The organism is Streptosporangium sp. NPDC050855, from assembly GCF_044456585.1.
GTDB lineage: Bacteria > Actinomycetota > Actinomycetes > Streptosporangiales > Streptosporangiaceae > Streptosporangium > Streptosporangium longisporum.
In genome coordinates, this window is record NZ_JBITFY010000001.1 from 57138 (window position 1) to 113834 (window position 56697).

Annotated in this window: 51 protein-coding genes (1 of these 51 cut by a window edge); 26 read left to right on the forward strand and 25 right to left on the reverse strand. The window is 71.5% G+C overall.

Going from position 1 to position 56697, the window contains the following annotated elements:
* Positions 1–137: 137 nt before the first annotated feature.
* The 4 genes from ACIBCT_RS00235 to ACIBCT_RS00250 all read right to left on the reverse strand — a co-directional run bounded on the left by ACIBCT_RS00235 (position 138) and on the right by ACIBCT_RS00250 (position 3512).
* Positions 138–767: a TetR/AcrR family transcriptional regulator gene (locus ACIBCT_RS00235; protein ID WP_399185191.1), complete on the reverse strand. Its 630-nt coding sequence runs from the start codon at positions 765–767 to the stop codon at positions 138–140.
* An 88-nt stretch (positions 768–855) separates the two neighbouring features.
* On the reverse strand, positions 856–1635 hold the full coding sequence (locus tag ACIBCT_RS00240; protein WP_399185192.1) for a DUF4097 family beta strand repeat-containing protein: 780 nt from the start codon (positions 1633–1635) through the stop codon (positions 856–858).
* 6 nt (positions 1636–1641) lie between these two features.
* The gene (locus ACIBCT_RS00245; protein WP_399185193.1) at positions 1642–2283 is read right to left on the reverse strand and encodes a response regulator; all 642 of its coding nucleotides are present in this window, start codon (positions 2281–2283) and stop codon (positions 1642–1644) included.
* On the reverse strand, positions 2274–3512 hold the full coding sequence (locus ACIBCT_RS00250) for a histidine kinase (protein ID WP_399185194.1): 1239 nt from the start codon (positions 3510–3512) through the stop codon (positions 2274–2276). The genes ACIBCT_RS00245 and ACIBCT_RS00250 overlap by 10 nt, the downstream gene beginning before the upstream one ends.
* Positions 3513–3754: 242 nt before the next feature.
* On the opposite strand from ACIBCT_RS00250, the gene ACIBCT_RS00255 reads away from it, so the two are divergent.
* Together ACIBCT_RS00255 and ACIBCT_RS00260 are read left to right on the forward strand one after the other, a co-directional pair.
* On the forward strand, positions 3755–4708 hold the full coding sequence (locus tag ACIBCT_RS00255) for a hypothetical protein (protein WP_399185195.1): 954 nt from the start codon (positions 3755–3757) through the stop codon (positions 4706–4708).
* Positions 4709–4847: 139 nt separating this feature from the next.
* The gene (locus ACIBCT_RS00260; RefSeq protein ID WP_399185196.1) at positions 4848–5819 is read left to right on the forward strand and encodes an asparaginase; all 972 of its coding nucleotides are present in this window, start codon (positions 4848–4850) and stop codon (positions 5817–5819) included.
* A gap of 156 nt (positions 5820–5975) precedes the next feature.
* On the opposite strand, the gene ACIBCT_RS00265 is transcribed toward ACIBCT_RS00260, so the two are convergent.
* Entirely contained in the window at positions 5976–6485 is a 510-nt protein-coding gene (locus tag ACIBCT_RS00265; RefSeq protein WP_399185197.1) for a VOC family protein, read from the reverse strand.
* 70 nt (positions 6486–6555) lie between these two features.
* Here ACIBCT_RS00265 and ACIBCT_RS00270 point away from each other — a divergent pair, with 70 nt between their 5' ends.
* Both ACIBCT_RS00270 and ACIBCT_RS00275 read left to right on the forward strand, forming a co-directional pair.
* The gene (locus ACIBCT_RS00270; protein ID WP_399185198.1) at positions 6556–7077 is read left to right on the forward strand and encodes a MarR family winged helix-turn-helix transcriptional regulator; all 522 of its coding nucleotides are present in this window, start codon (positions 6556–6558) and stop codon (positions 7075–7077) included.
* Between the two features lie 60 nt (positions 7078–7137).
* The gene (locus tag ACIBCT_RS00275) at positions 7138–7638 is read left to right on the forward strand and encodes a GNAT family N-acetyltransferase (protein ID WP_399186075.1); all 501 of its coding nucleotides are present in this window, start codon (positions 7138–7140) and stop codon (positions 7636–7638) included.
* Between the two features lie 212 nt (positions 7639–7850).
* Here the strand turns inward: ACIBCT_RS00275 and ACIBCT_RS00280 are convergent, their stop codons facing one another.
* Positions 7851–9047, reverse strand: a complete 1197-nt coding sequence (locus ACIBCT_RS00280) for an ROK family protein (RefSeq protein WP_399185199.1) — start codon at positions 9045–9047, stop codon at positions 7851–7853.
* Positions 9048–9126: 79 nt separating this feature from the next.
* Here ACIBCT_RS00280 and xylA point away from each other — a divergent pair, with 79 nt between their 5' ends.
* From xylA to ACIBCT_RS00310, 6 genes are all read left to right on the forward strand, one after another.
* Positions 9127–10278 (forward strand): xylose isomerase, encoded by a 1152-nt coding sequence (gene xylA / locus ACIBCT_RS00285; RefSeq protein ID WP_399185200.1) that lies wholly within the window; start codon positions 9127–9129, stop codon positions 10276–10278.
* Positions 10275–11657: a xylulokinase gene (gene xylB, locus ACIBCT_RS00290; RefSeq protein WP_399185201.1), complete on the forward strand. Its 1383-nt coding sequence runs from the start codon at positions 10275–10277 to the stop codon at positions 11655–11657. Before xylA ends, xylB begins: the two co-directional genes overlap by 4 nt.
* Before the next feature lie 406 nt (positions 11658–12063).
* Positions 12064–12714, forward strand: a complete 651-nt coding sequence (locus tag ACIBCT_RS00295; RefSeq protein WP_399185202.1) for a DUF998 domain-containing protein — start codon at positions 12064–12066, stop codon at positions 12712–12714.
* Between the two features lie 141 nt (positions 12715–12855).
* Positions 12856–15303: a nitrate- and nitrite sensing domain-containing protein gene (locus tag ACIBCT_RS00300; RefSeq protein WP_399185203.1), complete on the forward strand. Its 2448-nt coding sequence runs from the start codon at positions 12856–12858 to the stop codon at positions 15301–15303.
* Between the two features lie 108 nt (positions 15304–15411).
* Positions 15412–15801: a roadblock/LC7 domain-containing protein gene (locus ACIBCT_RS00305; protein WP_344891574.1), complete on the forward strand. Its 390-nt coding sequence runs from the start codon at positions 15412–15414 to the stop codon at positions 15799–15801.
* The gene (locus tag ACIBCT_RS00310) at positions 15798–16169 is read left to right on the forward strand and encodes a DUF742 domain-containing protein (RefSeq protein ID WP_399185204.1); all 372 of its coding nucleotides are present in this window, start codon (positions 15798–15800) and stop codon (positions 16167–16169) included. The genes ACIBCT_RS00305 and ACIBCT_RS00310 overlap by 4 nt, the downstream gene beginning before the upstream one ends.
* Before the next feature lie 160 nt (positions 16170–16329).
* Here the strand turns inward: ACIBCT_RS00310 and ACIBCT_RS00315 are convergent, their stop codons facing one another.
* The 4 genes from ACIBCT_RS00315 to ACIBCT_RS00330 all read right to left on the reverse strand — a co-directional run bounded on the left by ACIBCT_RS00315 (position 16330) and on the right by ACIBCT_RS00330 (position 20371).
* On the reverse strand, positions 16330–16905 hold the full coding sequence (locus tag ACIBCT_RS00315; RefSeq protein ID WP_344891567.1) for an ATP/GTP-binding protein: 576 nt from the start codon (positions 16903–16905) through the stop codon (positions 16330–16332).
* Positions 16886–17233 (reverse strand): DUF742 domain-containing protein, encoded by a 348-nt coding sequence (locus ACIBCT_RS00320; RefSeq protein ID WP_399185205.1) that lies wholly within the window; start codon positions 17231–17233, stop codon positions 16886–16888. The genes ACIBCT_RS00315 and ACIBCT_RS00320 overlap by 20 nt, the downstream gene beginning before the upstream one ends.
* Before the next feature lie 67 nt (positions 17234–17300).
* Positions 17301–17696, reverse strand: coding sequence for a roadblock/LC7 domain-containing protein (locus ACIBCT_RS00325; protein ID WP_344891561.1), 396 nt, complete (start codon positions 17694–17696; stop codon positions 17301–17303).
* The gene (locus ACIBCT_RS00330) at positions 17693–20371 is read right to left on the reverse strand and encodes a nitrate- and nitrite sensing domain-containing protein (protein WP_399185206.1); all 2679 of its coding nucleotides are present in this window, start codon (positions 20369–20371) and stop codon (positions 17693–17695) included. Before ACIBCT_RS00330 ends, ACIBCT_RS00325 begins: the two co-directional genes overlap by 4 nt.
* Positions 20372–20491: 120 nt before the next feature.
* On the opposite strand from ACIBCT_RS00330, the gene ACIBCT_RS00335 reads away from it, so the two are divergent.
* The 5 genes from ACIBCT_RS00335 to ACIBCT_RS00355 all read left to right on the forward strand — a co-directional run bounded on the left by ACIBCT_RS00335 (position 20492) and on the right by ACIBCT_RS00355 (position 24718).
* A complete protein-coding gene (locus ACIBCT_RS00335; protein ID WP_399185208.1) occupies positions 20492–21298 on the forward strand; it encodes an SDR family NAD(P)-dependent oxidoreductase in 807 nt (268 codons plus the stop codon).
* A gap of 222 nt (positions 21299–21520) precedes the next feature.
* Complete coding sequence (locus ACIBCT_RS00340; protein ID WP_399185209.1) at positions 21521–22549, forward strand: acyltransferase family protein; 1029 nt, start codon at positions 21521–21523, stop codon at positions 22547–22549.
* A 48-nt stretch (positions 22550–22597) separates the two neighbouring features.
* Positions 22598–22867 carry a hypothetical protein gene (locus tag ACIBCT_RS00345; protein ID WP_399185210.1) on the forward strand — a complete coding sequence of 90 codons (270 nt, stop codon included), beginning with the start codon at positions 22598–22600 and terminating at the stop codon, positions 22865–22867.
* 160 nt (positions 22868–23027) lie between these two features.
* On the forward strand, positions 23028–23639 hold the full coding sequence (locus ACIBCT_RS00350; RefSeq protein WP_399185211.1) for a SigE family RNA polymerase sigma factor: 612 nt from the start codon (positions 23028–23030) through the stop codon (positions 23637–23639).
* Positions 23636–24718, forward strand: a complete 1083-nt coding sequence (locus ACIBCT_RS00355) for a hypothetical protein (RefSeq protein ID WP_399185212.1) — start codon at positions 23636–23638, stop codon at positions 24716–24718. The genes ACIBCT_RS00350 and ACIBCT_RS00355 overlap by 4 nt, the downstream gene beginning before the upstream one ends.
* 238 nt (positions 24719–24956) lie before the next feature.
* On the opposite strand, the gene ACIBCT_RS00360 is transcribed toward ACIBCT_RS00355, so the two are convergent.
* A complete protein-coding gene (locus tag ACIBCT_RS00360) occupies positions 24957–26921 on the reverse strand; it encodes an NAD(P)-binding protein (RefSeq protein ID WP_399185213.1) in 1965 nt (654 codons plus the stop codon).
* Between the two features lie 442 nt (positions 26922–27363).
* On the opposite strand from ACIBCT_RS00360, the gene ACIBCT_RS00365 reads away from it, so the two are divergent.
* The gene (locus ACIBCT_RS00365; protein ID WP_399185214.1) at positions 27364–27639 is read left to right on the forward strand and encodes a GlsB/YeaQ/YmgE family stress response membrane protein; all 276 of its coding nucleotides are present in this window, start codon (positions 27364–27366) and stop codon (positions 27637–27639) included.
* 234 nt (positions 27640–27873) lie between these two features.
* On the opposite strand, the gene ACIBCT_RS00370 is transcribed toward ACIBCT_RS00365, so the two are convergent.
* From ACIBCT_RS00370 to ACIBCT_RS00395, 6 genes are all read right to left on the reverse strand, one after another.
* The gene (locus tag ACIBCT_RS00370) at positions 27874–28566 is read right to left on the reverse strand and encodes a hypothetical protein (RefSeq protein WP_399185215.1); all 693 of its coding nucleotides are present in this window, start codon (positions 28564–28566) and stop codon (positions 27874–27876) included.
* Complete coding sequence (locus ACIBCT_RS00375; protein WP_399185216.1) at positions 28563–29249, reverse strand: RNA polymerase sigma factor; 687 nt, start codon at positions 29247–29249, stop codon at positions 28563–28565. The genes ACIBCT_RS00370 and ACIBCT_RS00375 overlap by 4 nt, the downstream gene beginning before the upstream one ends.
* A 328-nt stretch (positions 29250–29577) precedes the next feature.
* On the reverse strand, positions 29578–31080 hold the full coding sequence (locus tag ACIBCT_RS00380; protein WP_399185217.1) for a hypothetical protein: 1503 nt from the start codon (positions 31078–31080) through the stop codon (positions 29578–29580).
* Positions 31081–31237: 157 nt separating this feature from the next.
* A complete protein-coding gene (locus ACIBCT_RS00385; RefSeq protein ID WP_399185218.1) occupies positions 31238–31906 on the reverse strand; it encodes an O-methyltransferase in 669 nt (222 codons plus the stop codon).
* Between the two features lie 88 nt (positions 31907–31994).
* Positions 31995–32231, reverse strand: a complete 237-nt coding sequence (locus ACIBCT_RS00390; RefSeq protein ID WP_399185219.1) for a DUF397 domain-containing protein — start codon at positions 32229–32231, stop codon at positions 31995–31997.
* A gap of 75 nt (positions 32232–32306) precedes the next feature.
* On the reverse strand, positions 32307–33086 hold the full coding sequence (locus ACIBCT_RS00395) for a helix-turn-helix domain-containing protein (protein ID WP_399185220.1): 780 nt from the start codon (positions 33084–33086) through the stop codon (positions 32307–32309).
* A gap of 835 nt (positions 33087–33921) precedes the next feature.
* Here ACIBCT_RS00395 and ACIBCT_RS00400 point away from each other — a divergent pair.
* The 3 genes from ACIBCT_RS00400 to ACIBCT_RS00410 all read left to right on the forward strand — a co-directional run bounded on the left by ACIBCT_RS00400 (position 33922) and on the right by ACIBCT_RS00410 (position 35561).
* Positions 33922–34233 carry a type II toxin-antitoxin system HicB family antitoxin gene (locus tag ACIBCT_RS00400; protein WP_399185221.1) on the forward strand — a complete coding sequence of 104 codons (312 nt, stop codon included), beginning with the start codon at positions 33922–33924 and terminating at the stop codon, positions 34231–34233.
* A 21-nt stretch (positions 34234–34254) separates the two neighbouring features.
* Positions 34255–34689, forward strand: coding sequence for a DUF6941 family protein (locus ACIBCT_RS00405; protein ID WP_399185222.1), 435 nt, complete (start codon positions 34255–34257; stop codon positions 34687–34689).
* A 554-nt stretch (positions 34690–35243) separates the two neighbouring features.
* Positions 35244–35561: a helix-turn-helix domain-containing protein gene (locus ACIBCT_RS00410; RefSeq protein ID WP_399185223.1), complete on the forward strand. Its 318-nt coding sequence runs from the start codon at positions 35244–35246 to the stop codon at positions 35559–35561.
* Between the two features lie 102 nt (positions 35562–35663).
* Here ACIBCT_RS00410 and ACIBCT_RS00415 read toward each other — a convergent pair whose 3' ends face one another.
* Positions 35664–37721: a glycosyltransferase gene (locus tag ACIBCT_RS00415; protein ID WP_399185224.1), complete on the reverse strand. Its 2058-nt coding sequence runs from the start codon at positions 37719–37721 to the stop codon at positions 35664–35666.
* Positions 37722–37784: 63 nt separating this feature from the next.
* Positions 37785–38954 carry a non-hydrolyzing UDP-N-acetylglucosamine 2-epimerase gene (gene wecB, locus ACIBCT_RS00420; RefSeq protein ID WP_399185225.1) on the reverse strand — a complete coding sequence of 390 codons (1170 nt, stop codon included), beginning with the start codon at positions 38952–38954 and terminating at the stop codon, positions 37785–37787.
* 56 nt (positions 38955–39010) lie between these two features.
* Here wecB and ACIBCT_RS00425 point away from each other — a divergent pair, with 56 nt between their 5' ends.
* The 5 genes from ACIBCT_RS00425 (at position 39011) to ACIBCT_RS00445 (ending at position 46322) form a co-directional block, all read left to right on the forward strand.
* Positions 39011–41221, forward strand: a complete 2211-nt coding sequence (locus ACIBCT_RS00425; RefSeq protein WP_399185226.1) for a glycosyltransferase — start codon at positions 39011–39013, stop codon at positions 41219–41221.
* Positions 41222–41350: 129 nt separating this feature from the next.
* Positions 41351–42613, forward strand: coding sequence for a nucleotide sugar dehydrogenase (locus ACIBCT_RS00430; RefSeq protein WP_399185227.1), 1263 nt, complete (start codon positions 41351–41353; stop codon positions 42611–42613).
* Positions 42614–42632: 19 nt separating this feature from the next.
* On the forward strand, positions 42633–43721 hold the full coding sequence (locus ACIBCT_RS00435; protein ID WP_399185229.1) for a glycosyltransferase: 1089 nt from the start codon (positions 42633–42635) through the stop codon (positions 43719–43721).
* A gap of 54 nt (positions 43722–43775) precedes the next feature.
* Positions 43776–45632 (forward strand): DUF4434 domain-containing protein, encoded by a 1857-nt coding sequence (locus ACIBCT_RS00440; RefSeq protein ID WP_399185230.1) that lies wholly within the window; start codon positions 43776–43778, stop codon positions 45630–45632.
* Between the two features lie 21 nt (positions 45633–45653).
* The gene (locus tag ACIBCT_RS00445; RefSeq protein ID WP_399185231.1) at positions 45654–46322 is read left to right on the forward strand and encodes an NUDIX hydrolase; all 669 of its coding nucleotides are present in this window, start codon (positions 45654–45656) and stop codon (positions 46320–46322) included.
* Between the two features lie 63 nt (positions 46323–46385).
* Here ACIBCT_RS00445 and ACIBCT_RS00450 read toward each other — a convergent pair whose 3' ends face one another.
* Positions 46386–47057 (reverse strand): Uma2 family endonuclease, encoded by a 672-nt coding sequence (locus tag ACIBCT_RS00450; protein WP_399185232.1) that lies wholly within the window; start codon positions 47055–47057, stop codon positions 46386–46388.
* Between the two features lie 83 nt (positions 47058–47140).
* On the opposite strand from ACIBCT_RS00450, the gene hisC reads away from it, so the two are divergent.
* A complete protein-coding gene (gene hisC, locus ACIBCT_RS00455; protein WP_399185233.1) occupies positions 47141–48205 on the forward strand; it encodes a histidinol-phosphate transaminase in 1065 nt (354 codons plus the stop codon).
* 142 nt (positions 48206–48347) lie between these two features.
* On the opposite strand, the gene ACIBCT_RS00460 is transcribed toward hisC, so the two are convergent.
* The 5 genes from ACIBCT_RS00460 to purD form a co-directional block, all read right to left on the reverse strand.
* Complete coding sequence (locus ACIBCT_RS00460; RefSeq protein ID WP_399185234.1) at positions 48348–49304, reverse strand: EamA family transporter; 957 nt, start codon at positions 49302–49304, stop codon at positions 48348–48350.
* 170 nt (positions 49305–49474) lie between these two features.
* A complete protein-coding gene (locus ACIBCT_RS00465) occupies positions 49475–50707 on the reverse strand; it encodes a GTP cyclohydrolase IIa (RefSeq protein WP_399186076.1) in 1233 nt (410 codons plus the stop codon).
* A 282-nt stretch (positions 50708–50989) separates the two neighbouring features.
* Positions 50990–52258: a UDP-N-acetylglucosamine 1-carboxyvinyltransferase gene (gene murA / locus ACIBCT_RS00470; protein ID WP_399185235.1), complete on the reverse strand. Its 1269-nt coding sequence runs from the start codon at positions 52256–52258 to the stop codon at positions 50990–50992.
* 344 nt (positions 52259–52602) lie between these two features.
* Entirely contained in the window at positions 52603–53637 is a 1035-nt protein-coding gene (locus ACIBCT_RS00475; protein ID WP_344891504.1) for a hypothetical protein, read from the reverse strand.
* 198 nt (positions 53638–53835) lie between these two features.
* Complete coding sequence (purD, locus tag ACIBCT_RS00480; protein ID WP_399185236.1) at positions 53836–55068, reverse strand: phosphoribosylamine--glycine ligase; 1233 nt, start codon at positions 55066–55068, stop codon at positions 53836–53838.
* 523 nt (positions 55069–55591) lie between these two features.
* Here purD and corA point away from each other — a divergent pair.
* Positions 55592–56697 carry the 5' portion of a magnesium/cobalt transporter CorA gene (corA, locus tag ACIBCT_RS00485; protein WP_399185237.1) on the forward strand. 25 nt of this gene lie beyond the right edge of the window, so only the first 1106 of its 1131 coding nucleotides appear in the window; it begins with the start codon at positions 55592–55594; the stop codon falls past the right edge of the window.

Genomic DNA, 56697 nt, shown 5'->3' on the forward strand with positions numbered 1-56697 from the left:
ACCGGGAACGCCGAGGCGGTCCGGCGGGCCTTCACCGGACGCGAGGACGTGTCCGGCCGGGGACCCCTCCCTCAGGGAGACCTCCTCCCTCAGGGAGACCCCCTCTCGCACGGGGGCCTCCCGGGCACGGAGGACCCTCAGACGCCCGGCAGTCTCAGCATGCGGTCGAGCAGCTGGCGGTGATGGGCGAGGAAGCGATGCCGCGCCTGCGGGTCGGCGGAGACCGACCGGCCCGCCTCGGCGATCATCTCGCCGTGCAGGAACCCGTACACGCTCCACACCAGCGTCCGTACCATCAGGTCCGCGTCCACCTCGCCGTCGACGAACCCGGCTCTCGCGGCCGAGCGGAGCGCGTCGGCGGTGAAGTTCATGAGCGGGATCGAGTGGGTCCGCTCCACCTCGGGGATGTCCGCGGCGTCGCCCAGCCAGCGGTGCAGCCACAGCGCGGGGATCTGCGGGTTGGCGACGCAGAAGTCCAGGTAATGCTCGGACAGGCCGTACAGGGTGGTGGCGACCTGCTCGGCGTCGGCGGCCGGGAGCGCGGCGAGCGCGTCCTGGACGACGGTCCGCTCCATCCTGCCGGCGAGGTCGATGACGGCGAGGTACAGGTCGCGCTTCTCGCCGAACCGCTCCTGGATCCACGCCGGGTCCTCGCCCGTGGCCTCGGCCACGGCCTGCAGCGAGGTGCCGTCGTAGCCCAGCGCGGAGAACAGCCGCATCGCGATGGTGATGACCGCCTGGCTCCGCGGGTCGTCGTGGGGAGTCATGCCTCCGATTCAAGTCCCCGGCGCGTTCGCGGGTGGCCGGGTGCCGGTCTCGACCCGGTCAAACCTGTGTTCGCAATACCCCCGTGGCTCAGAAGGGCAGGACGCGCAGCTCGCCCGCCGGGGTCAGGGCGGTGATCCGGCGCGGCGAGTCGGGGTCGAGCCGCACCTCGACGGTCGCGTCACCGGAGTCGGTCCGTACGTTGTACCCCGGCCCGCCCTCGTCCGGCACCCTGACCTCGACGTTCCCCCTGGTCCTCACCACGGCCCTGACGTCGCCGGGCGGGGCCGTGAACCCCAGGACGACGTCTCCGTCACCGGTCTCGGCGTCGGTCTCGGCGGACCTGAGGTCGTCGCCGATCACGTCCCCCTGGCGCACCCGCGCCCGCAGAGCGCCCAGCGAACCGGTCACGACCACGTCACCGGTGTCGGCCGACAGGCGCAGGTCGCCCCGGACGCCGTTCACCGACACGGTCCCGATACGGCTCGACGCCTCGACGCCGGTGGCCGCGGGCAGGGTCAGGACGTAGTGCGTCCGGCAGACGGGGACGCCGGGGCAGCGGGCGTCGACGGTGAGCGTCCGGCCGTCCCACCGCTCGGTGACCACGGGCCGGTCGCGGACCCACACGAGTTCCTGGGAGATGTCCAGCCGCTTCGCGGGGCCGGCGACGACCGAGAGGTCGACGTGACCCGTGGCCCGCACCACGACCTCCGGCGAGGTGAGCGGGTGGGACCTGGACGTGACCTGGACGGTCCGGTCGGGCTCGTTGATCTCCGCCAGCGCCGCCATCGTGGTGAAGGCCACCGCGAGCGCGGTGAGCGTCCCGCCCGTGGCGAGCCAGGCGATCCGGAGCTTGTTTCGTGTGGGCATGTTCTCTCAGACCTTGAGGAAGCGCAGGACGGCGAGTACCCGGCGGTGGTCCTTGTCGGCGCCGGAGAGGTCGAGCTTGGCGAAGATGTTGTTGATGTGCTTGCCCACGGCGCTCTCGGACACCACCAGGGCCTCGGCGATCCCGGTGTTGGACCGGCCCTCCGCGATGAGCGACAGCACCTCGTACTCCCTGCGGGTCAGCCGGTCCAGCGGGTCGCTGCGCCCGCGCAGCAGCAGCTGGGCGACCACCTCGGGGTCCAGGGCGGTGCCGCCCGCGGCGATCCGGCGTACCGCGTCGAGGAACTCCTCGACGTCGGCCACCCGGTCCTTGAGCAGGTACCCGATCCCCCCGGTCGCGGTGGACAGCAGCCGGGTGGCGTAGCGCTCCTCGACGTACTGGGAGAGCACGAGGATCGCCAGCGCGGGCCGCTGGCGGCGCAGCACGAGCGCGGCGCGCAGTCCCTCGTCGGTGTGCGAGGGCGGCATCCGCACGTCGGTCACGACGAGGTCGGGCTCGTGCTCGTCCACGGCGCGCAGCAGCCCGTCGGCGTCGGCCACGGAGGCCACCACCTCGATGCCCGCCGAGCCGAGCAGGCGGACCAGCCCCTCGCGCAGCAGTACGGAATCCTCGGCGAGCACTACGCGCACGGCAGCTCCACTCTGATCGTCGTCGGCCCGCCGGGCGGGCTGTCGACGTCCAGGATGCCGTCCACCGACGCCACCCGCCCCGCCAGGCCGCGCAGCCCGCTCCCCAGGTCCGGATCCGCCCCGCCGACGCCGTCATCGTGCACGGACAGGTGAAGGCGGTCGCCGTCGAGGCCGACGACGACCTCGGCGCCGGACGCCCGCGCGTGCTTGGCGATGTTGGTCAGCGCCTCGGAGACGACGAAGAAGGCCACCGCCTCGACCGTGGGGGCGGCCCGGCCGGGCAGGTCGGCCCGCAGCCGTACCGGGAAGGGGGCCCGCGCGGCCAGACCGGACAGCGCCGCGTCCAGGCCCTGCTCGTCCAGCACCGCGGGGTGCAGCCCGCGGACGACGTCGCGCAGCTCCCGCAGGGCGAGCTTGGCCTCCTCGTGCGCCTGCACGATCACCTCGCGCGCGGGCTCCGGCAGGTCGGTGAGGGTGGCGCGGGCCATCCCGAGGTTCATCGCCAGCGACACCAGCCGCTGCTGGGTGCCGTCGTGCAGGTCCCGCTCGATACGGCGGCGCTCGGCGTCGGCCGCGTCCACCATCCCGGCGCGGCTCTCCCGCAGCGTCTCCACCCGCAGCACGAGCTGGTCGCTGAGGCTGGGGCCGAGCAGGGCCTCGGCGGCGATCACGTCCAGCGTGGTGAACCCGCGGGCCACCCACGGCGCGGCGGCGAACAGCGTCCCGGAGACGAAGACGAACATCACGCTCTGCCAGGTCTCCTCCCGCGCCCAGTGCTGCACGGCGAGCACGGCGGTGATCATGGCGCTCGACCACGCCCCGACGACCGAGAGGGCACCGAACCCGTTGATCAGCGCGGTCAGCAGGTGGTACCCGAGCCGGCGCCAGGTGCTCCAGGTCCGCGTCTCCTGGAGCAGCCGCCGCAGCGGGTTCCTGCTCAGCGGGCGGCGCGGGACCGGCGCGATGTCGACGTCCAGGAAGGCGGCGAACCGGGAGCGCTGCACCAGGGTGAGCAACCGGACGACCACGAAGAACAGCAGCAACGCCGCCACCGGTACGACCACCGTCCACACCAGCAGCACCGCGGCCGCCACCAGCGTCGCGAGCGCCACGACACCGGCCACGGCCAGCGCCGCACCCGAGACCAGGTGGGCGGTACGCAGCCAGGTCCGCGACGACCAGTGAGCGCTGATCCTCGTCCAGGGAGTGGGCATCTCGATGGCGGTCATGAGACCACGGTAGGGATTCCGGTGCCCCGGGCACATGGGCGAGGGTTCCGGGAAAAAGGTGAGGCAGGCACCACCGTTCCCGCGCGTGCCCGGCATGCCCGGACGGGCCGGTCTGATGTAGGCCGGTCCGAGGTGGGCCGCTCCCGCGCGTGCCCGGGCGCCCGCGACGGTGTTCCCGGCCCCGCCTACCCTTGGGGGATGGGTGCCGAGCGCGTGACGACCGTCCCCATCCGGGAGCGCCGATGAAGCGGCCCTCTCCCGGCCGGGGAGTCCTGCCCGGCCTGCCGGGCTCCACCGCCCCCGCCGAAGACCCCGCCGAGAACCCCTCCGACGGCTTCCTCGAAGGCCTCCCCGGTCTCTTCGCCGACGACCCGATGTCCGCCCCGCTGACCTACCCCGGGCGCCTTGCCCCGGCGGCCGGGCTGCTGGTGGACGACCGTTTCCTGCCGATGACGGAGCCGCCCGGCGCCCTGGCCGACCGGCGGGTCCGGTCCGGCGACCGGACCGCGAGGCTCGCCGACCACCTGGCCGCCCTCGGCGCGGCACCCCCGGAGGCGCGCCACCCGGTGATCGCGGTGGGCTCCAACGCCGCCCCCGGCCAGTTGCGCCGCAAGTTCACCGCGGCCGGGATCCGCCCCGTCGTCCCGCTGACCCCGGCCGCCGTGCACGGCGTCGCCCCCGGGGTCTCGGCGCACATCAGCCGGTACGCCTACCTGCCCGCCACGCCCATCGGGGCACGGGGGGCCTCGCTGCTGTTCGTGGTCTGGGTGGACGACCCCCAGCTCGCGGTGCTGGACGCGACCGAGCCGAACTACCGCCGGGTGCCCCTGCCCGCGGGCTCCTTCCCGGTCACCCTGGCCTCGGGGGAGACGCTCCCGCCGTGCCACGTCTACGTGAGCAGGCACGGATGCCTGGTGGACGAGGAGGGCGGCCCGCTGCCGCTGGCCCCCCAGCGCGAGCTGATCGGGCACCTACTGGGACGGTCGGCGGCGCTGCGGCGGCTGTGCGGGCGCACCCCCGAGGAGTTCGTGCTCAGCGCGCGGGACGACGGCACCCGGGAGGCGGCCCGCGCGCTGTTCGTGAGCGACGGTCTCGCCGACCCCGCCCCGCCCGGACTCCACCACCCTCGAACCGCAGGATCACCCGCTGTACGGCTCCACGAACATAACCCCAATAGGGGTAGTGATGGGTTATAAATAGGGGACCGCGTCCGGACCTCCTGTCGGCAGGGTGACCACCTGTCGGCAGGGTGACCACGGAGCCCCGGGAAGCATGGTCCCGCCCCGTGCTCGCCCCCGGACCGGAGGTGACATCGGCCATCGAAAGGTTCCGTCCGTGAAGCGTGTGCTGCTGCTGGCGACCGGTGACACCATCGCCCACTCCTACGCCCCCGACCGGCCGGGGGTGGCGTCCGGGGCGGAACTGCTGGGAGCCCTCCCGCCCGGCGCGATCACGGCGGACGTGGTGGCCGAGGACGTGATGGCGGAGCCCGGCTGGGACATGTCGCCCTCGACCATGCTGGAGCTGGCCCGCAGGGCGCGCTCGGCCCTGCTGGAACGCCGCTTCGACGGTGTGGTGATCACTCACGGCGCCGACACGCTGGAGGAGACCGCCTACCTCACCGACCTGCTGGCGGGCCGGGCGGCGGAGTGCGGCACCGTCGTGCTGACCTGCGCCGTCCGCTCCAGGGACGAACCGTCCGCGGACGGGCCGCGCAACCTCGTCTCCTCCTTCGCCGCCGCCACGGACGAGGCGCTGCGCGGTGCCGGGGCGGTCGTGTGCGTCAACGACGAGATCCATGCCGCCCGCTGGGTGAGCATGACCGACGCCACGAGCGTCGCGGGGTTCTCCTCGGCGCCCTTCCCGCCGCTGGGCCGCGTGTCGGGCGGGCGGGTGGAGACGCAGGCCCCGCCCCCGCCCCGGCCACCGGCGTTCGGAGGGGATCCGGCCTCGGACGTCGCCCTGATCAAGACCTACCCGGGGATCGAGCCCGGCCTGCTCGGCGCGGCCGTGGACGCCGGGGCCCAGGGCGTCGTGCTGGAGGGGACCGGGACGGGCAACGTGCCGGTCGGTCTCCTCTCGGCGATCGCGGAGCTGACGGAGTGGGGGATCCCGGTGGTCGTCGCGTCGCGCTGCCGTACCGGCCGGGGCGCGCTGGGCGAGGCCGGTCCCCTGCAGGGGCTCGCCGCCACGGTTGGGGCGATCGGCGCCCGCGGGCTGGCGCCCCAGAAGGCGCGATGCGCGCTGATGGTCGCCCTCGGAGCCGGGGGTGTCGACGCGGTACGCGAGTGGTTCGACCGGCTTTGACACCGGCGGCCGGATTATGGATAGGTAAAAAATACGGGGACCGCGAGTATCTCCCATCTGGCTGGGCACGTCGGGAGAGTCCGTGATCCGGCGGAGGGCTGGGGAGGCCTCCGCCGGGTCACCTCATTTCCGGACGTTTCGGTCCAGGCGCACTGCTCAGGCGGGGATCGAGACGCCGACGCCGCCACGGGTCCGGGCGCCGTAGCGCTCCTTCTCCCGGGCGATGTCCAGGGGCCTGACGGTGGAGCGTCCGTTCAGCGCCTCCTCGGTCAGCAGGTCGGCGGGGACCAGCCAGGAGACCTCGAACTCCAGCCCGTCGGGGTCCTTGGCGTACAGCGCCTTGGTGGTGGAGTGGTCGGAGGCTCCGACGAGGGCGTCGAGCTCGCCGAGTCTGAGGGCGATCCGCTCCAGTTCCTCCAGGGTGTCCACCTCCCAGGCGAGGTGGTAGAGCCCGACGGTCGAGCGCCCCGCGCCCGAGGGGCCGGCCTGCGCGCCCACCTCGAACAGGCCGAGGTCGTGGTCGTTGGTGGATCCCGACGCCTGTAGGAACGCGGCCCGTGGCGTGCCCATGACCACCGTGAAGCCGAGGGCGTCCCGGTAGAAGGCGACGCTCCGCTCCACGTCACGGACGAACAGGACGGCGTGGTTGAGCCGCTGGACCGGCATGGTTCCTCCTGAAACTTGAACTCTCAAGTATCGTACCCCACTTTGTTGAGAGCTCAAGTAAGCTGTGGGCGTGACGCGATGGCTGGACGATGACGAGCAACGTGCCTGGCGTACGTTCCTGACCGCCTCGCAGCTCGTCCAGGAGGAGCTGGACCGGCAGCTGCAACGCGACTCCGGCATGCCGCACGCCTACTACGCGGTGCTGGTGAAGCTGTCGGAGGCGCCCGGCCGCACGATGCGGATGAGCGAGCTGGCCACGGAGGTCAACGCCTCCCAGAGCCGCCTGTCACACGCGGTGAAACGGCTGGAGGAACGCGGCTGGGTCCGCCGCGAACCCTGCGCGGCCGACAGGCGCGTCAGCTGGGCCGTCCTCACGGACGAGGGGTTCGCGGCCCTCGCCGCCGCCGCCCCCGGCCACGTCGAGGCGGTACGGCAGACCTTCCTCGACCGCCTCGACCCCGAGCAGCTCCGCCACCTGACCGCCCTCTGCGCCGCCCTCCTTCCCGGCCCCGCCCCCGACGCCCTCAATGCCCCCGACACCCCCGACACCCCCGACGCCGCCCCCGGCCACCCCGGCCACGGCCGCCCCTGACGCCTCCCTCACCGCGACCCCCTCCCTCCCAGGGCGTCCTCCCCGTAGCCTGGTCAGGTGATGATCCGTGACGGCGGGCCCCGCGACGTCGAAGCCGTGCTCGCGATGTTCGACAGCGCGGTGGCGTTCCTGGTCAGCCGGGGTCGCACCGGGCAGTGGGGCAGCCTGCCGTTCAGCGGCGACCCCCAGCGGATCGAGCAGGTCCGGCAGTGGGCGGCGGGCGACGGGATGCGCATCGCCGAGCTCGACGACGAGCCCGCGGGCTGCGTCGTGGTGGGGCCGCCGAACCCGTACGTCGCGCCGGTGCCCGAGCCCGAGCTGTACGTGCGGGCGCTGGTGATCGACCAGCGCTTCTCCGGCCGCGGGGTGGGACGGGCCCTGCTCGACTGGTCGGCCGAAGAGGCCGTCCGGCGCGGAGTGAGGCTTCTGCGCGTCGACTGCTACGCCGGTGACGACGGCCGCCTGGTCACCTACTACGAGCGGTGCGGCTTCACCCGGTCGATGCCGTTCTTCGTGGGCGCCTGGCCCGGCATGGTCCTGCAACGCCGCCTGACCCCCTGACCCCGCCCCAGCACCTCGCCACCGGGCCCCTCATGCCTCGTCCCCCTTCCCAGGGACTCTCGTGAGGCCGCGCCGGCGACTGGACCGAGGAGCGAAGGAGCGAAGCGGATGAGCGACGAGGGAAGGAGCCGGATCCAAGCGGCCTCACCGCGACGCGAAGCGTCGCCATAAACACGCCTCACCGCGACGCGAAGCGTCGCCATAAACACGCCTCACCGCGACGCGCCAGCGTCGCCATAAACACTGCGTCGCCATAGATACGGATCGGCGATCACCCGGTGAATCACCCGCCCCGCCGCCCCCAGTGTCGCCGCGTCGCCGCCCAGGCGTGAGACGGTCAGCTCGGGGACGGTGTGCCGCATCGAGGACAGCCGGGCGGTCATCGTCCGGCGCGCCGGTTCCGCGATCCACTCGAACAGCGGGGCGAAGACCCCGCCCAGCACGATGGTCCCGGGGTCCATCAGGTGCACCGCGGAGGTCAGGGCGACGCCGAGTGCCTGGCCGGCGCGTTCACAGGCCTCCAGCGGGCGCGGCTCGCCCGCGCGCAGGCGCTCCAGCAGTTCCGGCACCCCGCCCGGCACCCCGCCGGGCGCCCCGCCGAGCCCGGCGGCCCGCAGCAGCGCATCCTGTCCGGCGTACTGCTCCAGGCAGCCCCGGCCGCCGCAGCGGCAGGCGGGTCCGTCGGGGGTGACGACCACGTGTCCCAGCTCCCCGGCCAGGCCGCGGGCGCCGCGGAACAGGGCCCCGTCGACGACCAGGCCCGCGCCGATGCCGATCTCCCCGGACACGTGCAGGAAGTCCTCGGGGGCCGAGCCGAACCAGAGCTCGCCCAGGGCGGCGAGGTTGGCCTCGTTGTCCACCTCGGCGGGAAGGTCCAGCAGGTCGGGGACGCGGACGTCGTGCCAGCCGAGGTTGGGGGCGGCGTGGACCAGGCCGCCGTCCACGGGACCGGGGACGGCGACGGTCGTACCGGCGATGAAGAGCCCCTGCGCCTGAGCTTCGTCCACAGCTTTCTGGGCAAGTTTCTGCAGGTGAGACATGGTTTCCACAGGGGAGGCGGTACGGTTGTCCACAGCCTGTGCACATCTCGTCCGCACCCTGAGCGTCAGGTCGACGACGCAGGCCGACAGGTAGTCGACGTTGATCTCCAGGCCGAGCGCGGCGACCCGCCCACCGCTGAGCTCGACGGCGGTGCCGGGCCGTCCCCGCTCGCCGTCCCTGACCGCGCCGGACTCGGTGACCATGCCCGCCGCGATCAGGTCGCCGACCATCTTCGAGACCGTCGTCTTGGTCAGTCCGGTGATCTCGGCGAGCGCCGCGCGGCTGATGGGGCCGCTTTTCCGGACCTCGCCGAGGACCACGCCGAGGTTGCGGGCGCGCATCGAGTCGTGGCGCAGGGCCTGTGTCATGGAACAACCACCTCTTGACGATGCCACCACCTCGATACATATTAAGTCCATAACGTGGATTAATTCGGAGGAAACACAGATGAGCGCCTATACCCCCACGCCCGAGGACCGCTTCACCTTCGGGCTGTGGACCGTCGGCTGGCAGGCCCGCGACCAGTTCGGCGACGCCTCCCGGGCGGCGCTGGACCCGGTGGAGACCGTCCACCGCCTCGCCGAGCTCGGCGCCTACGGCGTCACCTTCCACGACGACGACCTGCTCGCCGTCGAGCCCGACCGGGACAAGGCGATCGCCGCCTTCAAGAAGGCGCTGGCCGAGACCGGGATGAAGGTCCCGATGGCCACCACGAACCTGTTCACCCACCCGGTCTTCAAGGACGGCGGGTTCACCAGCAACGACCGCGAGGTCCGCCGGTACGCGCTGCGCAAGGTCATCCGCAACATCGACCTCGCCGCCGAGCTCGGCGCGACCACCTACGTCTGCTGGGGCGGGCGCGAGGGCTCGGAGTCCGGGGCCGCCAAGGACGTCCGCGCCGCGCTCAGCCGCTACAAGGAGGGTATGGACGCGCTCACCTCGTACGTGATCGAGAAGGGCTACGACATCCGGTTCGCGCTGGAGCCCAAGCCGAACGAGCCCCGGGGCGACATCCTGCTCCCGACCGTCGGCCACGCCCTGGCGTTCATCAACGAGCTGGAGCACCCCGAGCGCGTCGGCCTCAACCCCGAGGTGGGCCACGAGGAGATGGCCGGGCTCAACTTCGCGCACGGCATCGCCCAGGCCCTGTGGCACGGCAAGCTCTTCCACATCGACCTCAACGGCCAGCACGGCCCCAAGTTCGACCAGGACCTCATCTTCGGCCACGGTGACATCAAGAACTCCTTCTTCCTGGTGGACCTGCTGGAGAACGGCGGCTACGACGGCCCCCGGCACTTCGACTACAAGCCGCTGCGCACCGAGGACGCCGAGGACGTCTGGGTCTCGGCCGCGGCCAACATGCGCACGTACCTGATCCTCAAGGAGAAGGTGAAGGCGTTCCGCGCGGACCCCGAGGTCGCCGAGGCGCTGGCCGCGAGCAAGGTCGCCGAGCTGTCCGAGCCCACGCTCGCCCCCGGTGAGACGCTCGCGGACCTGGAGCGCGACGACTTCGACCTGGAGGCGGTGGCCGCGCGCGGCTTCCACTTCAGCCGCCTGAACCAGCTCGCCATCGAGCACCTCCTCGGGGTCCGCGGATGACGCTGGTGGCCGGGGTCGACTCCTCGACCCAGAGCTGCAAGGTGGTGATCAGGGACGCTCGTACCGGCGCCCTGGTCCGGCAGGGACGCGCGGCCCATCCCGACGGCACCGAGGTGGACCCGGCCGCCTGGTGGGAGGCGCTGCGGGAGGCGCTGGAGCGGGCGGGCGGGCTGGAGGGCGTCGAGGCGATGAGCATCGGCGCCCAGCAGCACGGCATGGTCTGCCTGGACGCCGACGGCCAGGTGGTCAGGAAGGCGCTGCTGTGGAACGACACCCGTTCCGCAGGGGCCGCCGCCGACCTGATCGACGAGCTGGGCGGTCCGCAGCGGTGGGCCGAGGCGGTGGGCAGCGTGCCGGTCGCCTCGTTCACCGTGACCAAGCTCCGCTGGCTGGCCGAGCACGAGCCGGACTCGGCCCGACGCACCGAGCGCGTCTGCCTGCCGCACGACTGGCTCACCTGGCGGCTGGGCGGCGAGTTCGTCACCGACAGGGGGGACGCCTCGGGCACGGGCTACTGGTCGCCCGCGACCGGCGACTACCGGACGGACCTGCTCCGGACGGCCTTCGGCGCGACGCCCGGGCTCCCGGCCGTGCTGGGCCCCCGCGAGTCCGCGGGACAGGTGCGGCCCGCCTCGGGGATACCGGCCGGCGGAACGGTGCGGCTCGCCCCGGGGACGGGCGACAACATGGCCGCGGCGCTCGGGGTCGGCGCGCTCCCCGGCGACGTGGTGGTCTCGATCGGCACCTCCGGGACGGCCTTCGCGGTCGCCGAGGGCCCGAGCGCGGACCCGAGCGGTTCGGTGGCCGGTTTCGCGGACGCCACCGGCCGGTTCCTGCCGCTGGTGGCCACGCTCAACGCGGCCAGGGTCCTCGACGCCACCGCGCGGATGCTCGGGGTCGGCCTGGACGCCCTGGACCGGCTGGCCCTGTCGGCGCCGCCGGGCGCGGGCGGTCTGGTGTACGTGCCGTACCTGGAGGGCGAGCGCACCCCGAACCTGCCCACCGCCACCGGCTCGCTGCACGGCCTGACGCTGGCCACCTCCACCCCGGAACACCTCGCCAGGGCGGCGGTCGAGGGCCTGCTCTGCCACCTCGCCGACGCCTTCGACGCCCTCGGGCTGGACCCGGCGAGGGTGCTGCTCATCGGTGGCGGCGCCCGGTCGGAGGCGGTACGGCGGATCGCCCCGGCCGTCTTCGGGCGACCGGTGGTCGTCCCCGAACCCGGGGAGTACGTGGCCGACGGCGCGGCACGGCAGGCCGCCTGGCTGCTCGGCGGGGACGAGCCCCCGGCGTGGGAGGCGGGTGGGGCCGAGCACTACGAGGCCGATCCCGTCCCGCAGGTCCGGGCCCGCTACGCCGAGGCCCGCGCCCTGCGCTGAACGGGCCGCGCCCCCGGCGACGGACCCGCACACCACCCCCACCCCCGAACCTCCACCCTGAACCCCGACCCACCCCGAATTCGGATCCGGATCCACCCGAATCCCGATCCACCCGAACCCGGATCCACCCTGAACCCCGATCCACCCGAATCCCGTCCGCCCCGAACCCCCGCCCGCTCCGGACCCTCCGCACCCGCCGGACCCCGGAGCGGGCACCCCTCCCCGGCGAGCGGAACAGAGCCCCGAACGGGACGATCCGCCACGATGAATCCCTCGGTGGCCGGAACCTCCCACTCGAGGCACCACATCGAACCGGCCGATCCCGGGCCGTCTCAGGGGTGGCTCAGGGTCGCGTCAGGGACGCCGCCGGATGTCTGAGACCCCCTCGGGCGGACAGTCTTGGTCCATGCTCGCGTCGAAGAGGCTCTACCCCCTGATCGCATGCGCCGGACTGGTGATGGCCGCCGCGGCCGCCGTCGTGGCGCAGATCTCCCCGGTCCCGTACGCCGGCCCGCTGGACCTGACGGTCAGCCGGTACGTCGCGCTGGACAGTGGCGGGGCGACGGGGTTCGCGCTGGTGTCGCTCGGGATCGCCGCCCTCGCCGTGGTGGCCGGTCTGCGGGCGGCGAAGGCGCAGGTGGGCCTGCTCGCCGAGCGGCTGACGCTGGTCTGGGGCGCGGGCCTGGTCCTCGTCGCGGCGCTGCCCGCCGTCCTGCCCGCGACCGCCATGGAGGGCATCGCCGACGCGCACCACCTCGTGGCGGTCGCCGCGTTCGTCGCGATGCCCGCCGCGGGCGGCCTGATGGCGGCGCGGTTCAACGCCGACGAGCGGTGGCGGCCGGTGGCCAGGGTGGTGGAGTGGCTGGCACTGGCCGGTGGATTCGGCCTGCTGGCCCTCACCTACGTGGCGCTTCCCGGTCACGGGGTGCTCATCGGCCTCGTCGAGTGGAGCCTCGTCGGGACCGGGGCCGCGCTGACCGGCGTGCAGGCCGTCACGCTGGCCCGGCTGAGCCTGGTGCGGAACACCGCCCCGGCGTCGCACGCCGTCCTGAGCTGACTTTTCCCCCTCCCGTACCTATTTCATGACATGTCACAAATGGGCTACAAATAGGAGAAGCCGCCAGTGCTATTCTCGTCGGCGATCTAGAGACCGACCGGGGCCCACCCCGGCGATCCGAGAGCGAGCCGCTGAGGTGACATGGCATCGAGCACATCCATCCGGTTCAAGATCTCGGTGTTGCTGGTCATCCCGCTGACCTCGCTGGTGGCGATCTGGAGCTTCGCGACGATCACCACGGTCGGCGACTCGGTGAGCCTGCTCTCCGTCGGGACGCTGTACGAGTCCGTCGGCAAGCCCGCCGGTGAGCTGGGCACCGCGGTCCAGCGCGAGCACATCCTGTCGGCCGAGTTCCTGGCCACCCGCTCCGACGCCGACCACGCCACCATGGTGGGACAGCGCGCCGTCACCGACCAGGCGCGGGACCGCTTCCGGCGCGAGACCGCCGGGGAGGCGGCACGCTCGAAGATGTCCGAGGAGATGCGGACGCGCCACGCCGAGCTGATGAGGCAGGTGGAGGCGATCGACGCGGTCCGCGCCAGGATCGACGACGGGCGGATCGGCCCGGTGGGGCTCTCCGAGGAGTTCGCCCGCCTGCCGGACGCGCTGCGCAGGCTCTTCAACACCCTGAGCCTCAACAACGACCTCCCGCTCTACCGCCAGTCCCGCGGCGTCACGATGATGACCCAGGCCATGGACCTGCTCAGCCGCGAGCGGGCACTGGCGGCCGGTGCGATGGCGCTCAAGGGGCCGATGACGGAGACCGAGGCCCGGCTGTTCAACCGGCTCGCCGCCAACCGGGTCTTCCTGATGGAACAGGCGATGCCGGAGCTCGACCCCGCGCTGCGCGCCCCCTTCTCGGACATGGTCGCCTCCTCTACGTACGCCCGCTTCACCGCCCTGGAGAACCGGCTGCTGTCCGGCGCCCGCGTGCCGTCCGCCGACTGGCGCCTCGCCGGTGACGCGCTGGACGCCGCCTACCAGCGGTCCCTGGCGGCCGTGGCCCCCGAGCTCGTCGAGCGGGCCGCGCCCGCGGCCGCGGGCGTCTTCGTCCGCGCCGGAGTGGTGGGGCTGATCGGCCTCGCCGCGGTCGTCGCGTCGCTCCTGGTCTCCTACCGGATCGGCAGCGGCGTCACCCGGGAGCTGGCCGCCGTGCGCCGGGCCGCCGCGGAACTGGCCGGGACCCGGCTCCCCCGGGTGATGAGCGGGCTGCGCCGCGGCGAGAAGGTGGACGTGGCCGCCGAGGCGCCGCCGCTGAGACCGGTGGGCAGCACCTCCGAGATCCACGACGTCGCCGCCGCGTTCGACAGCGTCCAGCGCAGCGCGGTCGAGGCCGCGGTGGAACAGGCCAGGCTGCGCGAGGGCGTCTCCCAGGCGTTCCGCAACCTGGCCCGGCGGAGCCAGTCGCTGCTGCAGCGCCAGCTCAAGCTGCTCGACGGCATGCAGCAGCGGGCCGAGGACCCCGAGGCGCTGGAGAACCTCTTCCGGCTCGACCACCTCACCACCCGGATGCGCCGCCACGCCGAGGGCCTGGTGATCCTGTCCGGAGGGGCGGCGGGCCGCAGGTGGCGCTCGCCGGTGCCGATGGAGGACGTACTGCGCGGGTCGGCCGCCCAGGTCGAGGACTACACCCGGGTACGGATCTACCCCATGGGCGGCACCACCCTGGTCGGCAACGCCGTCGCCGACATGATGCACCTGTTCGCCGAGATCCTGGAGAACGCCACGGTCTTCTCCCCGCCGGAGAGCCAGGTCTCGGTCCGCGGCGAGCCCGTGGGCCAGGGCTTCGCCGTCGAGATCGAGGACAGGGGACTCGGGCTGACCGCGGGCGAACGCGACGCGATCAACGAGCGCCTGGCCAGCCCGCCGGAGTTCGACCCGGCCCAGACCGACCGGCTGGGTTTCGCCGTGGTCGGGTTGCTGGCCGCCAGGTACGGCGTCGAGGTGAGGCTGCGCGCCTCGCCGTACGGCGGGACCGGGGCGGTCGTCCTGCTCCCCGCCGAGCTGCTCGGCGACCCCGAGCCCGTCGATCCGCCGCTGGAGCCGCCGCTGCTCACCGTCCTGCCCACCCGCACCGGCCCGGTGGAGCCCGCGAGCTCCGTGAGCTCCGCCCGGGGAACGGAACCGGCGGAGCTCACGAGACGGCCCGTCCGGGCGGCGGACCCCATGGACCCCACGGACCCCACGGACTCCCCGGACTTCCCGGAGCGCTCGAAGCTCGCGGAACCCGCGGAGCTCACGGAACCCGCGGAGCTCGCGGAGCTCGCGGAGCTCACGGAACCCGCGGAGCTCGCGGAGTCCGCGCGGACCGGCGAACCGGACCGGACGGACGCGCCCGCGGACGCCGGGGAGCCCGCGGTGCCGATCCCCGCGGACCTGTGGAGGCCGGCGCGGCGCACCGACGGGGACCTGCCCCGCAGGGTGCGGCGGGCGAACCTGCCGCCCCGGCCCGACCCCGGCGGCCCGTCCGGGGCCGGGGCCGAGGAGCAGCAGCGCTCCCCGGAGGAGGCCCGGGCGCTGATGAGCGCCCTGCAGTCCGGCTGGCGGCGTGGCCGGGCCGAGGAGGAGGACACGGGTGGCACGCGGTGAGCCGGGACCACGCGGGTGACCGCGAGGACGGGCCGGCGGAACCGGGGTCATCGGGCCGGTGGGGGCCGGCGGTCAACGAGATCATCACAGGGGAAGGGGTTCGATCACGTGCCGGGTGAGCTGTATTGGCTTCTGGACGACTTCGTCACGAGCGTCGCGGACGTCTCGCACGCGCTGATCCTGTCCAACGACGGGCTGATGATGGCCTCGTCCCGAGGGCTGTCCAAGGAGGACGCCGACCACCTGTCGGCGGTGGCCTCCGGGTTCCAGAGCCTCGCCAAGGGCACCAGCCTGCAGTTCGGCGGCGGGACGGTACGGCAGACGATGGTGGAGATGGACTCCGCCTTCCTCTTCGTCACCCCGGCCGGGCAGGGGAGCTGCCTGTCGGTCATGACCACCGGCGCCGCCGACGTGGGCCTCATCGCGTACGAGATGGCACGCCTGGTCACCCGTGTCGGCCAGCACCTGGCCACCGGACCCCGGGTGGCCGGGCAGTGACCGACGACGTGGAGTGGATCGACGAGGAGGCCGGTCCCGTCGTCCGTCCCTACGCGATGACCGGGGGACGCACCAGGACGTCCTCCTCCTCGCTCGACCTGCTCTCGATGGCGGTGGCGACCGGGGCGCCGATCCCGGCCGCGGCGAACCTGGGACTGCAGCACCGCAGGCTGCTCGGCCTGGTCAGGCGGGCCCGGCCGATCGTGGAGATCGCCTCGGACGCGGGACTGCCGATCGGCGTGGTCAAGGTCCTGCTGGGCGACCTGCTCGACCAGGGACTCATCCTGGTACGGTCGCCGATCCCGGCCGCCTCGGTGCCCGCGGACAGCCTGCTGAAGGAGCTGATCAGCGGCTTGCGGGCGCTGTGACCCCGGCGGACCCCCAGCGGACCCCCAGCGGACCCCGGCGGGCCCCGGTGACGACCGCCGGTTCCGGGGCCCGCGTCGGCCCCGGCGCCGCGGCCCCGGCCGTCCACCGGCGGACCCGGCCGCCTGACGGCCCCTCCGGCCCCCTCGGCTCCGGCCCGCCTCAGCTCTGGCTGGCCGTCAGCACCTTCAGCGAGTGCTCCACCAGCGTCACCAGGACCGTCTTCGCCGAGACCCGGCGTCGCACGTCGCACAAAAGCACCGGCACGTCCGCGTCGAGGTCCAGGGCGACCCGGACGTCCTCGGCCTCGTGCCGGTCGGCGCCGTCGAAGCAGTTGACGGCCACGATGAACGGCGTGCCACGCTGCTCGAAGTAGTCGATGGACGGGAAGCAGTCGGTCAGCCGCCGGGTGTCCGCCAGCACCACGGCGCCCAGCGCGCCGTAGGAGAGCTCGTCCCACATGAACCAGAACCGCTCCTGGCCGGGCGTGCCGAACAGGTAGACGACCAGGCCCTCCCTGATCGTGATGCGGCCGAAGTCCATCGCGACCGTGGTGGTGGTCTTGCCCTCGACGCCGTCGACGTCGTCGATGCCGATACCGCGGTCGGAGAGCACCTCCTCGGTGCGCAACGGGCGGATCTCACTGATGGCGCCCACGAGCGTGGTCTTGCCCACCCCGAAGCCACCCGCGATGAGAATCTTGAGGGCGACGGGTTCGTCAGAGGGCCCGAAGTCCATTGATCACTTCCTTGAGAATGCGCTCGCTCGCGGAGGCGCGCCCGATCGAGATGAGCTTGTGGTCCTTCAGGTCGCCGAGGAGGACCTTGACCACGCCGAGCGGCAGGTTCAGGTCGGAGGCGACGTCGGCGACCGAGGTGGGGGTGGTGACCATGGCGAGAATGCGTTCCTGTTCCGGCCCGGGGACGAAACCCCCGGACGGAGGGGTGCGGGTCGAGCTGACCATCGCGACCAGGTCCAGAGTGTCGCCGGAGGAGCGGGTGCGACCCCCGATGAGCGCGTACGGCCGGACGACGGGTCCGGCCTCCTCGTCCATCCAGTGCGTCATCCGGGCCTCCGGCATCGACAGGAGGGGACCAGCGGTCCGCGGGGGGCGCGCCCGCAGGATCTGACGCTCACGACAGACCCTGGCGTGGATTGGCGGAGATGTGCTGGCCGACCCGCTTGACCAGCATCGCCATCTCGTAGGCGACGTGGCCGACGTCGGCGTCGGAGCTGCTCAGCACGGCCAGGCAGGTGCCCTTACCGGCGGCGGTGACGAACAGGAACGCCGACTCCATCTCCACGATGGTCTGGCGCACCTCGCCGCCGCCGAAGTGGCGTCCCGCCCCGCGCGCCAGGCTCTGGAACCCGGCGGCGACCGCGGACAGATGCTCGGCGTCCTCGCGGCTGAGCCCCTTCGAGAAGCCGACGGCCAGGCCGTCGGTGGAGAGGATCACCGCCTGGCGCACCGCGCCCACCCTGCCGATCAGGTCGTCGAGGAGCCAGTTCAACTCGCCGGTGTTGGTCAATTTTCCCCCTTGTCACCTGTCGTGTGATCTGGCGATTCATTGTTCCGCTCCTCGCGACCGCGCCGGGCGCCCGCCTGGAAGGCGGAGAAGATCGCGCGGATCTCCTCGGGCGAACGTTCCTCGCCCGGTTCCGTCCTCGGCTCCGGCTCGGGGGGCGCCTCGCCCTCCTGGCGGAGCTGGGGGGCCAGGTTCGCCTGGCGTACCCGGCGGGGCAGGCCGCCCGGCCCGGCGGGGGGCCGCACGGCCGACGGGTTCGCCGCCGGGCAGCCCTTCGCACCGGTGGCGTGCGGCCGTGCCTCGGGCGACGCCGCCGGGGGAGCCTGCCGCGTCCCCGAAGACGTCCCCGAAGACGTCCCCGAGGACGTTTCCGGGGGCGCCGCCCCGGCGAGGAGCGCGTCGGCGGTGGAGGGCGCCCGGTGGGAGGGGGCGTGCGAGGGGGCGGCTGGAGCGGAGGGCGTCCCCCAGACCGTCTCGCGTCCGGCGTCCGGGCCGCGCCGTTGCTGGAGGTCCGGGGACGGGGGACGGTGCGGCAGGTCGCTGACGACGCTCAGGGAGGGGGCCGCCGCCGGCTGGGCCGCCGGGGCGCTCCGCGTCCTGCGCGGAAGACCGGTACCGTCCGGCTGCCCGTTGCCGTGGGGCCGGCCGTTACCGTTGCCGTTCGGCAGGCCGTTGCCGTTGGGCAGACCGCCCGGCAGGGCCGGGAGAGCCTCCCGCGAGGTGGGCTCGAACGATCCTCCCGGGCGCCCGGTCACGTGCTCGGCGGTGTAGGAGGTCCGCTGCGCGGTGAGGGTGAGCGGCGTGTCCTGCTGGGCCATCACGGCCCGGGGGATGAGCACGATCGCCGTGGTGCCGCCGAACGGCGAGCCGCGCAGGATGACCTGGACGCCGTGCCGGGAGGCGAGCTGGCCCACCACGAACAGGCCCAGCCGGTCGCTGTCGGCCAGGTCGAACTCCGGCGGGTCGGCCAGCCGCTGGTTGATCGCCTCGTACTCGGCGGAGGTGAGGCCCAGGCCGCGGTCCTCCACCTCGACGGCGAACCCGTTGGCCACCACGTCGCCGCGGACGGTCACCGTGGTCTGCGGCGGCGAGTAGATCGTGGCGTTCTCGATCAGCTCGGCCACCAGGTGGGTGATGTCGGCGACCGCGGTGCCGTCGAGCGAGACGTCGGCCACCGGCAGCACGTTGACCCGGGTGTAGTCCTCGACCTCGGCGATCGCGGCCCGCAGCACGTCGATCACCGGCACCGGCCTGCGCCACGACCGGCCGGGCGCCGCGCCGGACAGGATGATCAGGCTTTCGGCGTGCCGCCGCATGCGGGTGGTCAGGTGGTCCAGGCGGAACAGGTCGTGCAGGCTGTCGGGGTCGGTCGCCCGGCGCTGCATGCTGTCGAGCAGGGTGAGCTGGCGGTGGAGCAGGCTCTGCTTGCGCCGGGCCAGGTTCACGAAGACCTGGCTGACGCCGCGTCGCAGGTTGGCCTGGCCGACCGCGGCCTCGACGGCGGTGTGCTGCACCGAGCCGAAGGCGTGGGCCACGTCGCGCACCTCGGTCGAGCCGCCCGCCTGGATCGGCGGCGCCTCGGCCCGCACGTCGACCTCCTCGCCGCGGCGCAGGCGCTCCACGACCCGGGGGAGCCGCACGTCCGCCAGGTCCAGGGCGGCCGAGCGGAGCCCGGCCAGCTCGGAGGCCAGGCGGCGGCCGAACCGGACCGAGATGATGATCGACGCGACCACCGCGATCAGGCCGACGCCACCGGCGATCACGATCCGGATCAGGATGTCGGTGGCCACCCCCTGCGCGCGTTCCGCCAGCAGCTTGGCGGAGGCGAGGTTGACCCGGTCGAGCCAGGTCGAGACCTCGTTCGTGGTCGCCTTCCAGGTGGCGGCCTCCGGGGCCAGCCGGTCGCCGGTCGCCCCGGCGATGGCCCTCTCCAGGTCGGCGAACCTGTCGAAGGCCGAGGAGCGGAACGTGTCGCGGTAGGCCTTGCCCAGCTCGGGGTCGAGCGAGGCCACCCCGCGGTTGTGCAGGAAGCGCCGGGTGTTGACGTACTCGCCGAAGGCCTTGCGCTCCTCCTGCGTCATCCGGTAGTCGATCAGTGCCCCGCTGACCAGGGCGTTCTCCCGGGCGATCATCTCGCGGGCGTTGCCCATCCCGTGCATGGCCGAGGCCTGCTGGAAGATCGACAGGTCGGGCACCGCGGTCATCTGGTGGTACACCAGGAAGACCGAGTCGAGGATCTGGTTGTAGTTCGACAGCACGTTCAGCCGCGAGTGCTGGCCGCTGTCGACGCCGGAGCGGATGCTCGGCAACCTGTCGAGCTGGCGGAGCAGCTCGTTCAGCGAGCTGCGCAGTTCCGGGCTGTCGGAATCATCGGTGACGGCGGCCTTCCTGAACGCCTCCACCGAGCTGTCGGTACGGGCGCGCTGCTCGCCCATCCCGCTGGTGAGGACCCGGGAGCTGATCGCCACCGACGACTGCGTCCGCTCGGCCTGCAGCTGGAGGCCGAGGTCGGTCGAGGTGAGGCCCACCGTCTGGTAGAGGCTGTTGGCCCTCAGCAGGGAGATGCCGTCACCGATGGTCAGGTTGAGGGCGAATCCCCACAGCGCGCTCAGCGAGAGCAGCGGCAGGAGCAGCAGCAGGAAAATCTTGAACCGAATCGAGCGGTTTCTTGAGCCCATGTCCACTCGTCCCAACCTCTGAGCGTGTGGAGGCTCGTGCCGCTTTAGGGATGGATACGCCTCCGGAAGATCGCACAGGAGACTAGCACCGAATAAGGTTTCTGCGCAGGGGAGGATCTGATGATTAGTGTGATTACAGGGGCTAGTGCCGGAATCGGTGAGGCGGCCGCGGTCGAGCTCGCCAGGCGGGGGCAGCGGGTCGTTCTGGTCGGCCGTAATCCCGGCAAGACGGCTCGGGTGGCGGAGAGGGTGCGGGCGGCCTGCGGGGCGGCCCCGGACACCTTCACCTGTGATCACACCCGCCTGGACGACGTGCGCGAGCTGGCCGCGAAGCTGCGCTCCCGCTACGAGCGGATCGACGTCCTGGTCAACAACGCGGGCGTGATGACCACCGAGCGCACCCGCACCGCGGACGGTCACGAGACGATGATGCAGGTCAACCACCTGGCCCCGTTCCTGCTGACGAACCTGCTGCTCGACCGCATCGGGAGCCGGGTGATCACCACCACCTCCCGGGCCGCCAAGACCGGGCGGCTGGACCCCTCCGACCTGAACCGCGACCGGCGCCACTGGAGCGGCTGGCTCCAGTACGGCGACTCCAAGCAGGCCGGTGCCCTCTTCACGGTCGAGCTGGCCCGGCGCCTGGAGGGCACCGGGGTCACCGCGACCTGCTTCCACCCCGGAGTGATCAAGACGGAGTTCGCCCCGGCGACGTTCATGATGTGGATGGTGAAGAACGTGCCCGGCATGGGGCAGAGCGTGGAGGAGGGGGCGAGCACCATGGTGCATCTCGCCACCCACCCGGACGGCGCCGCCCACCCGGGACGGTACTTCGCCAAGAGCGCCCCGGCCACCGTCCCCCGCGGGATGCGCGACCCCGAGCTGGCCCGCGCCCTGTGGGAGGCCAGCGCCGCCGCCGTGGCCTGACGCCGCCTGACCACGACCGGCCACCTGACCACGACCGGCCGCCTGACCACGACCGGCCGGGGGACCGCGACCGACGCCCCTGACCACGACCGGTCCGAGAACCGCAACCGGCCGCCCCTGACCGCCACCGTCCGGACGACCACCGCCGGTCGGACGGCCGCCGCCCGGAGGTCACCGGCCGTTCGCCGGGCGTTGGGGGGCCGCGACTACGGTCCGAGGGTTGTGAGCGTCGCAACCCCGCTGCGGATCGTCCTCCCGCCCGCCGCGGGCAGGGACCCCTTCTTCGACAACGCCAAGTTCCTGGCGATCACCCTCGTCGTCTCGGGCCACCTGATCGAGGACCTGCGGGACGTGCCGGTCGCGCACGCGGCCTACTTCTACGTCTACACGTTCCACATGCCGCTGTTCATCGTGCTCAGCGGCTACCTGTCGCGGAACTTCACCTTCTCGTCGGGCAAGGCGCGCAAGCTGATCAGCACGCTCGCCGTGCCGTACGTGATCTTCGAGCTGCTGTACTCGCTGCCCCGCCTCGTCCTGTACGGCAAGCTCGACATCAGCCTTCTGGACCCGTACTACCTGACCTGGTTCCTGATGTCGCTGTTCCTGTGGCGGCTGTCGACCCCGGTCTGGCAGCAGCTCCGGTGGCCGCTCGTGGTGGCGGTCGGGCTGTCGCTGCTGTCGGGCATGAGCAGGCTCCCCGACGAGCTGTCGATGAACCGCACCCTCGGCCTGCTCCCGTTCTACGTGCTCGGGCTCATGCTGCGTCCCGAGCACTTCGAGTGGCTGCGGCGCCGGTGGGTGCGGGTCGCCGGAGCGGTCACGCTCACCGCCGGGGCGGCGCTGGCGTTCGTCCTGCACACCCACGTGAAGACCGAGTGGATCCGCTGGCGGCACGCCAACGACGCGATCGGCGTCGACGACCTCACCGGCAGCCTGATCCGCCTCGGCATCCTGGCCGCGGGCGCGCTCCTCGTCGCCGCCTTCCTGGCGGTCACCCCGGCCCGGCGCACCCTGTACACGGGCCTCGGAGCGGCCACCATGTACGCCTATCTCCTGCACGGCCTGGTGGTGAAGGTCGCCGAGCGGTTCTACGGGGACTGGGCCCAGACCGTGCCGGGGGTGACGGCCGTGGCGCTCTTCGGGGTCGGGCTCGCCGCCCTGCTGTGCACGGCACCGGTACGGCGCGCCACCCACTGGGCGGTCGAGCCCGACATGGGCTGGGCGTTCACCCGCCTGAGACGACCCGCCTGAGAAGCCGGTCCGAGAAGCCGGTCAGGCCCGGACCGGCTGCCAGTGGCGGTGCCTTCCCATGACCTGCCGCCGCACACCGCGGTGTACTCCTACTTCGCCGCCTGGCCCGACGACGGCACCGACCAGACCATCCATGACCTGCTGCGCTGCCAGGTCCGGGAGAAGGCCGGGCGGCGCGAGGACCCCGCCGCGGTGGTCTCGGACACCCGGGCCGTGCACGCGTCGGTCGGCGCACCGGCCACCACGACCGGGTCGGACGCGGGCAAGAAGAGCCGGGCCGCAAGCGGGGCATCGCCGTCGACGTGGCCGGACTGGTGATCGCGGGGGTCGCCTCGGCCCGGGCGCGCGGACGCGCGGGCGCACCACCATCCACCGCCGGCTCGATCCCGACAAGCCGGTCTCGGCATGGGAGGAGTACGGGGCCGCCCTCGATCGCCTGCCGCAGCGGTGGGCCAAGCTCGCCGACCGGATCGCCGTCATGCTGCCCGAGCGCACCCACTCGATCGCCGGCGTGACGCAACCTCCTGGGGGGCTTGTGCATGTAGATGATATGAAATCCGAGACTGTCCATCCGCCACCCGGTTCCCCGGGCGGCGAGGCCTCGGCCGACACGGTCGTGACCGAGTTGTTCCTCGTCCACCGCCTTGCGCTTGTGCGCCTGGCGTTCCTGTTGGTAGGCGATCAGGAGAGCGCCGAGGACGTGGTTCAGGACGCGTTCGCCGCGGTGTATCGCAGGTGGGGCCGATTGGCCGACCGCGGGCAGGTGCTGCCCTACCTGCGCACGGCCGTGGTCAACGGGTGCCGGATGATCCTGCGGCGCAGGGTGATCATCGGGCGGTTCCGCGGTCACCGCGAGGTTCCCTTCTGGTCGGCGGAGGCGGCGGCGCTGCTGGGGGAGACCCGGCGGCAGGTGTTCTCGGCCGTGCGTGCTCTGCCGCGACGCCAGCGTGAGGTGTTGGTGCTGCGGTTCTACCTCGACCTGTCAGAAGCGGAGATCGCCCAGGTGATGGGGGTCAGCCACGGAACGGTCAAATCAACGGCATCCCGGGCGCTGAAGGTGCTCGCCGCGAAACTGCAGGAGGAGCGATGACCCGAAACGTTGAAGACCGACTCCGCGACGCTTTCACCGCCGGTGCGGAACTCGTGTCCCCGGAGAGCCTGAAAGCTGTCGCCGCTCCTGTCGCCGTCCGGCCGCGCAGGGGTTTCCGGGGGCTGCCGGTGTTGGCGGCCGCCGCCGTCGCGGTGGTGCTCGGCGCGGTCGCGACCGTCCCTTCGCTGTTGCGCCCTTCGGCGGCTCCGGCGGGGTTCACCGTTGTCGTGGACGCGTTGGCGCGGCGAGCCGAGCAACCGCGTGAATACTGGCGTAGCGAATTGGAGACGCTGGTGTGGGGTCGGCCGATCAGGCAGAGGTACAACATCGAGGACAGCGTCCACCGGGTCTACTGGGCGACTCCCCGCGGCCCTGCCGTGGAGACGACGCCGCTCTACACCCGGCCCTCCACGACCGCCGACGAACGGAAATGGCGTGAGGCGGGTGCGCCCGCACTGTGTGGTTTCGCGGTGGGCTGCAAAGGTGTGCAGGGCCGGCGTGGCCGGACGTCCCACCACTTCCCGGAGCGCTTCGAGCTCGCCGGGGGGGTGTTGATGACCCGTTCCCAACTCCTCGCGCTACCACAGGACCCGCAGCGGCTGAGAGCAGAGTTGTTGCTGCGGCTGCGGGACGTACAGCGCCAGGAACCTGCCACTACGGGCCGTTCCTATGTCGAGCGGCCCTCGGAGCAGGACATGCTGTGGGGGTTGGGCGAGGGATTACTCGTGTACGCGCCCACCCCTCCTGCGGTGCGGGCGGCCGTCCTGCGCATGATGGCCGCGTCGCCGGGCGCGCGGACCGTGGACGAGGCCAGGGATGCCGAAGGGCGAAGCGGCATGGCCATCGTACGCAGAGTCGATCACGATCCGCTGGAACGGCGGCTGTTGATCGATCGGTCCAGCGGCGACGTGCTCGGGACGACGACGCTGGTGGCCGGGCCACTGCCTGAGACCACCGGCCTGGACATCGGCGACATGGCCGATGCGATGGTGGTCAGAAAACTCGGCTGGACCGGCGAGGGACCCCGGCTGCCCGAAGGGTGCACCTGGCAGGTCGGGAAAACCTGTGACGGCTCCTAGCGTGTCGTCACGTGCGCCACGAGCGTGGAAGGCGAGGTCGGTCGGAGATCGGCCACGTCATGTCGAGGGCGTGCGCGCCACGCTCAAACGCCTGGCCGGCCGCGACGTCCTCACCGAGCCGGAACCTGGCCTGTTCGCGATGAACAGGAACAAAAGCTAACGAAACTCCCTCCGAGAAGGCCGACCGGAGAAGACCGGCGGGAGAAACCGGACCCCGTCCCGCACCTTGTCCCGCACCTCAGCGCTGAAGCTCCGCGACCGCGCGGTAGGCGGCCGTGATGGCCGCGTCCGCGCGGGCGGTGGGGACGGAGTCGGAGTTGGCGATCGCGATCCGGCCGTGCGTCCGGCGGGCGGTGGCCGCGGGCGGGTGCCCGTCGGGGTAGAAGGCCAGGTCCCACGGGGTGGCGTACTCGGGCGCGTAGCCCTGGCCCCACCGGTCGACGGTGATCGCCTGGATGTCGCGGGCCGGGTCGAACCCCGCGGGGCCGAGCAGCCGGGCGAGCTGGTCGCGGATGCCGTACTCCAGGTACCGGTACGGCGTCCCCATCAGGGCGTACCGCCCCGAGATCGAGCCCCGCGCGGGCGACACGCCGGGGGTGACCAGGGCCGCGGCCATGTGCACGGTGACCGGGTCGTCCGGCCCGTCCGCGACCCGGTGGCCGCCGGTCCGGCCCGGAGGGGCGAGCCCGGCCGCGCACCAGTAGGCCCCGGTGAAACGGGCGTGCCCGATCCCGAGCTCCTTCCAGGGCCGCCGGTGGCGGAGCCGGACCGTCGCGCGCAGCAGGGGCACCTTCACGGCCCGGTGCAGCGCCGCCCGTTGCGCGGGCGGCAGGTCGCCGACCAGATGGGGGATCACGGAGTTCCAGCAGGCCATGATCACGTTTTGGGCCCGGACGGTCCTCACCCGCGGGCCGTCGACGTAACCGACCGTGGCCGAGGCGGCCGTACCGGCGGGGCCGTCGTTGGCCGCCGAGACGACCGGGCTGGACAGGCGCACGCGCACCCGGTTCCCCGGCCGGTCGAGCGCGGTGTGGTCGAAGGTCGCGGTGGTGATGCCCTCCGCGCCGGTGGCGGTGGCGAAACCCGGGACCATCCGTGCGAGCATCGTCCGGATGATCGCCTGGTTGCCGCCGGGGAAGTGGCAGGAGCGCGACCTCTCCGTCCCCCATTCCTTGATCATGGTGGGGGAGTTGTACCGGGACGGTGCGGACCTGTCGAGCCCCAGCCCGGCGAACCCGGGGTAGCGGTACTCGTCGGCGTCCCCCCAGGCGTCGATCGCGCCCAGGGCGTCGGACCCGTACCCCCACCGCTCGCCCGGCATGGTCGCGACGAACGTCAGCACGTCCGGATGGACCCCGCAGACGTCCCTGAGGAAACCCGCGTAGGTCAGCCGGGCCAGCCGTTGCTGCTTCTCCTCGGCGGACAGCCCGGGAAACCAGTCGGGCGGGTCGAGGTAGAGCATCAGCAGGTCCCTGCGGGCCTGCGCGGAGACGGGGAGCTCGGTGATCCACCGCCCGGCCCGCTCACCGGGGGCGAGCACGACCAGCCTCTCGGAGGGGAACGTCTCCCGGTCGCAGTAGACGGCGTCGTGCATCGGCGCGTCCGGGGACGAGGCCGGTGCGGCGTGCCTGCCGGGCCTGCGGGAACGGATGTCCAGCCTGCCGAGAAGCTCCCTGCCCTCGGGGGTCCAGGCAGGCGGCCTCTCGGCGGACCGCACCCCGCCGTACGCGCCCGCGGGTCCCTTCCCGCCGCCCGGACGGGGCCCGCCGTGCAGGGCGTGCCCGCCGACGTCGTCGTGGTCGTCCAGGATCAGGATCCGCGCGGCCGGAGCGCGATCCAGCCACCGGTACGCCGCGCTGACGCCGCTGACCCCGGCTCCGACCACGACCAGGTCGTAGTGCTCGCCGGTGGGCTCCGACGTGCCCGCGGACGGCCGGAACCGAGGGTCGAGCAGGACGTGCGACAGGCTCGGTGGCCGCGCGGTCTCGTCGCACGGGTCCGCGGGGGAGAGCGGGTGGCGGCCGTCGGCGCCCTCCGGCCCGCGAACGCGCGCGGGAACGTCCCCGTTCCTGAAGCGGGGCGAGGGGAGCGCCGCGATCCCGTCCGGGACGACGACCCCGTCGAAGAAGTCCTGGCGGGGGATGTGCCGGTCCATGCCGAGTTCCAGAGCCTTACTCGGATTGATCTCGTGAGGATCGGTCATGAGGCGATCCTCCTGATCTGGAGGGGTCACGCCGGTCGCCGCGCTGCACTTTTCGAGAATCTTTACCCACCCGATCAATGCTCTTCTACGACATATCTCCCATAAGCACAATTACACAGTAAAACTCCTACAAAAGGTGCAAGTCGTCTGCATCGCCCGCCCTTCCCGGCCGCGCCACGCCTCCGGCGGCCGAGCCCGCGCGGCCGGTGCCCCTCACTCTCCGCCTCCCCTCGCATACCGGCACTTCGCACCCGTATCCAGCGGCCGTATCGCGCCCTGACGTCGGCGATCACCCCCCGGAGCCACGCCGATGTGAAGACGGAATGGACGACCCCGTGACGTTTCCGTGACCGGCCGCTACCGATTGAGATCACTCCGTGATGTGTTGTTCCTCTTTCCCAGGGCATACGCCTGGCAGCTGAGCAGACAGGGAGCGTGGAACATGACAGTCACCGGCATCATCACCGCCATCGTCATCGGTGCCATCATCGGTTTCCTGGGTCGGCTCGTCGTGCCCGGCAAGCAGGGCATCCCGATCTGGCTGACCATCGTGATCGGTATCGTCGCGGCCCTCATCGGCACCGCGATCGCCAGGGCCCTCGGGGTCTCCAGTACGTCGGGAATCGACTGGATCGAGATCCTCATCCAGATCGCTCTCGCGGCCATCGGCGTCATCCTGGCGGTGAGCCTGTACGGCAGGCGGGGTAGCGTCCGCTAATCCGTGACCGGGGGCGGCCGGTTCCCCAGGGGAGATCCCGAGGGAATCCGGAGACCACCGCCCCCGGCACCGCGACGCCCCCGCCCGGAGTCATCCGGGCGGGGGCGTCGTCGCATGCCGTACCTCCGCGCGATCACGGCCCGTCCACGACACGGACGCGGTACGCCACCTGGAACCCCGGGTCACCCGCGAGAGCCGCAGGGGTTCACGGCGATGCCGAGGGCCATCCCCGGCCTACCCGGCCGGCGTGCCGGGCACCTCGGAGGGGCCGACGGGGTACCCGGTGGTGTCGGCCATGACGCACGGCCTCACCGGCCCGTTCGCGATCCGCGCCCATATGTGCACGGTGGGATCGCCGATGTTGAACTCCAGCACCGCCGTCTGTCCCTCCTCCAGGGCCGCGGGGTTGAAGATGAAGCCCTTCTCCGACACCCCGCCCCTGTCGATGATGACCAGCGGGTTGTCGGCGGCGCGTCCGTAGGACCTCTCGGACGGCAGCAGGTCGTCACCACGCGGATCCTCGCACTGCTTTCCCTGGGGCACGTAATCCACGACCGCCTTGAAGCCCAGGGCGTTCAGATCGGCCTCCAGCTTCTTGGCATCCCTGATCTCGTTGATCCGCACCGAGATCGTGCCGTCGGGGTTCCGCGCCACGGCGTAGGCCGGGGCTCCCCCGGAGACGAGAACCGGCACGGCCACCGCCAGCGCCACGGCGGCGGCCAGGACGGGGGCGAGGAACGCCGGACGCCGTAGCGCGTGACGGCGTACCCGCTCCCCGGGCCGGGTGTCCCGTTGGATCTCCTGCATCATGAACTCCTTGAGCGGCCGGCGGCGGTCCACCGGAAGGTCCCGCTCCACCGGGACCGGCAGCAGCCGGGCCAGCTCCTCGATCCGACCGGGGTCAGGCTGGGGCGTGGCGGTATTCACAGGGTCTTCTCCCGAACGAACCGGACCGCGTTCTCGCGGTCACCGTTTACCTGTCTGGACCGGGCTCCCGGTTCCCATGTCCCTCCCGTCCCCGTCCCCGTCTCCATCTCCGTCCCCGTCTCCGTCCGTGCTCCCGCTCCGCCTCCCGGCCTTGCCACCGCATTCACGGCGAGCTTCCGTAACCGCCTCCTCGCCCGCGAGAGCCGGGATCGGACCGTGCCCACCGGCACTCCCAGGGCTTCGGCCGCCTCGGCGTACCCGAGACCGGCCCACACGCACAGCGCGATCACTTCCCGCTCCGGGCGGCGCAGCGCGTCCAGGGCCACCCGGACCGATGCCAGCAACTCGTCGTCGTCGACGCGACTCGCCACCTCCTCGGCGATGTCCGGGACCGCCCCGCCCGGAGGCAGCCGGGCCAGCGCCCCCTCGTGTCGCCGGGCTGCACGGTTGACGTTGCGCGCGACGTTGGTCGCGACGCCGAGCAGCCAGGGTCGTAACGAGCCGCCGTCCACGTCGACCCTGCCGCGCAGACGCCACGCCTCCAGGAAGGTAACGGAAACCACGTCCTCGGCGGTCGACCAGTCACCGGTCAGCCGGAAGGCATGGTTGTAGACCGAGCGCGCGTAGTCGTCGAACAGCCGGGCGAAAGCGTCCGGATCTCCGGCGCGCACCCGGGCACGCATAGTCGTTTCCACACACATGTACTGTCCGCCCGAATCCACCGGTTCCCATGATCACGGTGGTCGCGAACATCACGACCCTCGCTCGACCCCGCACCGCACGACCCGGGTCAGCGCTCATGGTCCTTTCCGGAAGATCCGCCGCAGCCGGCGATTCAGGCCCGGTGACCGATGCCATCGACGGGGTTCACCGATGCCGAACTCCGGGGCCTCTCCAGCCCCTCCGCAGGGCCACGGGTCGTCCCGGAGTCGCGACGTCGTGAGTAGACCACAAGCAGCCCGCGGGCGAGGGACCGAGGTTCGAAGGGCCGGACCCGTCCGGCCCTTTCCCCTACCGTTCCGGTTCCCGGAGCCGCTCCACGATCGCCGTCAGCGCCATCGCCCGGCTCTTGTCCTCGGTGACGGACCGGGCGGCCCGCAGGGCCTCCTCCAGGCGGGCGGGATCCCGCAGCCGCTTCACCACCGCGACCAGCGCCGTCGCCCGGCCCCACTGGTGCGTGATGGACGCGGCGATCCCCAACGCCCGCTCGAGGTGGTCCGCGTCCTCCAGGTACTCGGCCGCCGCGGTGAGCATATTGAGCTGGTACCACTCGTTGTCGGGGGACGCGACGAAATCCAGGACCTGCCCCAGCGCCCGCCGGCGGAGCTCGCTCCCGCTCTCGCTCCGCCACGCCAGCATCGTCAGCACCTTGGCGTGGCCCTTCTGGTCGAGAAGGGCGGTGAGGGCGACCCACCAGACCCTGTCCAGGTGGGCGGGATCGTCCAGGTGCTCCGCGACCGCGGCGAGCGCCTTCCCCCTGGCCGCCGTGTTGACGATGACCCGGGTGGTGTTCAGGGCCTCCTCCAGGATCTCCTCCCGGACGGCGCCCTCGGTGTTCCGTACCAGCGCCGCCAGCGCCTCGGCCCGGCTCACCCGATCGGTGACGGCAGGGCCGACCCGCCCGGCGAGGTCCGCCCGGACGGGGACGTCCAGCCTCCTGGTCACCACGAACAGCGCATACGACCGGTCCTCGTCGTCGGCGACGGCCAGCGCGGCCTCCAGCGCCCGCTCCATCGTCTCGCGCCGGGCGGACCCGTCCGACCTCTCGGCGACCGAGAGCAGCGCGTAGGCCCGCTCCTTGTCGTCCGTGACGGCCAGGGCGGCCCCCAGCGCTTCCTCCGTCACCTCGTCCCGGACGGTCCCCTCCAACCCTCCGACCACCGCGACCAGCGCGTACACCCTGCTCCCCGCGTCGTCGAGGCACCGCGCGGCCCGCAGCGCACTGTCCAGGAGCTCCTGCCGGGTGGCGCCCTCGGTGTGCTCGGCGATCATCGCCAGCACCCGCGCCCGGGAGCCTCCGTCGGTGATGGTCTCGGCGATCCGTACGGCCTCCTCCCGCCGGGAGGGATCGTCGAGCCGGCCGGCCACCGACTCCAGCGACCGCGCCCGCCGATCCTCGTCGGTCGTGTCCCGGGCCGCCCGCAGCACCCGCTCCACGGCCTCGCGCCGGGCGGACCCGGTGAGGTGCTCGGTCATGTCGGCCAGCAGGGACAACCGGAGCCCCTCGTCGGTGAGGGTCTCGACGATCCGCAGGGACTCCTCCAGCCCGGCGGTGTCCAGCCACCCGGCCGCCATCCTCAGCGCGAACGACCGGTTCACCTCGTCGGCGATGGCCCGGACGGTCCGCAGGATCTCCTCCATCAGCTCCCCGCGGGCCGTGCCCTCCACGTGCTGTACCAGTGCCGTCAGGCGGCACGCCCTGAGCCAGTCGTCGGCGACGGTCCGGGCGGCCCGCAACGCCTCCTCCAGCACCTCCTGCCAGGCGAGGTCGGCCGCGTACTCCGGGTTGCTCATGGCCACGTCACTCCCGAGGGGAAATCCGGGCGACGACCTCGCGGACAAGGACCGGCGAACCCACCCCGGCCGCGCCTCGTTCCCGTCCGCGTGGCCCGTCGCCCGCCTGCCAACGATCACGTCGGGGGAAATCTAGGCGAACACGACGCGGGAAACATCAGCCCCGAGGGGGATGGCGATCACCCCCGCGGACCCCCCGCTCCGGGATCGGGCCGTCGCCGGACGCGTCGGGGAAACGACGGGTGGCCACGAGCGTGGCCAGGTCGGGTGCGAGTCTGAGCTCGGCCGCGTCCAGCCCGGAGTGGTCGAGCCAGTGCATCCGGGCCCGGTCGACGACGTCGCCGAACCGCGGTGGCCAGTGCCGGGCCGGGGTCAGGTCGTCGACGACCAGCGTCCCTCCCGGCCTGAGCAGCAGGTGCGGATCGGCCGGGGGCTCACCCCCCTTGCCCTGCCCGCCACCGTCGAGCACGAGCAGGTCGTACGGCCCGTCCCGGTGGATCTCCCGCCAGTCACCGTGAAGAACCACCACCCGCGGGTGATCGTGGAAGATCCGGGCAGCCGTCGCCGCCCACCGCGCGTCCCGCTCGACACTCACCACCCGCGTCCCCGGCCGGGCACCCGAGACCAGCCAGGCCAGCCCCACCCCGCACCCGGTCCCGGTCTCCCCGATCACCTCGGCACCGGCCGCCGGCGCGTGCAGCAGCCGCCCCTGCTCGGGACGACAGGACGGCCCGAATCCCGCCTCCCGCGCGACCTCGACCGCCCGCCTCACCAGCGGCGGCACTCCCGCCAGCCCGTCGTACGCCGCCGTACCGCCGATCGACATCCACCCAGGCTAGAACGACCGGCCCTCATGGAACGGGGGCATTCGGCTCCCCTCCACGCCCGACGGCGGCTTCGGACCGGCTCCCCGGTCAGGGGCGTGTGCCGAAATCTCCGGCCTTGAGACGACCGAGGAAGGCGGTCCAGCCACCCGACGAGAAGACGAGCACGGCGCCACCGGAATCCTTGGAGTCTCGGACGGCCACCAGACCAGGGACGGAGGCGACCTCGACGCAATCGGCTCCACCGTTGCCGCTGAGGCTGCTCTTGCGCCAGGATGCCTGAGACAGGTCGGCGAGAGCTCGCGGCTCACGCTCTTCTGCGGTCATGAAGTCATCTCCTCTATGACCGAACTCATCAGCGCAGCGGACTTGCCGGGCGGTAGGGCAGCCGCGCGAATATGGTCAAAAAAGTCTATACCTGCGCACTTCCTCTGGCTTTTCCAAATACATGGAGCCCATCAGATACTCGACATAAGCGACATGAGTATCAGATGGTCGGGGGAACTCCAGGAGGTGGAAAGGGCCGAGCATCCCGGGATGGGCGCCTCCGGCGAAAGGCAGTATCTGGAGAGTGACGCCTGCGAGGTGTCGCGCGTCGTAGAGCCTGAGCAGTTGCTCCCGCATGATCGCGGAGCTGCCGACGACGTGTCGCAGGACCGCTTCGCTCATCACCGCCCACAGCTCCGGCGGGTTCGACCGAGTAAGAAGTTTCTGCCGTGCCATGCGTAGGTCGACGAGCCTGTCGATCTCCTGAGGGGGAGTGCCGGGCCTGTCGGCTTCGATGACGGCACGGGCATACGCCTCGGTCTGAAGAATGCCGGGAACCAATTGGGGTTGATAAGTCTGTATCGACGCGGCTTCGGCTTCGAGCCCGATGAAGATCTCGAACCAGGGCGGTACCGCGTCCCCGTGAGCATGCCACCATCCACGTTTACCGGCCTCACGTGCGAGATCGAGCACGGCTTGAGCCTCGTCGCCGGTCGCGTTGTACAGATCGAGAAGTTGCACGAGGACCTTCTGGCGGATGGTCACCCTGCCGGTCTCGAAGCGACTGATCGTCGAGTCGGATCGACCGATGCGCTCGCCCGCCTCGATGGCGGACACGTTCGCGCGCTCTCGTAGCCGACGTAGTTCCATCCCGAGTTGGCGTCGACGAACGGTCGGACTCTGCACGTCGGTCATGTGCCCGCCTTCGTCATCTTGGTGATGATCTGGCTGACCTTCGCGCTGAGCTCTCCTCGTTTGCCGCTGTAATGCATATGCATTTGGGGTGCATATGAGGATGCACGGGTTGCATGCTCTGAGCATACGGGCGATCACACACGGTGAACATCGGAGTTTCCGGAACCGCGCTGAGCAGCCGAAAGGCGGCTTTGTGAACCTTCCGTATCTTTTAGATAAAAAGTGCTGTTCTCGCAGAGAGGCCAAGCCGCTTTCACATTCAGGTTCGTGAGTATGGAATTTCGACCGGCCCGAAACTCGTGAGGTAGGCCCAGCGCAATCCTGACCGGCATGCTCCCGACGATCATTGTTGATTGGGTCGCGACGTAGTGACCCCGTCGAGATCGACGAGGAGATCCTCGCCCGGGTTCAGCAGAACCGCTCTGAACAAGTCCGCCGTCCATCGTCGAAGACCCCGCCCCCCTCGCCGGCGTGATCCTCTCGTCCTTCGTCAAGAAGGGCTACGTGCGAGATCCTGCTCATTAATTCAGTGATGAACAGTGCTTGAGAACGGGGCGAGATCGGTCCAACGTGTGGAATCATCGACTGCCATGGCGAAGTTCCCCTCGATGAAGGCAAGCAGGTTCCTTGCCGTCCTGATGCGGGAACCTTTGGGTTACGAAGTCGCCCGCCAAAACGGGTCCCATCGGACCCTCAAGGCAATCGGTCTTCCTCCTCTACTTTTCTCATTCCATGACGGGGCCACTGTTCCGCCGGGCATCATTCGCAAGTACCTTGTAGTCGAGGTCGGCTTGTCCGAGGCAGAGGCCTTGGACCTCCTGGGGTAGGTGATCTGATGCGCAAAGTGACCGTCGTCTACCACCACGAGGACGACGTCTGGTGGGCGGAATCGACCGAACCCGATCTTCAAACGTTCGCAGCGGTCGGTGACACCCTCGACGAGGTAAGGGAACTCACCAGGGAAGGCGTCGCCTTCTATCTTGACGAGGCCATAGATCTTGACGAGCGCTACGACCAGGCACGGCCGGTAGTGGTGCATTTCCTCATGGAGTCAGCCGCAGGGATCGCCGATGCCCTCACCGTCTCGGTGGGTGGTCGGCGAGCCAACGACATCGTCGTAACCCATCCACCCCTCCTGGCCTGCTGAGCAGGTCTACCCTTGGACGGCATGAAGGTCACGCTGCTACTTGCAGATCATGCGCAGGTCGCCGACGGCAAGTTGTTCATCTCAGGTGCCAGCTGGGACTTTGCCAGCATAGGGCGGCTCGCCTGCGGCGTCGGAGTGATCTTCCATGTGCCATGGGACGACAGCGGTAGGCGGATCAAGTTCACGATTCGACTCGTGGATGCGGGCGGAGAGCCTGTGATGCGGGGGGAGTCCGGTGCGGACACCCCCATCGAGGTGTCAGGCGAGTTCGAGGTCGGACGCCCAGCGCATGGCGAGCCTGGAGACGATCTGCATATGCCCGTAGCGTTCAACGCGCAACTGCAGCTCAAGCCAGGTTTGTACACGTGGCAGGTTGAAATCGACGGCCAGGTCACGGACGATTGGCGCTGGTCGTTTCGTGTGTGCGGGACAACGCCCTCGAGTACTGACATCTGACTGGGGCGTTGCGGGGCCCCGTCGGAGACGGGGCCTCTTTGTTGTGCGGCTCCGCTCCCACCTGAGGGCGGAACCGTCTTCCAAGAAACCCCCGAGCCAGGCCGAGCAGGCCAGGCCAAGCGATGTCGGGTACGACGAGACGCGACGGTCACGGCGAGCATCCTGCGCTCCTTCCCGCACGGACGCGTCAGCTACGGCGACGGGCCCTGGGCGACCGTACGGATCGCTTCAGCGTCACAGAGCCCGATGGGCGGTCCGTCAGAGAGCTACTACGGCCCGCAGGTGTACGGCGAGGGAAGGCGTGCGCGGAGGTGGGCGGGTGCTCCGGGCGGCTTGTAAGAATCCGTGACCGGCGCGCCCGCCAGGCCGGAGGCCTGAACCCACCGGACCGCCACCGACGACGGCCGCCCGGAGCACCCGCCCACCGGAGCGCGAACACACCTCAAGGCGCTGCTGCCCTCAACGTAGGCGTCGGCGGATAGATGCCAGTCTTTCCGGACGCCGAGGTATACCTGTGGCTATTTGAAAGAACGCGCCCAACAGGAGGATGGCAGATGAGCGGATACGTGCGCTGGAAGGACATCCGGTCTGAACATGTCCAGCGGGCCGGTGGCGAGGAAGCCGTTCAGGCCGGCAAGCGGGAACTTCTGGCCGAGGTCCAAGGACACCGGCTGGCGGAGATCCGCCGCGGGCGCGGTCTGACCCAGCAACAGGTAGCCGATCGCATGGGAGTCACCAAGGGACGCGTCTCTCAGATCGAGCAGGGCAAGATCTCCGGACAGGACATCCTGGCTCGCTATGCCGCTGCCCTCGGTGGTCGGCTCCACCAGTCGATCTACTTCGACGACGGTGACATCGCTGCCATCGCCTGACGATCCCTGCACAAGGTCGGCTCACACACCACTTCGCTGGATGCGTGTCCTGGCCGTCCGGAGCATTCGGCCGCGGGAGCGGGGACACACCCCGGAGCGAGGTCAGATCATCACGTGGTCGTCGGGACGCCCCGCGAAGGAGAACTGGGCGTTGCGGGTGAGCTTGATGTCGTCGGCCTGCCAGGTGTGCATGCCCGCGTCGCCGCTGCGCCAGTAGACGAAGTTGAACCGGTCGGCGGAGTAGATCTTGACCCGGTCCTCCTTGAGACGGCGCACCAGCCGGGTGTCCTCGCCCCGGGTGACGTCCTCGAACCCGTAGTGCCGGAACATGTCCGCCTTGCCGAGGAAGGTACCGCCCTGCACCAGGAAGGCGTAGCGGTGCTCCAGCCCCGGCAGGCGGAGCATGGTGGCGTTGCTGCCCTCGAAGTAGGCGTAGTGCGCGCCCTTGCCGACCAGTTCGGCGTCGGAGTAGTCGAAGGCGCGGGCCAGGTCCGACAGGTAGTGCTCGCCGTAGAGGTTGTCGTCGTCCATCTTGGCGATCAGGTCGCCCTCGGCCGCGGCGATGCCCATGTTCAGGCAGGCGCCCAGCGACAGCGACCGGTCGGCGGGCAGCACCACCACGTCGGTGATCCCGGCCATCCGCGCCTTGTCGGCCACCACCACGGGATCGATGTCCAGGCCGTGCAGCACCATGACGAGCTGGACGGGCCGGTGGACCTGCCGGGCCACCGAGGAGATCGCGTGCTCGATCTGGGAGGCACGGTTGGTGGGCAGCACCACCGAGATCGACCGGGTCCGCTGCTGCACGGGCCTGCCCAGGATCGTCAGGATCTGGTCCACCCGGTGCGAGAACAGGTGCTTGTCGAAGACCTCGCGCATGGCCAGGTGCCCCTGGCGGGCCCGGAGCTCGGGGCTGTTGATCAGGTGCAGGACCTGGTTGTAGGACTCCAGCTCGTCACGGGCGATCGGGATCAGCGACCCGAACGTCTCCTCGATGGCGCGGGACCAGCCCGAGACGATCGACGTCGAGCAGGCCGACAGCTCGAAGATCCGGCGGGCGCACATGGTCGGCGAGTCGAGCACCGAGTTCACGTTCAGGAAGACCTTGTACATCTTGTACGCGGCCAGCATCCGGTCGTACGGGAGCTCACCCACGATGTGCGGGACGTACTCCTTGGGCCAGGCGTACTTCTCGTCCACGGTCCCGTTGCGGGCGAAGATGTGCAGGCCGAGCTCGCGGATCGGGGCGAGCACGGTCTCCATCTGCTCGCGGCGCTCGGGGTGCTTGTCCCGGAAGTACATGCCCGCGAAGACCACGTCGTGCAGGCGCCCCCGCTTGTCCTGGATCGGGTTGTGCACCCGGGGCTGCGCGGCGAACTGCAGCACGTCCACCCGGTCGTGTCCCAGCACCTCGCGGTAGCGGGGGACCATGTCGCCGTCGCAGGTGAAGACGTGGTCGAACAGCTTGGCCGTGTCGATGAAGAAGTCGAAGTTCGGCGGGTCCTCCTTGTTCCAGAAGACCGTGGGGATCCCCTCGGCGCGGCACCAGTCGAGCAGGGCGCGCAGCTCCGCCTTGGGAGCGTTCGTCCCGGTCATCTGGTAGCGCCAGCGGCCCTGGTTGCCGTACCAGGCCGACTCCACGAACAGAAGCTCCGGGCGCCGCTCGGCGAAGATCTCCGGCCAGTCGCGGAGCCCGAACTCGATCTGGTCCCACTCGTAGCGGAACGCCATCCGGGAGAAGTCGTCCAGGATGACCGCGACCTTGAGATCAGGCCGGACGATCGGCCCGGCCGGCCACTTGACCTCCGGCACGTCCACCGACGGTCCCCGCTGATCGAGCTCCTCGATCACCTCGGTCACCGGACGGGGCGGCTTCGGCCCGCGCTGCGCCTGCATGGCCGAGCGCAGCCTGCCGGGCAGCGCGGTGACCCCCGACCCCTTGGCCGCGGTGAGCGCCTCGGCCACCCGGTAGGGGCGCTGCACCTTGGTCGACTCCAGCTTCCACTGGGCGTACTCGGCCTTGGCCTCGGCGATGGCCAGGCGCCGCTCCAGGTCCCGGACACGCTCCTCGAAGCGTTCGACGGTCTTGCGCTCCTCGGGCAGCCAGTTGATCGGCCCGAGACGCTGGAACTTCGGCTCTTCGGGGGTCTCTTCGCTCATGGGGGATCGCCTTTGTCCGGGGTCGTGCCAGGGTACGGCTTCGGCCGTACCCGAATAGACGCTTTAGAGGGATTTGGGCGATACGGATTGCCCGGCCGGTGAGAGGTTGCCGCCGCGCAGCCAGGTCTCGATCACCCGGGCGATGCGGGGACCGGCCTTGCCGTCCCAGAGCGGGGGCAGCTCGCCCGAGGGGGTCACGGCCCCGTCGGCCAGTGCCCGGTCGGCGGCGGCGGGCAGCTGTGCGGGGGTGACCAGCCGGTTGGTGCCGTGCGTGATGGTGATCGGCCGCTCGGTGTTGGGACGCACGGTCAGGCAGGGGACGCCCAGCATGGTCGTCTCCTCCTGCACGCCACCGGAGTCGGTGACGACCAGTGTCGCGCCCCGTACCAGCGACAGGAAGTCCACGTAGCCGAGCGGGTCGACGATGCGCAGGTTCTCGGAGTCCACCAGCCCGGCCTCGGCCAGACGGGTACGCCCGCGCGGGTGCAGCGGCACCACGAGAGGCAGGCGCGCGCTCACCTCCAGCACGGCGTCGACCAGCTCCTTGGCGGAGGCGGGGTCGTCGACGTTGCCGGGACGGTGCAGGGTGGCGACCCCGTACCGCTCGGGAAGGCCGAGCCGGGCGCGGACCGGCGCGGGGTCGAGGCGGTCCAGCGCGGAGAAGAGGCTGTCGATCATCGGGTTGCCGACGAGGTGCACCCTGGCGGGGTCGACGCCCTCGGCGGCCAGGTGGGAGAGCGCGTCCGGCGAGGTGGCGAAGAGGATGTCCGACAGGGCGTCGGTGACGATCCGGTTGACCTCCTCGGGCATCTCCCGGTCGAAGGAACGCAGCCCCGCCTCCACGTGCGCGGTCGGCACGTGCAGCTTGGCGCAGACGAGGATCGCGGCCAGCGTCGAGTTCACGTCGCCGTAGACGACGACCAGCGCCGGCCGCTGCTCGGTCATCACGTCCTCCAGCCCGACCAGCAGGGCCGCCGTCTGGCGGGCGTGCGAGCCGGAACCGACGGCCAGGTTGGCGATCGGCTCGGGGAGACCGAGGTCGGCGAAGAAGACGTCCGACATCAGCGCGTCGTAGTGCTGACCGGTGTGCACGATGCCCTGCCGCACGCCCGCCTCGGCGAGCGCGCGCACCACCGGTGCGGCCTTCACGAAGTTGGGGCGTGCGCCGAGCACGTGCAGGACGAGGGGATCGCCGGGGCCCTGAGCAGCACCCGGATGGGCAAAGTCCCTCATTGACCTCGCCTTTCATGCGGCAGTGGGGCAAACCTTGCCTATGGTACGGTCACCGCGTGGTATCCGATGCCAGCAGGCCAGACTCCCCCTCGGTTCCGGCGAACTCGGCCCCGGCGAAGCCACCGGGCCGGACGACGCCCTCGGCTCCGTCGAGCCCCTACCCGCCGGTGACGCCCCCGGCCACCGAGAGCGCGTCCCCGCTCACCGAGAGCGCGTCCCCAGCTACCGAGAGCGCGTCCCCGGTCGCCAAGACGACACCCCCGGCCACCGAGAGCACGTCCTCGGCCACCGAGCCGACACCTCCGGCCACCGAGACGACGCCCCCGGCTACCGAGATCACGTCGTCCTCCGCCGTCGAGGCCACGTCCCCGGCCGTCGAGCCGTCCACGGAGACCGAAGCGGACACCGCCACCCCGAACGCGGACGAACCGCAGGTCACGAAAACGGACCCGCCGCAGAACACGGACCCGCCCCAGGCCGAGGACGAGGACGCGACCCCGCAGGACACCGACGACCACGCCCCCGGCACCCCCACCCCCTCCGAGACCCCCCTCGACGACGCCGACCCCGACAAGGTCACCGTCGAGCCGGTCTCACCGGTCGCGGACGCCTCCCAGGTGACCGGTGTCCCCTCGGTGTCGGCCAAGTCGTCCCGGGCCGGGCTGCGCGGCCTGCTCAGAGGATTCGTCCAGCACCCGGTGATCGTCTCCCGCGTCGTGGTGACGAAGGTCAAGTCCGACCCGGTACGGGTGGCGCAGGCCGCGGCCGAGACGCTGCCGCCGCGCGTCCGCCCGATCGTGGGCCGGTTCGCCTGGCCGGTCGCGCGCCGCGCCAAGGTCGTCGTCCGCAGGCTCGGCATGCGCATGGTGAAGGGCCCCTGGGCCGAGGCCAAGGAGCACTTCGACTCAGGCCGGATGACCGAGGCCGTCGCAGTGCTGCAGGCGCACACCCGGTACCCCTTCATCAAGCGCCGGGCCGCCTACTACGCGGGCGAGCTGGCCGCGATCCAGCCGAACCCGATCCCGCCCAAGGCCAAGGTGATCGTGGGCGAGCGGTTCCCCGGCCGGGTGCTGCACTGCGTGACCAACGCGCTGCCGTACACGCAGGCCGGGTACACCGTGCGCACGCACCGGATCGTCACCTCGCAGAAGGCCGCCGGCCTGGACCCGCACGTCGTGACGAGCTGGGGCTGGCCGATGATGCAGGGCCACGCCGACGCGACGCCGTACGAGGAGATCGACGGGATCCCCTACCACCGGCTGATCCCCAGCGGTGAGGTGCCCTTCGAGAGCCACGGGCGCATGATCCGGGGCGCCGGCGAGGTGACCGAGCTGGTGCGGACCCTGCGGCCGCAGGTGCTGCACGCCGCGACCGACCACCGCAACGGCTCGGTGGCGCTGGCGGTCCGCGAGCGGACCGGCACCCCGATGGTGTACGAGGTCCGGGGCTTCCTGGAGGAGACCTGGGCCTCCCGCGACCCCAAGCGGGTCGGCAGCCAGCGGCACCTGCTGCAGCGCGACCGCGAGGCGTTCATCATGCGCTCGGCCGACGCCGTCGTCACCCTGGCGGAGACGATGGCCACGGAGATCGCCGAACGCGGGGTACCCCGGGAGAAGATCTATCTCGCGCCGAACGCGGTGGACGACTCGCTGCTCGCCGCCGAGTACGACGGCGCGGCCTTCCGCTCCGCGTACGGTATCGAGCCCGGTGAGATCGTGATGGGCTCGGTCTCCAGCATCGTGGCCTACGAGGGCTTCGCCACCATGATCAGGGCCGCCGCGCTGCTGTGCGACGAGGGGGCGCCGGTCAAGGTGCTGCTCGTCGGGGACGGCGCCGAGCGCCCGGCCCTGCTGGAGCAGGTCGAGGAGCTCGGGCTGGGCGACATCGCGATCCTGCCCGGCCGCGTCGGCCCGGACGAGGCGCTGCAGGCGCAGGCCGCCATCGACATCTTCGTCTGCCCCCGCGAGGACCTGCGGGTGTGCCGGCTGGTCACGCCGCTGAAGCCGGTCGAGGCGATGGCCCTGGGCAAGCCGGTCGTGCTCAGCGACCTGCCCGCCCTGTCGGAGCTGGTCGGCTCGGAGGGCGCCGGGATGCTGGTGCCCCCGGGGGACCCCGAGGCGCTGGCCAAGGCCATCGCCGGGCTCCGCGACGACCCGGCCCGCAGGGCCGAGATGGGCGAGGCCGGACGGGCCGAGGTGGCGGCCAAGCGTACGTGGAGCCGCATCGCGGCGACGTACCGTGACATCTACCAGTCGATAGCCGGTTGATGGTCTCGTGTTGGTAACGAGGATTCCGTCCGTTTGTGATGGGTTCAATCGCATTAGGCGTGGCTCGTTCGTACTTGAGATAGCCTTTGCGACCATGAAGTGTTGTTTCCGGCTTTCCAAGGTCATCCTGTGACTGCCTACGACCTGGCAGTCATCGGTCTGGGCTACGTCGGCATGCCCCTGGCCAAGGAGGCCACGGCGGCGGGTCTGCGGGTCGTCGGCCTGGACCTCGACCCGGACAAGGTCGAGGCCCTCAACGCCGGCAGGTCCTACATCGACGACCTGACCGACGCCGACCTGGAGCACATGCTGGCGGCGGGTTTCACCGCCACGCTGGACGAGACCGTGCTGTCCGACAGCGCGGCCGTCGTCATCTGCGTGCCGACCCCGCTGGACGAGGACCACCGCCCCGACCTGTCGTCGGTCGAGGGCGCCACCGGCACCGTCGCCCGCAACCTGAGCGCGGGCACGCTGGTGGTCCTGGAGTCCACGACCTGGCCCGGCACCACCGACGAGGTCGCCCGTCCCATCCTGGAGACCTCCGGCCTGACCGCGGGCACCGACTTCCACCTCGCCTTCTCGCCCGAGCGCATCGACCCGGGCAACCCCAAGTACGGCCTGCGCAACACCCCCAAGGTCGTCGGCGGCTACACCCCGGCCTGCAAGGACCGCGCGGTCGCGTTCTACGCGCGCTTCGTCGAGCAGGTCGTCCCGGTCAGCGGCACCCGCGAGGCCGAGATGGCCAAGCTGCTGGAGAACACCTACCGGCACGTCAACATCGCCCTGGTCAACGAGATGGCCATCTTCTGCGACGAGCTGGGCGTCGACCTGTGGGAGTCGATCGAGGCCGCGGCCACCAAGCCGTTCGGCTTCCAGAAGTTCCTGCCCGGACCCGGCGTCGGCGGGCACTGCATCCCGGTCGACCCGTCCTACCTGTCCTACACGGTGCGCAAGCTCGGCTACCCGTTCCGGTTCGTCGAGCTGGCCCAGGAGATCAACGAGCGGATGCCGTCGTACGTGGTGGCCCGCGTGCAGCGCCTGCTCAACCGGCACCGCAAGCCCGTCAACGGCTCCCGGGTGGCGCTGCTCGGCGTGACGTACAAGCCCGACATCGCCGACGAGCGCGAGACCCCGGCCCTGCCGGTCGCGCGGGCGCTGCTGGAGCTGGGCGCGGAACTGGTCTTCGTCGATCCGTACGTCAAGGAGTGGCGGGTCGACGACGTCCAGGTGACGCGTGAGGAAGACCTCGCCAGGGCGGTGGCCGAAGCCGACGTGACGCTGCTGCTCCAGCAGCACGCCGCCTTCGACCTGTCCGTCGTCGAGGACCAAGGCAAGCTCGTGCTCGACACCCGCGGCGTGCTCGCCGAGGGCGCACGCGTCGAGCGGCTCTAGCGACGGAGGGCTGCGCGCAGTGCACGTGCTCGTCATGACGGTGGTGCATCATCCCGAGGACGCCCGGATCCTGCACCGGCAGATCCGCGCGCTCGTGGACGCCGGTCATGAGGTCACGTACGCGGCCCCGTACACGGCGCGGGGGGTGATGGCCCGTTCCTGGGTGAACGGCGTCGACCTTCCGCGCGCCGCCGAGCGCAAGCGGCTGTCGGCCGTCCGCGCGGCGCGCAAGGTCTTCAAGAGGATGCGCGGACAGGTCGACCTCGTGGTGGTGCACGACCCGGAGCTGCTGCTCGCGGTGGTGGGCGTGCGCAAGCGGCCCCCGGTGGTCTGGGACGTGCACGAGGACACCCCGGCCACGCTCTCGCTGAAGCCCTGGCTGCCGGCGTTCCTGCGCCCGCCGGTGCGGTTCCTGGCCCGGCTCCTGGAGGGCACGGCCGAGCGGCACCTGCACCTGCTGCTGGCCGAGACCGCCTACGCCGGGCGGTTCCGCCAGGCGCACCTGGTGGTCCCCAACGAGACCTGGGTGCCCGACGAGGTGACCCCGCCCGGTGACGACCGCGTCGTCTACCTGGGGTGGCTGTCGGAGGCGCGCGGGGTGCGCGAGGCCATCGAGGTGGCCCGGCTGCTCCAGCCGTACCGGGTGGCGGTCGAGCTGATCGGTTACGCCGACCCGCAGTCGCGGCCGATGCTGAACGAGGCGGTGTCCGAGGGCGTGCTGGAGTGGCGCGACTTCATGCCGAACGACGAGGCGCTCAAGCGGCTCGACGGCGCGCTGGCCGGTCTGTCGCTGCTGCACGACGAGCCCAACTACCGGCACTCCATGCCCACGAAGATCATGGAGTACATGGCCCACGGCATCCCGGTGATCACCACGCCGTCGCCGCGCGCGGTGGAGCTGGTGGAGCGCTACGACAGCGGCATGGTCGTGCCCTGGCGCGACCCCAAGGCGGTGGCACAGGCCGTGCTCTCCCTGCGCGACGACGTCCGGGAGCGGCATGCGCGGGGCGCCCGTGGGTATGCGGCGGCCCGTGCGAACCACCACTGGCCCAACTCGGCCCGCCGTTTCGTCGCCCAGCTGGAGGCGTGGGCGGGCGTCAAGAGCTGACGCCCGGAACGCTCCTTATGTCTGCCTGATCACGAGAACGGTAGTGTCCTGAACGTGCGCTGGCTCATCGCTTTCCTGGGCGCGGCGATCCTCGTCGCGGTTGCGGCGTTCGTGATCGTCGTTCCCTCCGGGAACGACGTCCCGGACGGGCGGAGCACGTCGGCCGCGGCCTCCTCCCGGTCGGCGTCGGCGTCCGCGTCGGCCTCCGCGTCCGCCTCGGCACCGGTGCCCGACACGCCGGAGTTCACCGACCCGTGTGGAACGTTCGACACCGCCACCCGCGCGCCCTACGCGATCACCGGCTACTGGCTGATCCCCACCGCCGACCACTGCACCTGGCGGCGGCAGTTCCGGGCCATCCACGAGGTGGGCGGCGACACCGTCATCCGGATCGGCTGGGGACTGCAGGCCCGCCCGCTCGACGACGACGGCCGCGTGCTGGGCGGCGACGGCGAGATCGACCCGCGCTACGAGCCCTGCGAGGAGGACGGGGTGCCGTGCGCGCTGGCGGCGGAGAACGACCTCAAGGCCGCCAACCCCGGCAACAGGGTGAGCTGGACGTTCGTCTACCGGACCGACGAGGCGTTCGGCCCCGGCCTGTTCCGCTGCCCCGAGTTCGAGCGCAGGATCGTCACCAGGAAGACCGTCTTCTACCGGATCGTCGCCACCGACGACGGCACCGACGACGCGAGCTGCGCGAACATCAGGGCCAAGGGGCGCGGCTACCACGTGATCCTGATCGCCGGCGCGCACGAGGACAGCCTCACCGAGCTGCTCGACCTCGGCGACAGGTTCGGGGTGAAGGTCTTCCCGGCGCTGCCGCTGGCCCCCCGCGACCCGGCACAGAAGACCCGGGCCGCCAAGCAGGGCACCGACACGCTCACCACCCTCACCCGGCGCATCATGCAGGACTACGGCTCCCGCTTCCAGGACCGCGCCTCGCTGGGCGGCTTCTACCAGCCGTTCGAGCTGCAGATGCGCGAGATGAAGTACGACGACGACGGCGAGGACGACCACCCCACGCTCAAGGTGTACGCCTCCCAGCACCGGATCGTCGAGCAGGAGATGCCCGGCAGGCCCGTCCTGGTCAGCCCCTACCTCGACGCGCGCAAGGAGCGGCCGTTCAGCGCCACCCCCAAGCAGGTCGCCCGCGGGTTCGAGGCCCTGGCCAGGACCGGCGTCGGGATCGTCGCCCCGCAGGACAGCCGGGGCACCGGGAAGGTCGGGCTGTTCTGGCCGGACGAGCGCGAGGAGAAGGTCGACGAGCGGCTGCGGCCGGTCGTCGGCGAGGAGACCAACGGCGACGCCTACCACGGCTCGACCCGCGACTACTACCGCGAGATGTACCTGGCCCGCAACAGGATGGTGGAGCAGGGCCACGACGTGCAGCTGTGGGCCAACGTCGAGTCGTTCGAGCCGTCCGGGGGCGCGGAGGAGCCGTGCGCCGCGGGCTCCGACCGGGGACGTACCGACAAGGAACGGCTGGACACGGCCGTGACCCAGGTCGGGCGCTACGTCTCCAAGGTCGTCTCCTACATGTGGAGCGACTTCTACACCTGCGGCTCGCCGTCCCTGGCCGAGGAGATCGCCCGCGACCACGACCGGCCCATCGCGGCCGACGCGGTACGCGTACGGCGCGACATCCAGGACGGCGTGGAGATCCGCGGGTACGGCATCCCGATGGGCTGCACGGTCTCGATCACCTGGGAGGGGCTGGAGGAACCCCGCGTCGTGGACGTGGCCGGGGTCGACCTGAACGAGCCGCCGCCCGGCCTGCCGCTGGGGATGCGGACGGCGTGGATCCCGTTCGACTGGTCCCGGGTGCCGGAGGGCACCTGGATCCGGATCACGGTCACCGCACCGGACGGACGTGCCGCCACCGAACCGCTGCATGTCCGCGCGCAGGCATGACCGGGGTGTAACGTGCCTGCCATGGTTCCGCGCATTCCCGTCAGCGTGGACCTGGTCGTCCTCACGGTGCGCTGTCAGGTGCTGAGCGCACTCGTCTGGCGGCGCGACAATCCGCCGTACGAGGGACGCTGGGCCCTGTCAGGCGGCTTCATCCAGCTCGACGAGGACCTTCCCGCCGCCGCGGCCAGGGTCCTCGCCGAACGGGCGGGCCTGCCCGGCGCCCCGGTGCACCTGGAGCAGCTGCAGACCTACGGCTACCCCGACCGCGACCCGCGCCAGCGCGTGCTGAGCGTGGCCTACCTCGGCCTGGCCCCCGACCTGCCGGCCTCCACCGAGGCGCACATGAGCTGGCAGCCGGTCTCCGCGCTGCTGCGCGAGATGGCCTTCGACCACCGGCGGATCATGATCGACGGGATCGAGCGGGCCCGCGCGAAACTGGAGTACACCCCGCTGGGAGCGGCCTTCTGCCCGCCCGAGTTCACCGTCGCCGAGCTGCGCCGGGTCTACGAGATCGTCTGGGGCCGGGGCCTGGACCCGCGGAACTTCCACCGCAAGGTCACCAAGGCCGAGGGGTTCCTGGTGCCCACCGGCGCCGCCACCACCCGCGACGGCGGGCGCCCGGCCAAGCTCTACCGCCGCGGCCCCGCGGTGATGCTGCACCCGCCGATGCTGCGCTCCCTGCGGGAGTGAGCCCGTCAGAGGTCGTTCGTCACGCGCCGATCGGCCACAGGCCCGTCCACCGGAGGCCGCCGATCAGAGGTCGTCGATCTCCGTCAGGTCGATGTCGACGTCGAACGGGACGCTGACCTTCAGCCGGTCGTGGTGGATGCCCATGAGCGCGTAGGTCCTGGTCGCCGGGTCCAGCTCGTAGACGTACACGGTCGGGCGGTCGTTGATCTCCTCGACCCGCCAGAAGTGGGTGATGCCCGCCTGGGCGTAGAGGACGGGCTTGCGCTCCCGGTCACGGATCTCCGACTCGTCGGAGACGACCTCGACGGCGAGGACGACGTCCTCCGGCCGGTACGTGGTCTGCTTCCGCCCTTTCACGGCCTCGGCGTGAACCACCACGATGTCCGGCTCGGGGCGCTGACGTTTTCCGAGCGTCACGGTCATCTCCCTGCGAACGCGCAGATCGGCCGGAACGGCGCGACGGAGCTCGCTCTCCAGGAGGAAGAGTACGGACATGTGGAAGTTGGTCTGGGGGCTCACGAAGACGAGAGTGCCATCGACGAGTTCCGTGTGCGGAGGGATCCCCCGAAGTCGGTCGAGGTCACCGGCCACGAAGCCCCTTTTGGGGGGGAACACCCAGGCGGGAAGCGGCTCACGCTCGGGCGAGCTCGCCTCGGGCGACTCCGCCCCGGCCTCCGGCGCCTCGGGCTCCGGCGTCCCGGCGCTCGGCCTCTCGGCCAGTGGTGCGATGCTCATGTCGTCCTCCCGGTCGGGCATGCCTCTCACCTCCAGTGTTACAGGATGATGCCCCATCCGCCCGCTGCTCCTAAAGTAAGGCCATGCCTCGTTTCCGTGCGATCCTGGACACGATGCCCGCCTACCGGGCGGGCAAGGCCGTGGTGTCAGCCGACGGCCGCTCCTACAAGCTCTCCTCCAACGAGTCCCCCTACGAGCCGCTGCCCTCGGTCGTCGAGGCGGTCGCCCGGGCCGCGACCACGATGCACCGCTACCCCGACCCGGCGGCGACGGCACTGACCGAGGCACTCGCCGAGCACCACGGGGTGCCGGCCGAGCACGTGGCGCTCGGCGCGGGCTCGGTGACGGTGGCCCAGCAGCTCTTCGAGACGGTGAGCGAGCCGGGCGCCGAGGTGATCTACGCGTGGCGCTCCTTCGAGGCGTACCCGCTGCTGGCCGACCTGGCCGGGACGACCTCGGTGCGGGTCCCGCTGCTGGGCGAGACGCACCACCTGGACGCGATGGCCGACGCGATCACCCCGAACACTCGGATGATCTTCGTGTGCAACCCGAACAACCCCACCGGCACGGTCGTCCAGGCGGCCGAGCTGGGGGCGTTCCTGGACCGGGTGCCCGAGAGCGTGCTCGTCGTGCTGGACGAGGCCTACCGCGAGTACGTCAGGGACCCCGGGGTCACCGACGGTCTCACCGTCTACCGCGAGCGGCCCAACGTGGCCGTGCTGCGCACCTTCTCCAAGGCGTACGGGCTGGCCGGGCTGCGGGTGGGGTACCTGATCGGCGGCGAGCCGGTGGCCGCCGCGGTCCGCAAGACGACCGTCCCGTTCGCTGTCAACCACCTGGCCCAGGCCGCCGCGATCGCCTCGCTGGCCGCCGAGGACGAGCTGCTGGAGCGGGTCGACGCCGTGGTCGCCGAGCGCGGCCGGGTCCGCGAGGCGCTGATCGAGCAGGGCTGGGAGGTGCCCGCGACCGAGGCCAACTTCGTCTGGCTCCGGCTGGGCGAGCGCACGCTCGACTTCGCCGAGGCGTGCGCCGGCGAGGGCGTCGCGGTACGGCCGTTCGCCGGGGAGGGCGCCCGCGTCTCCATCGGCGACCCCGAGGCCAACGACACCTTCCTGGCCGCCGCCGCGGCCTTCCGCAAGAACGCCTGACCTCGCCCGCACGGCCCGTGCCGGCCCCACGGGGGCCGCACGGGCCTTTACCTCACCTCTTCGGTCCGTACGGGCCCGCCTCGTCCGTGAGCCGTGGCGGGCCGGACAGGCCGGGGGGCGGGCCGGGCGGGCCCGCCGGTGGTCACACGATCGCGGGTGCCTGCCGGGGCGTGTCGGGCCGTTCGGGCGGCCCGGCCTTCGCGCGGCGTTCGGTGGAGACCACCAGGGCCACCCCGATGAGGATCACCACGCCGGCCGCGACCATCGAGCCGGTGACCGGCTCGCTCAGCACCAGGGCGCCCAGCAGGACCGCCACGACGGGGTTGACGTAGGCGTAGGTGGAGACCAGCGAGATGGGGGCGTTCCCCAGCAGCCACACGTACGCGGTGAAGCCGATCAGCGATCCGACCAGGATCAGGTAGATCAGCGCGATCCACGAGCGCGAGGAGACGGCGGCGAGGTCGAGGTGCTCTCCCACCACGGCCGAGCTCAGGGCGAGCCCGACGCTGCCCACGGCCATCTCGACGGTGCTCGCGGCGAAGGGGTCGTCGGGCATCGGGATGCGCGACGACAGGAACGAGCCCACCGACCACGACAGCGACGCCAGCAGGATGATCGCGATTCCGGCGCCGTCGGCCGCGTTGCCCCCGCCGTCCAGGGAGAGCGCCGCGACCCCGCCGAACCCGACGAGCACCCCGGCGAGCGTCAGGACCTGGGGCCGGTCCCGGGTCAGGATCCTGAAGACCACCAGCCAGAGCGGCACCGAGGCGACCAGCAGCGCCGCCAGCCCGCTGGAGATGTGCTGTTCGGCGACGGCGACCATGCCGTTCCCCCCGGTCAGCAGCAACACGCCGACCAGTGCCGCCCCGCCGGCCTGCCTCCAGGTCATCCGGAACGCCCCGCGCCCCTTCAGCAGGCGTACGACGACGCCGAGGACGAGCGCGGCCGTCATGAAACGACCGGCACCGCTGATCAGCGGCGGGATCGTCTCGATGGTGATCCTGATCGCCAGGTAGGTGGAACCCCACACCACGTACACGATCGCCAGCGCCCCCCAGATGAGGAGCCTCCTGCGGCTGTCAGCACTGTCATCGCCCATGACTCATGACAATAGCGGCTCGCCCCGTCGTTCCGCCCGCGGGTTCCGGTCCTCGAATCGGGCCGGGGGACCGCGCGAGGGTACGCCGGCGGGAGAGCGCGACCCGGGAGCTTCCACCGTGCCGGATACGGCGGAAGCCTCCCGGTCGCGAGAACCGGCCGTGCCGGGACTCAGCGGGTGCCGAGCTTCTCCACGATCAGCCGGTACAGCTGCCGGGGGCGGCCCGGCTGCGGCGTGCGGTTCGGCGGGAGCGGCCACGCGAGTCCCTCGTCCACCAGCGTGCGCAGCAGCCGCCGTGCCGTCCGCGGGGTGACGCCCAGCATCTTGCCCGCGCCCTCCGCGTCCACCACCGTGTCCCCGCCCTCCAGCTTGGCCGCCAGGCGGGCCAGCACCTCCACGCCCTTGGGCTTCAGCGGCCCGGCGCCCTGAGGGGGCATCCTGGGCGCCGGGATCAGTGCCCTGCCCTCCCGGTCGACGGCGAAGCCCTGGGCCTGCTTGCCCGCCTGGGTGCGCGCCAGCGCGGCCCTGGCGTGGGACTCGGCGTCGTGGGTGGTGCGGCCCATGCCGACCCCCACCTCGACCGCCAGGCCGAGCTCGTCGCGCACCCGGGCGGCGAACGGCAGCACCCGGAACCCCTCGGTGGCCGCGGCCACCGAACCACGGGTCGCGGTGACCATGTAGCTGTGGTCGTCCACCGCGGTGACCGACGCGTTGATCCGGTTGGCCTCCTGCACCAGCAGCCGGTGCAGGGAGAGCCGGAGCTCGTCGCGCCAGTAGCGCGGCGCGGCCCGGCGGACCGGTTCGCGCAGCGTGGGGACCTCCACCAGGACCACGGTCAGCTGCGACTCCTCCAGCCGGTGGTGGGCGCCCAGCAGGGCCGCCGTGTGCAGCGCCGTGCGCACCGCGGCGGAGGTGGGGCGGATCCTGACCACGGGCACCCCTGCCGTCTGGAGGCGGTCGGCGACCGCGGGCAGGCAGGTGAGCGCCCCGCTCGTACTGCCCTGGCGGGCGAGGCGTTCGTGGAAGGCCGCGATCGTGCCGGTGGCGCCCGGCTCGTCGCGGCTCTGTACGTCCCCGGAGGGAAGGCTCAGATCGTTGTAGGCCTCCTCGACCTCTGCTCTGCTCAACACGTCGATGCTGACCCTGCGCGGGTCCATCCGCTCGTCCAGCGCGGCCCTCGCCAGCGCGGCGATCAGTGCCGCGCCGCCGAGCTGGACGTACGTCGCGGGCATCGTCAGCACTCCCGATCGCCGGGCCAGGTCGTAGGGGACCGGGCTGGCGAACAGACACGCGTCCACCCCGGCTCCCAGCCGGGTGACCTTGTCCGCGGCCTCCTGCTCGTCCCGGTATGCCGCCGCCACCAGGCGGCAGGGTAACGGGGCGGCCGCGTGCCCCATCAACATCACCCGTTCGACGAGGTCATGGGGGCCCACCACACCGATGGTGAGATCCGGTGTAAGGGCACCCGGGCGTGACACTCGTGGCGCTTCTTCGCCCCGCTCGACCAATGTTCGTCCCATCATGCCGTCCGTTTGTTTTCGGCTCTCTTTTGGAACGATCGCTCGCGAGGGCCGTAATGTCACGCCCGATTTGCGGCCAATTCCGGAAGCAACTTCCGGGTTAAAGCCATGACTGGCATCGTTTACACAGGTCAGAGCGGTTTTTGAGCGGCTCAAACCCGTTGATTACGATGCAGAAATCTCTTGCCGCACGTCGGCCCCCAGGGACTGCATACGCTCGGCCAGATAAGAGTGCCCGCGGTCGATGAGATATCCCGACTCGATGACGGTCTCCCCTTCGGCGGCGAGGCCGGCCAGCACGAGGGCGATTCCCGAGCGCAGATCGTGAGCGGTCACCTGTGTTCCGGTGAGCGCAGTGGCGCCGCGAACGACCGCACTGTTCTCTTTCACTTCAATATCGGCGCCCATCTTGTTCAGTTCTGAGGCCAGGGCGAAACGGCCGTCGAAGATGCGTTCGTGAATGTAGCTGGCACCGTCGGCGAGGCAGGCGACCGTCATGATCGGCGACTGCAGGTCGGTGGCGAACCCGGGGTAGGTGTCGGTGATGACGTTGATCGGCCGCAGCGGGCGGTCCCTGCGCACGTGCAGCACGGCGCCGTGCTCGGCGAACTCCACCCCCATCTGCTCCAGCTTGTAGCGGACCACGCCGAGGTGGTCCAGGTCGGCGCCGACCAGGTTGACCTCGCCACCGGTGATGGCGGCGGCCATCGCGAACACGCCCGCGTCCAGGCGGTCCGGCATCACGGTGTGCTCGACGGCCTGGAGCTCCTCGACGCCCTCGACGGTGATGAACCCGGTGCCGCCGCCGCTGATCCTCGCGCCCATCCGGGACAGCATGTCGATCACGTCGAGCACCTCGGGCTCCAGCGCCGCGTTCTCGATCACGGTGGTGCCGCGCCCCAGCGCCGCGGCCATGATCAGGTTCTCGGTGCCGGTGTGCGAGGGGGTGTCCAGGTACAGGGTGGCGCCGGTCAGGCCCGCCGACTTGACGTGGATGACCGAGTCGCCCTCGTCCACGATCGCGCCCAGGCGCTTGTAGCCCAGGTAGTGGAAGTCGAGGTTGCGACTGCCCAGGTTGCAGCCGCCCACGCCCTCGATGATCGCCTCACCGAGGCGGTGCAGCAGGGCGGGCACGAACAGCACCGAGCCGCGGAAGCGGCGGGCGATCTCCGCGGGCAGCACCGGGCTGCTCAGCGTCGAGGCGTCGATCACCAGCGTGCGCTCCGCCTCGTGGAGCTCGACGGTGGCGCCGACGGTCTGGGCCAGCTCGACCGCGCGTCGCACGTCCTCGATGATGGGGACGTTGCGCAGGACCGTACGGCCCTTCGACGCCAGCAGCGCTGCGCCGATCATGGGAAGCACGGCGTTCTTGGCACCCTGGATGAAGGCGGTTCCACGAAGTGGGTTGCCACCGCGCACGCGGTAACGGACCATGCGTAATGCTCCTTGGGAGTGGTTATGGTGATTCGTGTGGCGCGGGGCGGCAGCCGAGGTTATCGGCCAACAGTAGCCGCTGGATGCCCCTTAACCGGCCACTTCGGTGGTGAACTACCCCTGGGACGGCCGATGAGTCCCCTGGCCTGCGCCGCGACGTGACCGGCGGCCCCCCGCAGGGCCTCTCGCGCGGCCCTTCGCTGGGCCCGCCCGCGACCCGATCCGCCGTGCCCTCACGGCGCCCGGCCCGGGGAGGGCCCACGCTGCGCGCCGGTGCCCGCCGGTGCCCGCCGGTGCCCGTAGGCGCCCGCCGGTGTTCCCGGACCCCGTCGACCCGTTCCCGGTCACCCGTTCCTCGTGCCGCCCGCGGTGGTGAGCGGGGAGGCGGCCGACAGCAGGTGGTCGGCCCGCTGGTCCACGAAGCGGGTGACCACCTGCTGCCCGTACCCGAAGGCCATCGCCCAGACCAGGATGGCGGGCTGCGAGCCGAGCCCCGCGAACCCCGGCACGAAGCCGGAGTTCAGGATCAGCAGCCCGAGCACGGCGGTGGCCACCCCGGCGGGGGCCTTGAGGAGGTTCTGCACCACGGCCAGCGAGTAGCGGGTGGACAGCTCCGAGCGGGTGGACAGCGACGCCGCGGTGGCCAGCGCCGCGCCCAGCATGCCGATCAGCGCGACCAGCGGGACGTCGCCGTGGCCGGGCTCCAGGCCACCGGTGGGGCAGATCTGGGCGGGCATCAGCCCCTGGGTGCGGATCATCGAGCGGTCACCGCACATCGGGATGACGTTCGGCCAGATCGCGCCGATGACCACCACGCCCAGCACGATCAGGGTCAGCATGACGACCCCGCCGAGGAGCAGGTTGCGGAAGCTGCGCACCCTCCCGGTCTCCATGGCCTGCGCGGTGTACGCGGCCCGCAGCACCGACTGCATCAGCGGCCGGTCGCCCTCGCCCAGGTCCCCGACGGCCAGCCTGGCCTGGAGGTGGACCAGCCGCGGGTCGTCACCGGGCAGGTAGGCCCGGCCGATCGCGGCCACCTCCGGTGCCCGCCCGCACAGCTCCGCCGTCGGCAGCACGCCGTACAGCATCACGGTCGCGCTGTTGACGTTGGACCAGGCGCCCTCGACGGCCTGGCCGGTCAGCCAGCGCCGGATCCCGTGCCTGCTGCGCGCGTAGGTCTCCGCGCGGGCCAGGTGCGTGCCGATGCCCTCGCCCACCGAGACCAGCTGGCCCGCCTCGTCGCGCATGGTCAGGGCACGCTCCGCCTCGGCCCTGATCTCCTCGCTCCTGGTGGCCACGTACACCCGCCAGGTGCCGGGCCAGCGCAGCACGCCGGTGTCGCCGATGCGCTCCGGGGGGATCGCGGGGTCGAGCGCCATCGTTCCTCCGGGGGGCTGGAGTGACGGGAACGGGCCGTTCGGACGCCGCGGGTCTTTCAGACGCCACGGGCCTTTCGGACACCGCCGGCTTTTCGGGGTCCGCGGGTCTTCAGACGCCGCGGGCCTTTCGGGGGCCGCGGGCCTTCGGACGCCACGGGCCTTTCGGGGTCCGTGGGTCGTTCGGGCGCCGCGGACCTTTCACAGGCCGCCGGCCGCGATGTCGGTGCGGTGGTGCGAGCCGCGCATGCGGACGTGCCCCACGGCCTCGTAGGCCGCCGCCCGCGCCGCGGGCAGGTCGGGGCCGGTGCCGACCACGCTGAGCACCCGGCCGCCGGCGGAGACGAGCCGGTCGCCGTCGCGGGCGGTGCCCGAGTGCAGCACGTAGGCGTTCCCGGCGACCTCGGACAGCCCTTCGATCACGTCCCCGCGCACCGGCTCGCCGGGGTAGTTCTCCGCCGCGACCACCACGGTCACCGCGGCGCCGTCGTGCCAGGAGAGCGGGCCCGCCTCGGCGAGCGTCCCGTTCGCGCAGGCGAGCAGCAGGGAGGCCAGGGGCGTGCGGAGCCGGTCCAGGACGACCTGGGTCTCGGGGTCGCCGAACCGGGCGTTGAACTCGATCACCTTTGGCCCCTTGGACGTGAGGGCCAGCCCCACGTACAGCACGCCCGTGTACGGCGTGCCCCGCCTGGCCAGCTCGGCCATGGTCGGCAGGACGGTCTCGGCCATCACCTGGTCGGCGAGGCCGTCCGGCGCCCAGGACAGCGGGGTGTAGGCGCCCATGCCGCCGGTGTTGGGCCCCCGGTCGCCGTCGTAGGCGCGCTTGTGGTCCTGGGCCGGCTGCAGCGGCACGGCCGTGGAGCCGTCGCAGAGCGCGAACAGCGACACCTCGGGGCCGTCGAGGAACTCCTCGATGACGACCCGGCCGCAGGCGGCGGCGTGCCGCAGCGCCTCGTCGCGGTCGCCGGTGACCACCACTCCCTTGCCGGCCGCCAGGCCGTCGTCCTTGACCACGTACGGGGTGCCGAACTCCTCCAGCGCGGCGGCGGCCTCGCCGGGGGTGACGCAGGTGCGCGACCGGGCGGTGGGCACGCCCGCCGCGACCATGACCTCCTTGGCGAAGGCCTTGGAGCCCTCGACCCGCGCCGCCTCGCGCGAGGGCCCGAAGCAGGGGACGCCCGCCTGCCTGACGGCGTCGGCGACACCGGCGACCAGGGGGGCCTCGGGGCCGATCACGACCAGGTCCGCGCCGAGCTCCAGGGCGAGGCCGGTGACCGACGCCGGGTCGGCCGGGGCCACCGGGTGAAGGGTCGCGACCTGCGCGATCCCCGCGTTGCCCGGGGCACAGTGGACCTCGGTGACCTGGGGGTCGGCCGCCAGCGACCGGCACAGGGCATGCTCTCGCCCGCCGGATCCAATCACAAGAACGCGCACCCGCCAGAGCCTATCGTCCCGCAGGGCCCTCGCCCCGACCCTGTGCCCTCGCCCCGACCCTGTGCCCTCGTCCCGGCCCGTGCCGGCCGTCGTGTGTCGTGATGTCGTGCGGGTCCTCTCCCCGCTCCGTGCCCGCCGTCGTTCGTCGCCGTACGGGGATCCCGGCCGTCGTACGGTCCGGTGACGGCCTCGTGCCCGCGGCGCATCCGTACGCGCGGCGAACGGCCGGAAAGGAGGGGTGAATTTTGGCAGGTTGTGCATGATCGACGCTTGAACCTGCGAGTAAGCTGAGAACAGCCCCCCGACCGTGTTAGGTTCCTAGGTGGCCTTGCGTGTCTTTTTACCGATTGGAGGTGGTTCGGGATGTCCTCTGGCGATCCCAGCAGTACGTGCACGCGCACGCCTGCTGTGCGCACTTCCGACCACCTCGTCTCGGTGCCCGACCGGCGCCGCGCGCCCGGCCGCCTCTGCAGGTGAGGCCGCGCGCGCGGAGTACCGCCGGGTCGGGCGGGAAAGGCTCGCCATGCGCTCCTCACTTCTTTTTCCCCGCATCAAGCACGTACGCACGATCCGTGCCCCGCACGCCCCCTCGGTCTCGCTCCGTGAGCGGATGACCGGCGTCTGCGTCCCGCCGAGCGACTCGCTCGTCGAGTACGCCGCCTACATCGGTGGCAAGAAGATCGACGCCATGGGCATCCCCGACGCCCTCGAACTCGTCCGCGCGCACAACGCCGCAGCCGAGAGCGGTTCGGCCAAGGGCAACGCGTTCGTCTGGGTCGGCCTGCACGAGCCCGACGCCCCCGAGGTCGAGTGGCTGGCGGAGGTCTTCGCCCTGCATCCGCTCGCCGTCGAGGACGCCGTCAAGGCTCACCAGCGGCCCAAGGTCGAACGCTACGGCGACTCGGTGTTCGTGGTGCTGAAGACCGTCGCCTATCTCGACCACGACGTGCTGACCGCCACCAGCGAGATCATCGGCACCGGCGAGATCATGGTCTTCGTCGGCTCCGACTTCGTGGTCACCGTGCGGCACGGCAGGCACTGCCCGCTGACCGAGGTCCGCGAGCGCCTGGAGGACAAGCCCAAGCTGCTCAACCGCGGTCCCACCGGCGTGCTGCACGCCATCGCCGACCACGTCGTCGACAGGTACCTCGCCGTGGCCGACCGGATGCAGACCGAGCTGGAGGACGTCGAGGCCATGGTCTTCGCCGACGTCAGCGCCCGCGACATCGGCCGGATCTACAACCTCAAGCGCGAGATGATCGAGATGAAGCGGTCGGTCATGCCGCTCCAGGCACCGATGTCCACGCTGGCCCAGCGCAGGATGATCCCGTCGGAGATGCGCGAGTACTTCCGCGACGTCGTCGACCACCTGGCCCGCGCCTGCGAGCAGGTCGAGTCCTCCAACGAGCTGTGCAACTCCGTCCTGCAGGCCGCGCTCGCCCGCTCCAACGCGCTCGCCAACGAGGACATGCGGAAGATCTCCTCCTGGGTCGCCATCATGGCCGTCCCCACGATGATCGCCGGCATCTACGGCATGAACTTCGAGCACATGCCCGAGCTCGACTCCGTCCTCGGATACCCGCTGGTCATCGGTGTGATGATCATCGCCTGCGCGCTGCTGTACCGGGG

What these genes read in the sequence shown, in the direction of transcription:
- ACIBCT_RS00235 (WP_399185191.1), bottom strand. Translation starts at nt 767, where the DNA reads ATGACTCCCCACGACGACCCGCGGAGCCAGGCGGTCATCACCATCGCG.
- ACIBCT_RS00240 (WP_399185192.1), bottom strand. Translation starts at nt 1,635, where the DNA reads ATGCCCACACGAAACAAGCTCCGGATCGCCTGGCTCGCCACGGGCGGG.
- ACIBCT_RS00250 (WP_399185194.1), bottom strand. Translation starts at nt 3,512, where the DNA reads ATGACCGCCATCGAGATGCCCACTCCCTGGACGAGGATCAGCGCTCAC.
- ACIBCT_RS00255 (WP_399185195.1), top strand. Translation starts at nt 3,755, where the DNA reads ATGAAGCGGCCCTCTCCCGGCCGGGGAGTCCTGCCCGGCCTGCCGGGC.
- ACIBCT_RS00265 (WP_399185197.1), bottom strand. Translation starts at nt 6,485, where the DNA reads ATGCCGGTCCAGCGGCTCAACCACGCCGTCCTGTTCGTCCGTGACGTG.
- ACIBCT_RS00275 (WP_399186075.1), top strand. Translation starts at nt 7,138, where the DNA reads ATGATCCGTGACGGCGGGCCCCGCGACGTCGAAGCCGTGCTCGCGATG.
- ACIBCT_RS00280 (WP_399185199.1), bottom strand. Translation starts at nt 9,047, where the DNA reads ATGACACAGGCCCTGCGCCACGACTCGATGCGCGCCCGCAACCTCGGC.
- xylA (WP_399185200.1), top strand. Translation starts at nt 9,127, where the DNA reads ATGAGCGCCTATACCCCCACGCCCGAGGACCGCTTCACCTTCGGGCTG.
- xylB (WP_399185201.1), top strand. Translation starts at nt 10,275, where the DNA reads ATGACGCTGGTGGCCGGGGTCGACTCCTCGACCCAGAGCTGCAAGGTG.
- ACIBCT_RS00295 (WP_399185202.1), top strand. Translation starts at nt 12,064, where the DNA reads ATGCTCGCGTCGAAGAGGCTCTACCCCCTGATCGCATGCGCCGGACTG.
- ACIBCT_RS00300 (WP_399185203.1), top strand. Translation starts at nt 12,856, where the DNA reads ATGGCATCGAGCACATCCATCCGGTTCAAGATCTCGGTGTTGCTGGTC.
- ACIBCT_RS00315 (WP_344891567.1), bottom strand. Translation starts at nt 16,905, where the DNA reads ATGGACTTCGGGCCCTCTGACGAACCCGTCGCCCTCAAGATTCTCATC.
- ACIBCT_RS00320 (WP_399185205.1), bottom strand. Translation starts at nt 17,233, where the DNA reads ATGACGCACTGGATGGACGAGGAGGCCGGACCCGTCGTCCGGCCGTAC.
- ACIBCT_RS00330 (WP_399185206.1), bottom strand. Translation starts at nt 20,371, where the DNA reads ATGGGCTCAAGAAACCGCTCGATTCGGTTCAAGATTTTCCTGCTGCTG.
- ACIBCT_RS00335 (WP_399185208.1), top strand. Translation starts at nt 20,492, where the DNA reads ATGATTAGTGTGATTACAGGGGCTAGTGCCGGAATCGGTGAGGCGGCC.
- ACIBCT_RS00350 (WP_399185211.1), top strand. Translation starts at nt 23,028, where the DNA reads ATGCTGCCCGAGCGCACCCACTCGATCGCCGGCGTGACGCAACCTCCT.
- ACIBCT_RS00355 (WP_399185212.1), top strand. Translation starts at nt 23,636, where the DNA reads ATGACCCGAAACGTTGAAGACCGACTCCGCGACGCTTTCACCGCCGGT.
- ACIBCT_RS00360 (WP_399185213.1), bottom strand. Translation starts at nt 26,921, where the DNA reads ATGACCGATCCTCACGAGATCAATCCGAGTAAGGCTCTGGAACTCGGC.
- ACIBCT_RS00365 (WP_399185214.1), top strand. Translation starts at nt 27,364, where the DNA reads ATGACAGTCACCGGCATCATCACCGCCATCGTCATCGGTGCCATCATC.
- ACIBCT_RS00375 (WP_399185216.1), bottom strand. Translation starts at nt 29,249, where the DNA reads ATGCGTGCCCGGGTGCGCGCCGGAGATCCGGACGCTTTCGCCCGGCTG.
- ACIBCT_RS00380 (WP_399185217.1), bottom strand. Translation starts at nt 31,080, where the DNA reads ATGAGCAACCCGGAGTACGCGGCCGACCTCGCCTGGCAGGAGGTGCTG.
- ACIBCT_RS00385 (WP_399185218.1), bottom strand. Translation starts at nt 31,906, where the DNA reads ATGTCGATCGGCGGTACGGCGGCGTACGACGGGCTGGCGGGAGTGCCG.
- ACIBCT_RS00390 (WP_399185219.1), bottom strand. Translation starts at nt 32,231, where the DNA reads ATGACCGCAGAAGAGCGTGAGCCGCGAGCTCTCGCCGACCTGTCTCAG.
- ACIBCT_RS00395 (WP_399185220.1), bottom strand. Translation starts at nt 33,086, where the DNA reads ATGACCGACGTGCAGAGTCCGACCGTTCGTCGACGCCAACTCGGGATG.
- ACIBCT_RS00400 (WP_399185221.1), top strand. Translation starts at nt 33,922, where the DNA reads ATGCGCAAAGTGACCGTCGTCTACCACCACGAGGACGACGTCTGGTGG.
- ACIBCT_RS00405 (WP_399185222.1), top strand. Translation starts at nt 34,255, where the DNA reads ATGAAGGTCACGCTGCTACTTGCAGATCATGCGCAGGTCGCCGACGGC.
- ACIBCT_RS00410 (WP_399185223.1), top strand. Translation starts at nt 35,244, where the DNA reads ATGAGCGGATACGTGCGCTGGAAGGACATCCGGTCTGAACATGTCCAG.
- ACIBCT_RS00415 (WP_399185224.1), bottom strand. Translation starts at nt 37,721, where the DNA reads ATGAGCGAAGAGACCCCCGAAGAGCCGAAGTTCCAGCGTCTCGGGCCG.
- wecB (WP_399185225.1), bottom strand. Translation starts at nt 38,954, where the DNA reads ATGAGGGACTTTGCCCATCCGGGTGCTGCTCAGGGCCCCGGCGATCCC.
- ACIBCT_RS00445 (WP_399185231.1), top strand. Translation starts at nt 45,654, where the DNA reads ATGGTTCCGCGCATTCCCGTCAGCGTGGACCTGGTCGTCCTCACGGTG.
- ACIBCT_RS00450 (WP_399185232.1), bottom strand. Translation starts at nt 47,057, where the DNA reads ATGAGCATCGCACCACTGGCCGAGAGGCCGAGCGCCGGGACGCCGGAG.
- hisC (WP_399185233.1), top strand. Translation starts at nt 47,141, where the DNA reads ATGCCTCGTTTCCGTGCGATCCTGGACACGATGCCCGCCTACCGGGCG.
- ACIBCT_RS00460 (WP_399185234.1), bottom strand. Translation starts at nt 49,304, where the DNA reads ATGGGCGATGACAGTGCTGACAGCCGCAGGAGGCTCCTCATCTGGGGG.
- ACIBCT_RS00465 (WP_399186076.1), bottom strand. Translation starts at nt 50,707, where the DNA reads ATGTTGATGGGGCACGCGGCCGCCCCGTTACCCTGCCGCCTGGTGGCG.
- murA (WP_399185235.1), bottom strand. Translation starts at nt 52,258, where the DNA reads ATGGTCCGTTACCGCGTGCGCGGTGGCAACCCACTTCGTGGAACCGCC.
- ACIBCT_RS00475 (WP_344891504.1), bottom strand. Translation starts at nt 53,637, where the DNA reads ATGGCGCTCGACCCCGCGATCCCCCCGGAGCGCATCGGCGACACCGGC.